Raw genomic sequence first — 41,979 nt, 5'->3', positions numbered from 1 at the left:
AAACTACTGCCAACAAAGTATAAGAAATAATGCTTAAATTTATTCCTAAATCAAAAAGTTAGCGCGTATTTGGTCTCTCTGATTTTCCTGCGGAAAATCCTCGGACACAAAACCGCACTATTCTTATACACAACCGTTGTAGCCAATTTGAGAAAAATGACAATCCGAGAGATATTAAACACAACTGAACACCGACCTTGGAAATTGCCGAATGAAAAATGGAAATTTTATCAAGAGTGGAATAATGCAATATTTCTTCATTGGCAAGTGGAATTATCCGAATTGAAAAAGTTTGTCCCAAAGGAACTTGAAATTGACCTTTTTGATGGAAAACCTTGGATTTCGGTTGTTGCTTTTACTATGGAAAAGATAAGACCGAAAAACCTGCCTGCGTTCCAACCGATTTCGGATTTTGATGAAATTAATATCCGAACTTATATAAAATCGAATAACAAAACTGGAGTGTATTTTTTGAGCATTGAAGGCGGAAAAAGTTTGTCTTGTAAAGTTGCGAAAGGAATGTCTGAACTTCCGTATAGATTTTCAAAAATCAAACGGACTGAAAACCAATACGAATCTAATAACTCGGAATTTAATGACAAATTAAATATTCAGTTTGAGATTGGAAAAGCAATTAAGGAGAAAACGGAATTGGAAAAGTGGTTAACCGAAAGATACGCTCTTTTTCAAGACACAGAAACCTCTATTAACGAATTTGAAATTCACCATTTAGAATGGCCAATTAATAAAATTGACTTAAAGAATTTAGAAATTAATTATCCGAGATTTGACAAACTGATAAAAAACGAACCTGACAAAATTCAATACTCAAAAGGAGTAAAAGTTATTGCTTGGGGAAAGAATAAAAAAGAAAAAACTGGCTACAACACAGTATATAATTAATGGCTAGTTTTAGCTTACTTACGAAAATCCTCACGGATTTTCTATTCGGTGTTTATTTGCTAAATTAGGTGCTTAAACACGCCACTAATCATATACATAAACGTTGTAAGTAATGCCTAAAACCACGAATTTGAATGAACAAAACAATATTTGAAATTACCAAAATGGACTGTCCATCGGAGGAAAATTTAATCCGAATGAAATTGGACGGAATTTCAAGTATTGCCAATTTGGACTTTGACATTCCGAATCGAAAATTGACAGTTTTTCACAGCGGAGAAATTGACCAAATAGAAAATTCAGTTATCGAACTGAATTTAGGCGGAAAGAAAATCTCAACGGAACAAACTGACCAAACGGAATTTAAAGAAAGTGAAAATCAGAAAAAGCTACTTTGGTCTGTACTTGCAATAAATTTCGCATTTTTCATAATCGAAATGACAACAGGAATTATCTCAAAATCAATGGGACTTGTTGCAGACAGTTTAGATATGCTTGCAGACAGTTTTGTTTACGGAATTAGCTTGTTTGCGGTTGGCGGAACAGTAATAAAGAAAAAACGGATTGCCAAACTTGCTGGATATTTTCAAATAACGCTTGCGATTATTGGATTTGTAGAAGTTTTAAGAAGATTCTTCGGAGACGAGAAACTTCCTGATTTTTCGACAATGATTACCGTTTCGATTTTTGCACTTATCGCAAACGGAATTTGTCTTTACATTTTGCAAAAGTCAAAGAGTAAAGAAGAAGCACATATGAAAGCAAGTATGATTTTCACTTCCAATGACGTAATTATCAATTTGGGAGTAATAATTGCTGGAATTTTGGTAAATTGGTTGAGTTCGAGTAGACCTGATTTGATTATCGGAATAATCGTTTTTGCATTGGTAATTCAAGGAGCATTCCGAATACTAAAATTGAGCAAGTAAGCAAAAAAGCACTACTTACAACAAAGCATAAAATTAATGGCTAGTTTTAGCTTACTTGGAAAATTCCTTCGGAATTTTCCGCTGGCAAGTTTCTATTTATTAAATTAGTGCTTAAACGCGCCACTAATATTATACGTAACCGTTGTACAACATTTGACCAACTACAATTGAAAAAAAAAGCATTTACAATATTTTTAATTTTTTTGACAATTATTTCTTGTAAAGAAAATAATTGTCAGTATCCAATATCTGAAATTATTGTGATAAATAAAGCTTCAAATTTTTACGGCGGAAAAACTAAATTAATTCTCACCGACAAAGAAAAGATTCAAACTATTGATTCCCTTGTGAATAATCTGAACAATCAAAAATCTACAACTGCTAGTGTAAATTTAAATAATGGATATTTGGAAATTTTCTATTCAACAAAAGATTGTAAAAATCAACCTTATTTGGATATAATATTTACTGAATATTCTGGAACAATTATTCATCGGAATTATAAAACAAATAATGAAAACGAATTTTACATTAACAATGCGCTAACTAATAGAATTAAATCATTAATGAAAATGAAAGAAAAGAAAAGAAATTAAAACGTTGTACAACAAAGTATATAAAAAATTGCTAATTTTAGCTAAACCAAAGTTAGTTGCTCATTTGTTAGCTTCTGATTTTCCTTCGGAAAATCCTCGCACACAAACACGCAACATTTCATATACATAAAAGTTAGGTGCAATTAGAACAAACAACCTGAATGAAAGGAGAATTAATTCAATTTTTAAGAACAAAGGATTATAAATTCATTGAAGAAATTGGTCAAGGTGGAACTGGAAGAACAGTCCTGCTCGAAGACGAAATTATTAATGAACGCTTTGTTTGCAAAAAATATTCGCCTTTCTATGAAGAACATAAGAAATTGTTCTTTAATAATTTTAAAGATGAAATAAAACTACTTCATTTACTCTATCATCAAAATATTGTTAGGGTTTTTAATTACTACTTATATCCCGAAGAACATACAGGCTATATTTTAATGGAATTTGTAAAGGGAGATAACATCGCTTCTTATTTAAAAAACAATCCTGACAAATTAAATGACATTTTTTTACAAACGATTGATGCTTTTGTTCATTTAGAATCTACCAAAATTCTGCATCGAGATATTCGTCCAGATAACATTCTTGTATCAAACAAAGGAATCGTAAAAATAATTGACTTTGGATTTAGTAAAAAAATTGATTTTGAATCGGACTTTGACAAAAGTATTTCTCTGAACTGGCGCTATAATCCACCCAATGATTTTGAAGAAAAAATTTACGATTTCAGAACTGAATTATACTTTATAGGCAAATTATTCGAAGAAATTGTAAAAGAAAATAATTTTCAAAATTTTGCGTACAAGGAATTATTAAAAAGTATGGTAGATATCGATTACAATAATCGTATTTCTTCATTCTTTGATTTAAATAGAAAAATTATTTCGGAATCAACACCAGAAGTTCTTTTTACTGATGACGAAAAGAAAATTTATCAAAACTTTGCTGATGGGCTTCAAAGTATATTTTCAAAAATAGATTACGACTCTGAATATATATCTGACATACCGCAGATAGTAAAAGAACTGCAAGAAGTTCATAAAAATTCTATACTTGAGGAGAATTTACAGAATCAAAACTTATTGGCGCAATGCTTTGTGAAAGGGAATTATAGATATTACAAAAAAAGAGAAGTAAAGGTTGATATTTTGTATGATTTTTCTAAATTTTTGAATTCAGCATCAAAGGAACGACAAAAAATAATATTAAATAATTTATGGCAAAGACTTGATAACGTTGACAGGTACGACCCAAATGCTCACGATGATTTACCTTTTTAAAAACTGCACCTAACAAAGCATAAAATTAATGGCTAGTTTTAGCTTACTTGGAAAATTCCTTCGGAATTTTCCGCTGGCAAGTTTCTATTTACTAAATTAGTGCTTAAACGCGCCACTAATATTATACGTAACCGTTACAAAACATTTGATGAAAAACCTGTACATAATATTAATTTCAGTTATAACACTAAATGCTTGTGCTCAAAAGAAATCAATTAATTTAGTTGATTCTGCTTTGAATGAACTGAAAATTAATAAAACAGAATGCTGGAATGAATTTATAATAGAAAAAAGTATATCAAACTCTGAGTCAATAGTGTTTATTCCAAAAATTAGTAAAAATGAAGGCGGAATTAGATTGGACGCATATCTATTAATAGTTGACAATAAAACTGGAAAAATAGAATCAAAATTTGATAAAAAAGAATGTTGGTATAGTGATGCTGTTAGATTAGAAAATATAAAAATCACATATCAACCATATAAAATCACAGAAAAATCAGAGACTATTGGAATATTAATAAATTATTATGGAAGTAGCAGAGTTAATCCTTATTCCTCTAAAGAACTTTCATTATTTATAAGAAAAGAAAAGACTATTGAGCGAATTTTAGTTGATTATCCAATTTACACATTAAACGGAGAAAATAACGGAAATAGTACTGGAGAATATGTTGTGAAAAATAAATTTATCAAACCCAAAATAGACTCAAAAAATGAGTTTTATAATTTAGTAATTACGGACTCTATTGTGAAAACTGAATATCAAAACGGAACTGAAAAAATTGTTAAAAAATCAGAAAAAATTGAAGAGTTAAGATTTGAAAACGGAAAATATAAAAACGTTTTGTAACAAAGCATAAAATTAATGGCTAGTTCTAGCTTACTTGGAAAATTTCTATTTATTAAATTAGTGCTGAAACGCGCCACTAATATTATACGTAACCGTTAGCCACAAGTTAACCAACCAACGAAAATTAGTGATAAATTCAAATTTTTAGATTTTTAATAAACGAATTTTAATCCGAAAATATAATTGAAAAATGAAATTCCTGATTAACAAACCGCATCTGAGTTTTTTACTCGCAATACCGATTATAATGCTTTTTGGAATTTTAAGTGGAAACAATGTATTGGATATAAATGTTCACGACACTTACTACGTAATTGCTTATTTACATTTAGCAACGCTGGTTTCTATTCTTTTTGGAATAATCGGAATTGGATATTGGATAATGCTAAAAACCAACAGGAAGCTATCCAAATGGCTAAATTTGATTCACATTACGCTGACTTTTGGCGGAATTATTCTGATCTGGATATTAGCTCAACTTTTCCGAGAATCGATAATGGAATATAATTTTAATAATAATCTGACTTTAGCAATATATTCAATAGCTCTAATTATCTTTTTTGTACAAATAATTTTTCCGATTAATCTAATAAAAGGAATAATAAAAAAATAAATAGAACCTGTGGCTAACAAAGTATATAAAAAATTGCTAGTTTTACCTAAACCAATGTTAGTTGCTCGTTTGTTAGCTTCTGATTTTCCTTCGGAAAATCCTCGCACACAAACACGCAACTTTCCATATACACAACCGTTGGGTTTAATGCTAAAAAAACGAACTAACAACAAAAAAACGAGAAAATGATTTATTTAGGAATAATTGGAATTTGGCAAATAATGCTAATATTATTTGGAATTTTACCAACAATTATTGCTCTTGTCGACATATTAAAAAATGAATTTACAGGAAACAATAAAATTGTTTGGCTATTAGTTGTTTTATTTACAAACTTTTTTGGAGCTATTTTGTATTTCCTCATTGGGAGAAAACAGAAAACAAAAGAATAAACAGACTTTAAGCAAGTTTACGGAATATAATAACGCGGACTAAAATTATTGCGGACTTTTGAGTTTGTTTGCGGAACAAAATAAAATCGGACAAATAAAACGTCTGACTTTTGCCAGATTGCGGAAACAATATTTGACAAAAAAAACAAACTGATAAAAATATTTACCTGATATAGAAAGCACTAAAACCCAACATCGCATATAAAAAACGCTTATTTTAGTGCTAAATCAAATGGTTATTGCTCCTTTGCTTGCTTCTGATTTTCCTTCGGAAAATCCTCGCACACAAAGTCGCACTTTCCATATGCAGAACCGTTGTAAGTAATTTGCCAATGAAACTCAATAAAGTTTATAAACTGACTTTTTTTTTGATAATCACATTGATTTCGTGCTCAAATAATAGCTTAAAAAATGAAATTGAAGGACAATGGGCAATTAAAGAAATAACATATAGCGGAAAAAGCTACAAAGACCAAATGTATACTAACGCTCTGATTTTTAGAGAGAATAATGAAATTTCTATTCCTGAAACTTTTCACTTTAAAAAAGACAAAAATGCTACTTGGAAAGTTTTAGAAAATAAAAATAGTATTACGATTAATACTTCGACAACTGTATTTGATGACACTTTTGATGTGGAATTTATAAATCGAACGGAAAATGACCCACTCGGAATTATTTTAAAGTCTGACACTATTTATATAAAAGCATATAAACTATTAGATTTTCATCATTAACGAGGATTATTAAACTGACTGAAAATAAAAAACTACTTACAACAATGGCTATAGTTAATACGGGTTTTGGTGCTTAAACCAAAGTCTGTGCGTATTTATAAAGTCCGCCAAATCTTTTGATTTGGCTTTTAAAATGAAAAGATAAAAACAAAATAAAAAGCTTTGGCTAAGTGCAAATCCGAAAATTATTCTATTTTTAATCCCGTACTAACCATAGCCGAACCGTTAGCCACAAGCTGAAAAGCCAACCGCACAGTCAAGCACATTTCATTTTTTTCGTACCTCAAAAAATAAAAAGAGCTTGCCTTTTCCCAACGTCACCTTAATTGGAAATCACGAAATTATTGTTATATTTGTCAAATACTGACAAGTCTAAATATTCAAGTCAAATGAAACAATCTTTCGGAGAATACATCAGACATTTACGGACAAAAAACGAACTCACTCTAACCCAACTTGGAGCAAAACTTGATTTGGATTCTGCAAATTTGAGTAAAATTGAAAACGGAAAAAGAGATTTTGACGAAAAACGTTTAACTCTTCTTGCCCAAGTTTTTAGTTTAGATTTAGAAGAATTGAAAACAGAATTTTTTGGCGACCTATTTGCTAAAAAACTTTATGAAAGCAGTTCCTCAACAGATGCACTTATTGTTGCAGAAAAAAAAGTTAAATACCTACGTCAGATTAATGCTAAACAAGAAAGTCTTAAACTTTAAAATATGCCAAATAGTTTAAAAAAATATCTAAATAAAGTTATTCAAGGCGACTGTCTTGAAGAAATGAAGGGAATTCCAAGTAAAAGCATAGATATGATTTTATGTGATTTACCATACGGAACTACTCAAAACAAATGGGATTCAGTTATAGACTTGGATAAACTCTGGACTGAATATTATAGAATAATCAAAGACAATGGAGCAATTGTACTAACATCTCAGGGCGTTTTTACAGCAAAACTAATATTGAGTAACGAAAAGCATTTTAAGTATAAAATCGTTTGGATAAAATCAAAGGCAACAAATTTTTTAAATGCTAAAAAACAACCATTGAGAAAGCACGAGGATGTTTGCGTTTTTTATAAAAAACAACCAAACTATAATCCTCAAATGACAGAAGGAGAAGCTTATGATAAAGGATTCAGAAAAGACCAATTAACTGGTAGTTATGGAGACTTTAAATCTAATCACGTCAAAAGTAACGGTAAAAGATACCCGACTGATGTTATTGCTTACGAAGAACAATCCATTGATGATTATGTTTACATAAAAACAGCAGAATCAGAGGGAACAGTTTATCATCCGACTCAAAAACCTATTGAATTAGGTAGATATTTAATAAAAACATTTACAAAGCCAGGAGATGTAATACTAGATAATGCTTGTGGTAGCGGTAGTTTTCTTATTTCAGCTTTACTTGAGAATAGAAATTTTATTGGTATTGAAAAAAATGAAGATGTAATGTTACATAAGGTTGATGTAACGGATTACATTGAAGTCTGTGTAAATAGAATAGAAGAAACAATCAAAGAAATTGAATTTGATAAAATTAATCCAAGACTTTTTAAAGAACCAATTGCAAAATACCATACACTAAATTATGAAACTAAATGAACGCTCTTGGGCAGGACATATAATAAGTTGGATTAAAGAATCAATTAACAATGGAACTACAATATTTCAAGAAGCCACAAATGATGAAGGATTAAAAGTAACAGATGGAAAGACACGCTTCCCAGATGTTTTAGTTTTTATTGACAAAACTGCTGGTATTGTGTTCAATGGTTGGGAGTTGAAATTCCCTGATACTCTATCTGATAATGAAGAAATGCTGATTAATGCTCTTGAAAAGGCTAAATTTTTAAAATCAGATTCTTTTGTTACTTGGAATGCAAATCAAGCAATAATTTGGGGAATAAATGATTCTACCTATGACTTAGAGCATTTGTATGAAATAAAACGATATGAAGCATCTAAAAATATTACAAAACGTTCAGACGTAGATAATAGAATTTCATATCTAAAACACGAAGCAGAACTAAAGGAAACTCTTAATACAATTTTAGCTGACCTTGCCAGTTTGTATAATGAAGGAACAATTAAAGAAGCAATTAATATTTCTTCAGATATTGTTTTGGGTATTAAAAATTCAGCCGACTATCTAATTCCTATATTTCAAGAAACTATCGAAAACCAAGTGAACTCTGATTTAGATTTTCAATCAGAATATGGTAGATGGAAAATTTTAGAAAGAGCAACACTAAACATATTAAAATCTTCTTCAAGACGAAGAGAAAATGTTGTTGAATCGCAAGTTTTAGCAAAGTTTCTCTTTTATAAAGTTATAGGAAAAATACTTTTTTATCAAACCCTTAGTAAAAACTTACCACAACATATTCAACCTTTAGTTATTGAAAATGGTTTGTCTTTGAAAGAACAATTGAACACATATTTTGATACAGTCCGAGATATAGATTTTCAAGCAGTTTTTGATACGGATTTTACAGATAGTTTACCATTTAGTGATGCAACCGAAAAAATTTTAAAAAACTTAATAGAACTACTAAATTCATATGATTTCAGAATCTTACCTTCAGAAGTAATTGGCACGATATTAGAAAATTTAGTTCCAAAATCTGAAAAGCAAAAGTTTGGTCAATATTTCACACCAACAACATTAACGTATTTGGTTTCCCTTTCAGCCTTAAGGACTAGAAACCAAATTGTTTATGACCCAACTTCTGGTACTGGTTCTTTTTTAGACACATTTTACAAAATAAAATTAAGGCTTGGACAAACCGACCATCAAACTTTGTTGTCTCAAATTTGGGGCAATGACATTTCACATTTCCCAGCAATTCTTTCTGTTATTAATCTATATAAGCAGGATGTAACTATCTCAAATAATTTCCCAAGAATCACTAGGCGTAATTATTTGGACCTAACGCCACAAAGTATTTTGTCGTTTCCTGACCCTCAAAATGAAACAACATTGATAGATGAAGAAATTCCATCATTTGACGCTATCATAAGTAATTTCCCGTTCATTCAACAAGAAGACATACAGAATGATTTATTAAGTACACAATTTGAAACTGAATTTGGAACGACCCAACCTTCACTTATAAGAAACAACAGATTTGAACTTAACGAAAGGTCAGATTACTTTGTTTACTGTTTCTATCATTCTTTGAAGTTTCTAAAAGACGGTGGGTTAATTTCTGCTATAAGTTCAAATGCTTGGCTAGGTAAAGAGTATGGTATTCAATTTAAACGCTTTTTATTAGACAACTTTACAGTTAAATATGTTGTAAAAAGTAATGCCGAACATTGGTTTAAGGATTCAAAAGTAAGTACAATTTTCACAACCATTCAAAAAGGAAATTCAGATAACCCAACTAAGTTTATTACGATAAATTCAAAGTTAGAATTATTAACTTCTGATATGAACGAAGTAGAAATAATTGATTATTTCCGTGAATTATATTCCGAGATTGATAATTGTGAATTGGAGGGAAATACAAGTTGGATATTAGATTCACAATTTGAGAACGTGTATCACAAAACGGATGGGACAATAAAAGTTTCAATAGTATCCAAACAACATTTAAGAGACCAAATTGAGACGCAAGAAAATTGGAACATAAATTTCACAGCAGAAAACCCATTACAACAGTTTCAAGATTCATTAATTAATCCTTATCCTGATTTAATTGATAGTGGTAGAGGAACAAAGACTTGTTTTGATGATTTTCATATTTTAAAACAAGAAACAATAGATAGATATTCTATTGAAAATGATGTTTTATTTCCAATTCTAAAATCAAATCGTGACGTAACATCAATAAAACATAGTTTGACGGATGCTTACAAATTATTTGTTTGTGATAAATCGGAAGAAGATATAAATGCTAATTTTCCTGGCATTCAAAGATGGTTAACAGTTGGAACCCAGATGACCAATCAACAAGGAATTCCACTTCCTGAAAAGTTTATAAGAATTGACAAACGGGAACTGTGGTATTCTTTATCACCAGAGGATTCTGCAAATATTTTTATTTCTATAAACCCAAATAAAAGATTATTCTTTGGTTATTCAGAAAACTACATAAGCTTAAACCAAAGATTTACAGCCATTCGAGTTCCCGAGAATGAAGCGAGTTTGTATGCATCATTATTTAATTCAATATTAAGTCTTTTGACTGTTGAATTAAATGGAGTTTCTCGAAGTTTAGGAGCTTTAGACTTGAATGCAAATTTCTTTAAAACTAAAATGAAAATCTTAAATCCGAGTCTCATTAACGCTGAATCAAGAGAAAGAATAGTTGAGGCGTTTGTTTCTGTTTCAGAAAGAGACCAACTAGATTATGACCAAGAATTTTTACAAGCTGATAGAAGGAATTATGATGAAGTTGTGTTTAGAGAATTTGGTTTTGACATAGGTTTCATTCCAAAATTATATGAATTACTTTGTCAAACTATGACAGATAGAATTGAGATGAAAAATAGATAATGAAATATAGAGAGACACCAGATATAACCCTAAAAATGATTATAGAGGCTGGAATTATCAAAATCGGTACCAAGGTCTATTCATCACCGAAAAATGAAATAGTTGGCACTCTGGATAAAGAAGGAGCAATAACATTCGAAATCGACAATGTAATGAAGACTTTTCCTTTTCCTAGCGGAGCTGGAAGAGCAATAACGAAAACCAGTATTAATGGTTGGAAATTTTGGCGAATTTTAGACAATGGGATTTATAATGAATTGAGTTATTATAAGGAGAAATATAAACAGATTGATAGCCAACGCTAAAAGCCATACACATTTGCAATTCGCTTCATCCAACACACAAGCCAAAAATTGCAAAAGAGTATGTCTTTGCCAACGCTAGCAAGTTTGCGGAATAAAGCCAGTGGCTAACAACGTGTATAAAACATAGCTAATATAGGCTTTCCGATAGGTTTTTGCTTATTTACAAAGTACGCCAAATTTTTAATTTGGTTATATTTAGAGAAGAAAATTAAACATAAAAATTAAAAATTCGGCTCGTGCTAAACCCGAAAAGTTAGTGTCTATTTATACGCTACGTTTCATACACAAGACCGTTAGCCACAAGCTGAAAAAACATTGAGATACTACATTGGGGCATATTATTTAATTAAACTTCGTGATTCCAATTTTGGAACTTACGAAGGAAAAAAATTGCATACTTGTAGCACTTGTATCAACGATTCTTTTTTTGACGCTTGGTCGATTTCGTGGGCTGAAAACGGAAAAAATGTTAGTGCAGAAACTAAAACGAATTTTAATCTCAATGAAAAGCTGATTAAAGAAATACAGAATTGGACGGACAAAAAAATGGAGGAAAATAAAATCGGATGGATTTGCACATTTGCCAATTTAGAAACCTTAACCGAATATAAAAGTTCGTTTTTTCCAAAAGCAGAAAGTGAAATATTGAGTATTAACTTTCCCGAATCAGAAAGAACCGAATTACTAGATTTATTCAATCCTGAAAAGACAAGTTTGGGCGAAATCGGACTTTCAATAAATTTAAAAAAAGGAATAACAGAAAACAAAGACGAACTGACTTTAGGCTACGACTTAATCGGAATTGAAGATAGTAGTGAATTTCATAGTTTTCATTGTCACGATTTAGCAAGTGACTTAATCGAAAAGTTCGGAATTGAAATAAACGAATATGGACTGATTAACGAAAATGAGAAATGGACTGAAATGGTGGAATATATGAATGATGAGAAAAACGGATTTGAGTCTTCGCCTTGGTTCTATGTGAAAGTTAATAAAATAACGGAAAAAGCCAGTGGCTAACAAAGTATATAAAAAATTGCTAATTTTACCTAAACCAAAGTTTGTTGCTCATTTGTTAGCTTCTGATTTTCCTTCGGAAAATCCTCGCACACAAACACGCAACATTTCATATACATAAACGTTGTGCCTAATTTGATAAAAAACCTGAAAAGAGCAATTTACATACTGATTTTTGGAGTTTTATTTGGTTGTTATGACAAACCGAAAAAACTACAAATCGACCGAATGAAAATGGACATAGAAATCTATTTGGAGTTTGAACCTGGTGGATATGTTATTTCTTGGAATGACACTTTATGCTCTGAATTTAACTCTGATTGGAATTATTTACAAAAAAGACCTTACGAACTTTACTGTCATATTTTTAATAAGGAAAAAGACACTCTCGGATATTATAGAGGATTAAGTAGTCCTAGACAATTTACTTATTTTCAAACTAAAGAAAATACAGACTCAATAATTGACTTGGAATTTTCAGTCGGAATTAATCACTTTTCGGAATTTCTCGCTGAACAATCTGAAGATTATATAAATAGTTTTAATGAAAAATTTGCGGAAAGAATGGAATTTAAACCAATTCGTATTGATTTAAAAACTGACTTGAAAAAGAAACTGGAAATCGAATTAGTAAATAAAAAAAACTAGGCACAACAAAGCATAAAATTAATGGCTAGTTTTAGCTTACTTGGAAAATTCCTGCGGAATTTTCCGCTGGCAAGTTTCTATTTACTAATTTAGTGCTTAAACGCGCCACTAATATTATACGTAACCGTTGTGTGTAAGTGAAACAAAACTCGAACTGAAATTAAAAATAGAAATATGAAAACAAAAATGAATTTTAAGAGACTATTTTCAATGATGTTAATTGCATTACTTTTTTTGACAGCTTCATCTGAATTAGTAGCTCAAGAAAAAACGGCTGAATTAAAAAATTTTAAAGTAATCGTTGAGAAAACTGAAAACGGAATAAAAATGAAAAGCGAAAAAGGTAGTGCTTGGAAAGACTTGTCATTTAGCCTAAATAATTATCGACCACAAGCGGTTGATGAATATGGAATGACTGAATTGAAAAACGTTTCGGAAAATAAGGACGAAAAACTTGCGGACTTTTTATTTACGATAACCAAGACGGAAAACGGAATTGAACTCAAAGGCATTGAAGGTACAGCGTGGACTGAATTAAAATTCTCTCTTGCCGATAACAAACAACAAGCAATTGACCAATTCGGAATGACAAGTTTGAATTAAAAACACCTACACACAACAAAGTATAAGAAATAATGCTTAAATTTATTTCTTAATCAAAAGGCTAGTGCGCATTTGGTCTCTCTGATTTTCCTGCGGAAAATCCTCGGACACAAAACCGCACTATTCTTATACACAACCGTTGGCAACAAGCTTGATCACAATTCATGAGAATATTTTTATTTATTTTTATTTCATTTCTTCTATGTTTCCAATCAGTTGCCCAAAATTACGAATGGACTAAAACTACTGGTAGTCAACAATACGAAGAATTGGTTTCTTTAGCAAGTGATGTTTTAGGAAATACTTATTCAACTGGCTATTTTGTAGGTACTGTAGATTTTGATCCTGGACCAAACGTATTCAATTTATCTGCAGAAGGTGGTATGTTTGATTATAACATTTTTGTCCAAAAATTAGACCCTCTTGGGAATTTTATTTGGGCAAAATCCATCTCTGGAGTTGAATATGATGACGGAAAATCGATAACTATAGACTCATCTGGAAATTTAATTATTACGGGGAGGACTGATATTCCTAGCACGGATTTTGTTGGTGATGAAATTATAATTTTTAAGTTAGACCCTCAAGGGAACACACTTTTTTCAAAGGTATTTGGAGGTAATCGTCAAGATTTTGGTTCATCTGTTGTTGTAGATGCTACAGATAACATTTACCTTATTGGGTTATATAGCGGCACTGTCGATTTCGATCCAGGAGCTGGTACTTTTAATTTAACTTCCAATGGGGCCGATATTTTTATTCAAAAACTAAATAGCAATGGTGAGTTTGTTTGGGCAAAAAGCATTGGAGGTAGCGGATTAGATTTAGGAAGACACCTCAATATAGATACCCAAGAGAATTTATACATAACAGGCTTTTTCGAAAATACTTGTGATTTTGACCCAGGAGTTGGCATAAGTAATATGACCTCAAACGGATCACGGGATGCATTTATAGTAAAGCTTAACAATTATGGAGAACTTTTATGGCATAAAGGTTTTGGAGCTTCAGATATTGACGATGCGACTTCATCTGTAATAGATAGTAACGGAAATGTTATAATAACAGGACATTTTTCTGAATCAGTAGATTTTGATCCAAATGGAGGAGTATACAATCTAACTTCTAACGGTGAAGATGATGTTTTTGTATTGAAATTAGATAGTAATGGTGAGTTTGTGTGGGCAAATAGCTTTGGGACTATTTATTATGATGTTGGTCAGTCTATAGATATAGACACTTCGGATGAGATTTATGTAACAGGTGGTCTTTTCGACCCTATAGGATATGACCCTAACGCTATAATTCCTATTGCCAACTACGATGTTTTTATTCATAAATATTCTTCAGATGGTAATTTATTATGGGAAATAATACGCGGGGGACCTGATTCTGATATGGGAACAACAATACACATTGATGATTTTTTCAACATTTATGTAGGTGGTCATTTTCATGAAACAGTAGATTTTGATCCCGATGATACCAATATTGATAATTTTACTTCAAATGGATATGCGGACCATTTCATTACAAAATACAGTCAAGAAACCGAAGAACCTATTGCTTATCCCGTCGATACATTAATTGGTTGTGACGATAATATGGATGGTTATTCTGAATATTTTGATACGTTTGGTGTTGAAGATATGGTATTAGGAAATCAAATAGGGTTGATAGTTACTTACTATGATGAAAACAATAATTTATTACCAAGCCCTCTGTCTAATCCGTTCACAAACACTTCTGCTAATAGTCAAAACATAACAATACGCGTAACAGATCCCGTATCCCTTCTTTACGACGAAACCGTTTTAGAATTACAAATTATTTCGACTCCTAGTGTAAATCAACCTAGTAATTTATTTGCATGTGATGATGGTAATGGCTTTGCAAATTTTGACACCTCTAATGTTCAAAATGAAATTATTGGATCACAAACAGGATTGCAAATTTTATATTTTGACCAAAATGGCAATCAGTTAACAAGTCCTCTTTCAAATTCTATACAAAATACAATTCCATATCAAGAGACAATAATTGCACAAATCTCTAATAACAATAGCCCCACTTGTTACACCCAAGTTAATATTGACTTGATCGTTCAACCAGTCCCTTCAGTTTTTCCTGTTAATAATTTTTATGAGTGTGATGATAATACCGATGGTATAGCTAGCTTTAATTTAAGTTCTGTAGAGTCCATTGCACTGGGCGGTCAAGCTGGAATGACAATAGAGTACTATGATAGTGACGGAATTCTATTGCCTAATCCATTACCCAATCCTTATGTGAATAGCATTCCAAATCAGGAAACTATTACGGCCAGAATAACCAATCCAAATACAAATTGTTATAATGAAAGTACTTTTGATTTAATAGTAAATCCTTTACCAGAAGCAAATCAATTACAAATAATTTATGGCTGTGACGATAATAATGATGGAATTTCAGAACATTTTGATACCTCAAATGTTGAAAGTCAAGTTTTGAATGGGCAAACTGGAATATCTGTAAACTATTTTGATCAGTTAGGTAACGAATTACCAAATCCTTTGCCAAACCCATACACGAACTTCTATGCATTCAATGAATTAATAAACGTAAGGGTTACTGCTAATAATACAACTTGTTATGCTGAAACGACTTTGCAATTACAAACTGTTACACAACCCAACATAAATCAACCTAATAATTTGTATGCATGTGACCAAGGGAATGGTTATGCCGAATTTAATACATCGATTATAGAACAAGAACTTATTGGAAATCAAACTGGATTAACCATACAGTACTTCGATTCCAATAATAACCCCCTTCCAAGTCCTCTGCCCACAATCTTCCAAAACACAGAACCTTTTTCTCAAACCATAAATATTAGAATTGAAGATGCCTCAAATCCAATATGTTATTCTGAGACATCCTTTAACTTAATCGTAAATGAATTACCTGAAATTAACTTAGAAGATGAATACTTCATTTGTAATTTAGACCCATCAATTTCATTAAATATAAGTGCTGGTCACAATTCATATAATTGGTTCTTTGAAGATGGAACTCTAATTTCAAGTACAAATAGCGCAGAAATAACTGAAGAGGGCAGTTATACTTTAACCGTTACTCAAATTGAAAATGGTATTACTTGTGAAAATTCCTTTGATTTTAACCTCGTTCGTTCTGTCTTACCAGAAATACAACAAGTAAACTATGGAGAATTAGGAAATAATTATATTGAAATTATTGCATCTGGTGATGGAGATTTTGAATACTCAATTGATGAAATTAATTACCAAAACAGTAATTATTTTTCAAATATTCAAGGAGGAATATATATAGTAATAGTAAGAGACAAATATGGTTGTGGAGAAAATTCAGATGAAGTAATTATAATTGATTATCCTAAATTCTTTACGCCAAATAACGATGGATATAATGATTTTTGGCAAATTAAAGGAATATCACATTTCCCTAATTCAAGGACATTAATTTTTGATAGATATGGAAAATTATTAGCTAGAATATCAGCAAATGAGTTAGGATGGAATGGACTTTATAATGGTAAACAAATGATGTCAAATGATTATTGGTTTAGAACAGATCTTGGTAATGGTCAAACTTTTTCTGGACATTTCTCATTGAAAAGATAAAAAGCCAGTTGCCAACATTGTATAAAAATAATAGCGGTCTAATAACTAAAACAAGAATAAGTGAATATAAAAAAGGTCTGTGTTTAACTGAAAAATTAGTATGTAAAAGTCCGCTACTATTCTTATACTAGACCGTTACAGCACATTTGAGAAAAACATTTCGCTAAACCAAAAGACCAATTCACTCATTTTGAATTTTATAATGGAAATTCTGACTTTAACTTTGGTGGAAATAAATAAAAGATGAAACAAATATTAATTTTCGCTCTACTTCTAACAGTCGGAAAAACAATTTACTCGCAGGAAATAAAAACCGACTCACTTCTGACTGAAAAGCAAAACGCTGAATGGATTGCGGAATTTGAAAAACTAACTTCTGAATCGGAACAAATTGTGGAAATAAAAAAGAAAATTTACGCTGACTCAATTTATATAAGACAAAATGGATATAACCGAATTGTTTGCCGAATAATTATTCAAGATGGAGAAACATTTAAAGAATCTCTCGAAAAAGCGAATTGCGAATGTAAAATTGTTTTTGTTCTCGGATTAAAAAAAAGTGCTTATTTACTTGAGCCAATTGAATATCCGAAAACGAATAGAATACTTGAATTGGTAACTGAAAAAAATATTGACAAAATAACAGTCCTGAAAGGAGATATAGCTTCAGCCTTATATGGAACAAATGGCAGATGTGGAGTTGTCGTATTGTATTCTGACAGTCGGAAATTTAAACGGAAAATAAAAAACGTGCTGTAACAACCGTATAAAAAAAAACTCATTTTCATAAAACGCAGCAACAAAAAAGGCTCAAGTTTAACAATAAAACTTGAGCCTTTTTTAATTTATTACAACTATAATCTATCTAGAATAGTTAGGAGACTCTTTTGTAATAGTTACATCATGTGGGTGACTTTCGTTAATACCACTTGCAGTAATTTTAACAAACTGTCCTGTTTCTTTTAATGTGGCAACATCTTTTGCTCCACAATATCCCATACCTGCTCGTAAACCGCCTATAAATTGATGTATACTTTCAAATAATTCACCTTTATAGGGTACACGACCAACAATACCTTCTGGTACTAATTTTTTAATATCGTCTTCTACATCTTGAAAATAACGATCTTTACTACCTTCTTTCATGGCTTCAACAGACCCCATACCTCTGTAAGACTTAAATTTACGTCCTTCGTAAATAATAGTTTCTCCTGGAGATTCTTTGGTTCCTGCTAAAAGTGATCCTAACATTACTGTATCAGCTCCAGCAGCAATGGCTTTAGGAATATCTCCTGTGTAACGAATACCACCATCGGCAATTACCGGAACACCAGTTCCTTTTATAGCTGCAGCAACTTCTAATACCGCAGAAAATTGTGGAAAACCTACACCAGCAACAACACGTGTTGTACAAATAGATCCTGGGCCAATACCAACTTTAACGGCATCGGCTCCTGCTTCTACTAAATATTTAGCAGCAGCACCTGTAGCAATGTTTCCAACAATTACATCCAACTGCGGGAATTTTACTTTTATTTCTTTTAAAACAGACACCACACCTTTTGTATGTCCGTGCGCTGTATCAATAACAACGGCATCAACACCTGCATTTACTAGAGCTTCTGCTCTATCAACAGCATCACCTGTTACTCCAATAGCAGCAGCTACTCTCAAACGTCCAAATTCATCTTTATTTGCTATTGGCTTTAATGTTAGCTTAGTAATATCTCTAAAAGTTATTAAACCAGAGAGTTTATAATTATCATCTACAATAAGTAGCTTTTCAATTTTATAATTTTGTAAAATAGATTCGGCATCACCTAAAGACGTTCCTACTGGAGCTGTTACTAAGTTTTCACTCGTCATAACTTCAGTTATAGGTCTTTTATTATCATGCTCGAAACGTAAATCACGGTTTGTAACAATACCTTTTAAAATACCATCGGCATCTACAATAGGAATTCCTCCAATACCATGTTCTGCCATATTTTGTTTGGCATCTAATACTGTAGCTGTTAATGGTAATGTAACAGGATCTATAATCATTCCACTCTCTGCACGTTTTACTCTTCTAACTTTTAAAGCTTGAGCTTCAATAGTCATGTTTTTATGTAAAACACCAATACCACCTTCTTGAGCCATGGCAATTGCCATTTTGCTTTCGGTAACTGTATCCATAGCCGCAGAGACAATAGGTACGTTAATGGTAATGTTTCGAGTGAATTTTGATTGAATATTAACTTCTCGTGGAAGAACTTCTGAAAAAGCTGGAACTAAAAGTACGTCGTCATAAGTTAAACCTTCTCCTAGAATTTTGTCTTGATGTGCAGTCATGTTGCAATTAGATTATAATTGCGTGCAAATATACAATTTTATTGACTTGTTTATATATAATTAATTGTTAAGTTTTTTATAGAATCTATACTGTCTTTTTCTGAAGAAGTTGACTTAAAATAACAACTATAGATACAGTAAAAGTAAGCGTCATTAATATACCCGAAATCATAACAATATATTTCATCCAAAGTAAACCAGTCCATAATAAATAAAGACCTCCGAAAGTAAGAATTACGGAAGCAAAAGGCTCCACTATTAAAATTAGTTTTAACTTATTATTAAGCTTTGTGGTAGATACAATAAGCCCTAATAAAAAGAAAATAATAGACATGGATAAGATATGATTATGAACCAACGTGAGCATTTCTTTATCACTTTTTTTAAAGCGCATTACCTGAGCATTTTCATCGTCTTCGTTTCCTAAATATTGCTCTTCAATACCATTTGGATTTGCTGTTGAAGTTTCGCTAACAAATAATAACCCTGTATAAAAACCGACACTTAATACAATAACAAACGCAGCAATTAATAATTTAATTTCTTTTGGTAACGTATGTATAAGTCCGTTTAATTGCATTTACAGGATATTTTTAGTGTGCAATATTTTTAATGATTTAAGAAAATCATTCATAGCATTTGTCATAGAACGAACTGAGATTGTTGCTCCTGAAATGGCAACTATATTATCGCTATAACTTAAACTATCATTATGAGTTTTACCTATAAATTGTTTCAGCCAACGTTTACTTCCTATTTCGCCACCATATTCTTCTCTATAAAAAAGCACTTTAGTTTTTATTATAATTAAATCTTTATCTAGTAAAACTAAATAGTCAAATTCGGCTGTTTTACTTGGTGCTTGAGACAAATAAGCATAACCTAAAAGTTGATTTTCAGACTCTATTTTAAACAAGTTGCTATTGTTGAATTTTGAAGGTAAGCTATCCGCAATTTTATTAGACAAAACAACCTCATTAAAACTAAACGATTCTATAGTAAATATCTCTTTTATTTCTTTATCAACCTTTTTTTGTACATTTTTTGGTAAACCAAAAGATAACAAAACAAAAGTAATAATCGGGAATAAAATATGTTTAAAACTCATATTGCAAAAGTATTATTTTTTCTTGTTCTGACAACTAAGTTGTTTGGTTTCCTTTCTTTAGGGATTAAGTCTTCAATTCTAATTTATTAAACAGAAATCGGGAATATTCATTTGAAGCTTTATTGATCCTCTATTGGTTTTTTATTGGGAATCGACTGCAGCAGAAATATATTCATGAGTTCAAAAATTTTAAATTTTAATCAACGAATAAAGCCCGATCCGATAGGGAAACGCACTAATTATCTTAGAACCAAACTCCTATTCCAAAATTAAGTCTGTTTTGAACATCTGATCCAGAAACTGCATTATCTCTAAACTGATAATCTGCTTTAAAAACTACACCTGGCGCTATATGATAACTTAACCCTGTAGTTAAATCATTTCTATTATAAGCATCGTTTCTTAACAAACTTCCAGCGGTATTGGCATGTGTATCATATTGCTCATATCTTGCAAAGGCAAATAAACGCTGACTTTTTTCTTGAGGTAACAAATTATATGCTGCTTCTATATACCAACCTTGTAATTCGCTTCCCAAATCTTTTCCTGTTAAAGTATTATAAGCTTCTGTACCAGATAATGATCCGTGCACATATTGCCCTCGTGCTGTAAAACGTTGATATGCATATCGAGCATCTAAACCAATCATAGATATTCCAATATTAGCGCCATCAATAGTTTCAACATCATCTTCAGCTTGTGTGTCTCCAAAATAACCTGAAAGCCCTAAACGTAATCCTGGAACTCCATAATAATCGAATTTTAAGGAAAGTGTTGGACTATCTACTGTAGATTTAATGGCCTTTTGGCGACCACCACGTAATCCATTTGATCCTTTTAAATAACCATTTACACCACCTGCTCCATCAAAAGAAGTAGACTTAAAGCCATTAAATACATAAGCTTGATATCCTAATGAAATTTCATTAAATCTACCCGATACACCAACACCAATTTCTCTCCAAGTAGTAGGTATTATTACATTATCTATAGTAGGCCTTTCAACACCATTAAAAGTGGTTGGCTCATGAAATTCATTAACAATTCCAAAAGGCACTAACATTAAACCACCACGTAAACTAACATTTGGTGCTATTACATAATTAACAAAAGCTTGTTCTATAAAAACCTCTTCAACATGTTCAAATTCTACCTCAGTTACAAATTGTGTTTTATCGTTGAACTTATAACCAAAAAGTAATACCAATCGTTGAACATCTAATTCCCCATTATTGCTTTCTGGCTGATTATAAGTTAATTCTCCATATGCTCCTACTGTTACAGCTTTTCCATAATTTCCTGATAAAATACGTTGTGCGGCATTTAATTGTTTTTGAGGATCGAAAGTTATCGAATCCTGAACAGTTTGTGCTGTAATAAAAGATGATGCAAGAATTGAAATAAATAAGGCTAGTTTTTTCATTAGTTGATTTAATTAATCGTCTTTATTTAGACTAATTATAAATAATTTATGTTTTAAAGATGCAAATATAAAACACATAATTACTTGGGCAAATTTTATTTAGATTAAATTTAAATAATTCTGTATAATAAATACAAAACAACTGTCTGAAGTAGTTTAAACAGAAAAACTAATGATAATTTAAGAATATTTTAGAGGCTTCATTGTAAGCACTCTCAAAACTAAGCGCATTAAGGTTGTTCTCTTTTTTAGAAGTAAAATAGGATAATAATTTCTCTGTTGGCATATTACCAGTTAACTCATCTTTTGCCATGGGACACCCACCAAACCCTTGAATAGCTCCATCAAATCGTAAACAACCTGCCTTATAAGCTGCATCAACTTTTTCAAACCAAGAAGATGGTGTAGTGTGCAAATGTGCACCAAATTCTATGTGGGAGTATAAAGGAATTAAGTTTGAAAATAAATAATTGATACTTTCTGGATTTGAATTTCCAACGGTATCGCTTAACGATAGAATCTTAACACCCATTTTTGATAATTTTTCTGTCCACTCTCCTACTATATCAACATTCCAAGGATCTCCATACGGGTTTCCAAAACCCATAGATATATAAACAACAACTTCTTTATTTGAATTATTAGCTATTTCTAAAATTTCAGAAAGCGTTATTACAGATTGCGCTATGGTTTTATGCGTATTACGCATCTGGAAGTTTTCAGATATTGAAAACGGATAACCCAAATACTCTATCTCAGAGTGTAATGAAGCAGATTCTGCTCCTCTTGTATTTGCAACTATAGCTAAGAGTTTACTTTTGGTTTTACTTAAATCTAATTTAGATAATACTTCGGCAGTATCAACCATTTGAGGAATGGCTTTAGGAGATACAAAACTTCCAAAATCAATTGTATCAAACCCTACTCGTAATAATGACTGAATATATTGAACTTTTTGCTCTGTTGGAATGAACTGTTTAATTCCTTGCATAGCATCACGTGGGCACTCAATAATTTTAACTTGATTAGTCATGTATACTTCCTAAATATGGCAATAAAAATACTATTATTTTGTAAGACGCAATTATGTTTAACGACATAAATGTAAATCAACATATTTTACTTCATGAAAACTTTTACTTGCAATCTGTTTTTTTTCCTTTTATTTTCCTCTTATGCTTTTAGTCAAAGTATAGCTAACTATGATATTGTTTTTGAAAGTTTATGGGAATCTGAAATAAACAACCCTACTACAGGTATTAGTATTATTGATTTACCTAGTTCTGCCCATTGGTCGCAATTAGTTGGAGCAACACATAAAACAGAAAACACTTTTTTTATGTTAAATGGTACTGCTTCCGCAGGTATTAAATCAATCGCTGAAACCGGAAGCACAAGCACTTTTCAAACAGAAGTAAATACTAATAATGATGCCGACCAGTACGTATCTGGTTCGGAGTTAGGTTCTGCAAAAGGCACAATAAGTATAAATAATCTAACTGTTAGTGAAGATTTTTCTTTAATAACTTTAGCTTCAATGATCGCACCAAGTCCAGATTGGTTTATAGGTGTTAATGGTATAAATTTAAGATCTGGAAACATTAACATTAATAATGGCTGGAAAGAAACTTTCACCATCGATTTATATCCTTACGATGCTGGTACTGAAGATGGGAACACATACTCTTTAAGCAACCCTGAAACGAATCCTCAAGGTGTTATTACTAGTTTATCAAATATACTTCCTTTTAATGCAAATAGAATTGGCACACTAACTTTTACTTATAATTCATCTACACTTAATATCCAGTCATCTAAATCAGTTGAAAGCTTCAAAATTTTTCCTAATCCTACTAAAAACAAACTCACTATTTCTAATACTAAAAATGTCAATTTAAAAGCTATTGAGATTTATAATATATTAGGACGTTTAGTAAATAATACTATTATAAATAATAGAATAAATAAATTAGAAATTGATTTATCTTCACTAAGTAAAGGTGTTTATTTACTTCGTTTATACGCTAAAAATGGCAACTCTAAAACTGAAAAAATTATTATTAACTAACACAAATGCAATATTAGCGTTAAAATCCTACGCTTTAACGTTTTTATTTTTTACAAAATTCATTAACGGGTACATTTAAAAAATGTTTTTCCCCAAATGAATGTTTTTAAATATATAACTACCAAATTCCTACTAACGCTTTTAATTGTATTTTGCAATTTTTCGTATTCTCAAATCGAAACTAAAACATGTGGGACTATTACTTCAGAAAAATCACTTGAATACCTAAAAAGGATTAAAACTCAAATTAAAGAATACGAACAAACTTTTTTTCAAAAAAAAATGAGTAGTACTAATAATAAAAGCAGTAATGCTAAAATTATTAATTCTATTCCAATTAAAGCACATGTTTTAAGATATACTAATGGCTCAAGTGGAATTAGTAATTCTGAAATTAATAAGGCTATTGATAATTTAAATGCTACTTATGCTGAAGCTTTCATATCGTTTTTTTTGTGTGACAATATTAACTACATTAATAATGATGAAATAGTTCATATAAAAAAAGGTGATGAAATAAACTTAATAGAAAAATATAATTCCCCGGGAGTTATAAATATTTATTTTACTCATTCTATTAAAAATTCTTCCAATGAAAGTATTTGTGGATACTCAGATAACGAAGGCAGAAAAGATGTTATTATAATAAATAATAATTGCGCTAAAAACAATTCATCTTTAATTCATGAAATGGGACATTTTTTCTCATTAATACACACTCATGGTCCAAATGATACCACTACTGAATTAGTAGATGGAAGTAATTGTGATACCGATGGTGATGGTATTTGTGACACACCTGCAGATCCAGGATTATCAACAGCTAACATTAATAATTTTTGCGAATACACAGGTAATACAACTGATGCTAATGGAGAGAAATATACGCCTGACACAGAAAATATCATGTCGTATTCTAGAAAAGCTTGTAGAAATCATTTCACCCCTCAGCAATTGGCACGTATGTACGCTTTTTACCAGACTACAAAAAGTTATTTAGCTTGCGAGTCATTTAATGCAAACTTTACTGTTGATAGTTCTCAAACTTGTGATGATACACTCACTGTTAACTTAAAAAGTAATTGTGACAATATAACTAAATGGGAATGGGATATTGATAGTGATGGCGTTGTAGACTATAACACAAAAGAAATCACCCATACTTATACTCAAGGCATTTATGATGTAACTCTTACTGTTTCAAACAAGTCTAAAACTATTACAAAAACATTTTCAAAACTTATTAAAGTTGGAGAATCAACAACAAATTTTAGTGAAGATTTTGAAAATTCTAATTTGCTTAGCGATTTAAATTGGACCATCAAAGATGCATCTGAAAACGGATATAATTGGTTATTAAACAAAGGAGAAACTGCTTCAAATGAAACAGGTCCTCTTTTACAAAAATTATCTAATAATAAATCCAACACCTATATATATGCAGAAGCTTCTGGAGCAAAACCGGGTGATGTAGCAGAATTTACTTCTCCTTGTATAAACGTTGTTAATGAAAACTCTGCATTAGACTTTTCATACCATATGTTTGGAGAACATATGGGAGCATTACACATAGATTTAATTACAGAAGCAGGTTATGTTAATGATATTATCGCCCCTCTTTATGGCAACCAACAAACTAATCAAAGTGATGATTTTTTATCTAAAACAATAAACTTATCGGCATATACAAATCAAACTGTAAAAGTTAGATTTAGAGCGGTTCGTGGTGATAGTTGGGATGCTGATATTGCTATTGATAATATTTTTATTAAAACTATAGACGTACCAATATCGAGTAATCTAAAGGCTAAAGCATTTCCTAACCCGGTTAAAAATGGTGTAATAAATATTACAACCAATTCACCAAGTGAAATCACTCAGTATCGTATTTCCGATGTATATGGTCAAACGTTTTTAACAGGAACAGTAACAAAACAACCTATTGACGTGAGTAGTTTATCTTCAGGAACCTATTTGCTTACTGTTAGTAATTCTCATTCTAAAACAGTAAAGAAGATTATAAAATAAACCTTTTTAAGATTTAAGGACAGCTTTATTTATCTTTTTAACCAAACTAGGTCCCTCATAAATAAAACCAGTATAAACCTGTACTAAATCGGCACCAGCAGCTATTTTTTCAAGAGCATCTTCTGCAGAATGAATGCCCCCAACACCAATAATTGGGAATGCTTTTTTACTCTTTTCAGATAAGTATTTAATAACCTGTGTACTTTTATTGCTTATAGGCTTTCCGCTTAAACCACCATTTCCAATACTTTCAAGCTGTTCTTTAGAGGCTTTTAAATCACTTCTATCAGTCGATGTATTACTTGCAATAACACCATCTAAATTTGTAGTTGAAACTAACTCAATAATTTCATCTAATTGATTGTTATTTAAATCGGGAGCAATTTTTAAAAGAATAGGTTTCTGACTTTCAAAAGTAGTATTCGCTTTTTGTACAGCTCCAATTAATTCTTCTAAATAATCTTTATCATTTAATTTAGCATGACTACCAACATTAGGACAACTTACATTTAGCACAAAATAATCTACATAAGGATGCAATGCATTAAAACACTCTAAATAATCTTTAGTATAATCTTCGGGCTTCGTATCGGTATTCTTACCAATATTCCCTCCTATAATTAATTTGCCTTGATTCTTTTTTAATTGCGTTATTGCAGTTTCAACACCTTCGTTATTAAACCCCATACGGTTTATAATACCTTGATCATCTTTTAAACGAAATAATCGTTTTTTAGGATTTCCAGCTTGGGCTTTTGGTGTTACAGTACCAATTTCTATAAAACCAAATCCAAAATTTGCTAATTCATTATAAAGCACTGCATTTTTATCGAAACCTGCTGCTAATCCAACAGGATTTTTAAAAGTCAACCCAAATAATTTACGTTCTAGCTTTTTATCATCAATCACATATAAACTTCTAAATATGGCAGAAAAACCAGGGATTTTACAAGTGAATTTTATTAAAGAAAAAGTGAAATGGTGAATTTTTTCTGGATCGAAAAGAAAAAAGAATGGTCTTAACAGTAATTTATACATCTGGTATTATTTGTGCAAAAGTACTTCTAAATAAAAAAATGAACAATTCAAAAGACAAAAAAATTATTAGTCGTATTTTTGAGTTCGTATTTAGAGTGTTTATTTAATTCACTCAAACCCTTAAATTTTTATAATTAATGATTTCAAAAGAACACATTATAAAACGCTTTATAAGTTACGTTACTGTTGACACAGAATCTGACCCAAATTCAAATACAACTCCTAGCACAAATAAGCAATGGGATTTAGCTAATAAACTGGCCGAAGAACTTAAAGCTATTGGCTTACAAGAAGTAAATATTGACGAAAATGCATACATTATGGCAACGCTACCAAGTAATGTTAATCATGACGTACCAACAATTGGCTTTATTTCTCATTTTGATACCTCTCCAGATTTTACTGGCGCCAATGTAAAACCTCAAATTATTGAAAATTACAATGGAAAAGATATTGTTTTAAATGACACTGAAAACATTATTCTATCGCCCGATTATTTTGAAGATTTACTACAATATAAAGGGCAAACTTTAATAACCACTGATGGCACTACACTTTTAGGAGCCGATGACAAAGCAGGTATTTGCGAAATCGTATCGGCAATGGAATACCTAGTTAATCATCCTGAAATTAAACATGGGAAAATACGTGTTGGTTTTACGCCAGACGAAGAGATTGGTAGAGGTGCACATAAGTTTGATGTTGAAAAATTTGGAGCCGATTGGGCTTACACTATGGATGGTAGCCAGATAGGTGAATTAGAATATGAAAATTTTAATGCTGCTGGAGCTGTAGTAAAAGTGAAAGGTAAAATTGTACACCCTGGTTATGCTAAAGGAAAAATGATTAACTCTATGTACATTGCTCAAGAGTTTATAAACTCGCTTCCTCGTATGGAAACACCCGAACATACAACAGGTTACGAAGGTTTTTTCCATTTACATAACATTAAAGGTGATGTAGAAGAAACGACTTTAGAATATATTATTCGTGATCACGATAGAGGTCATTTTGAAGCCAGAAAAGAAGTAATGACAAAACTAACCAACGAGCTTAATTCTCAATATGGCAGAGAAGTTATTGTAACTGAGATTAAAGATCAGTATTACAATATGAAAGAGAAAGTAGAACCTGTTATGCATATTGTTGATATTGCAGAAGAAGCTATGAAACAAATAGGAATTACGCCTTTAATTAAAGCTATTCGTGGTGGTACTGACGGATCTCAACTAAGTTATATGGGGTTACCTTGTCCTAATATATTTGCTGGTGGCCATAATTTTCATGGACGCTATGAATATGTACCAGTAGAAAGTATTATTAAAGCTACTGAAGTTATTTGTAAAATTGCAGAATTAACAGCACAAAAACAATCATAAAATAATTAGCACACCTTCTTTAATGACTATTGAATCTATATTGTCAAAACTTGTCTCCTTTCCTGTTTTAGGTGGAGAAAGTAATATATCTATAATTCATTGGATTAAATCATATATAGAATCATTTGGCATAACATGCACATTAGTTCCAAATAAAAAAGGTGACAAAGCTTCCTTACATTGTAGAATTGGGCCGTCTAAAAACGGTGGTATTATTTTATCTGGACATACGGATGTTGTCCCTGTAAAAGGACAAGATTGGGAAACAGATCCGTTTATTTTAACCGATAAAGGAGATGGTAAATTATACGGTAGAGGTTCTTGCGATATGAAAGGCTTTATAGCTTGTTGTTTAAGTGTTTTACCTAGGTTAGCTAAAGCCGATTTAAAAAAGCCTATCTACTTTGCTTTTTCTTATGATGAAGAAATAGGCTGCTTAGGAGCTCCCGATTTAATTGCGCATTTATTAAATCATTATCCTGAAACACCAAAATATGCTATAATAGGCGAACCTACATTATTACAGCCTATTATTGGGCATAAAGGCATCTGCTTATATAATACAAAAGTAAATGGTTCTGCAGGACATAGTAGCGGTATTAGAAAAGAAGTGAGTGCCATTAATGAAGCTGCTCGTTTAATTTTATGGCTAGAAAATAAAATGAATGTATTGGTAGATTCCGGCAGTATTGACAATCGTTTTATACCACCGCACTCCTCATTACATACTGGAATTATTCATGGAGGAATTGCTCCAAACGTTATTGCTGATAAAGCTTATTTTTCTTGGGACGCGAGAGTGATTCCTAATGACAATTTATCAGAAATTATTAATGAATTCAAAACACATTGTGATAAAAGAACAGACGAATTAAAACCTATATTTCCCGATTTTAAAATTGAAACTGAAGAAATTCACGCTCCTGTACCTAGTTTTTCAACCGACGAGAATGCAGGTATTGTTAAATTGATGAGGAAAATAAACGCTAATACGCATATTGGAACCGTAGCATACGCATCGGAAGCAGGACAATTTAATGAAGCTGGCTTACAAAGTATTGTTTGTGGTCCTGGATCTATTGACCAAGCACATAGAGCAAATGAGTTTATTAGTAAAGAGCAATTAACAAACTATGTAGAGATATTAAATAATCTTATAAGTCTTTTTTCTGTATCCTCTTAGATTTTAAAACCTTCCTTTTCCAATTCAACTAGTTCCTTTTTATTAAAATGCTCTGAAATTAAACTCATTTTATGTTTACCTGTTTTTCTAAGGTATACCCAAGCATACAATTTCCCCATTCTTGATTTATAATCAAACCATTTTCCGTCTGGGTTTTTAATTTCATCATATCTAAATTCTTTCCATCTCTGAATTCTATCAATATTGGTTTCTGGTTTTTCCCATTTTCTAATATCCCCAAACTTTTTTTTCCAAACCCTATCAAGTTTTTTAATAGTTTGTTGTTTTAAAATATCTTTTTTTGGTAAAACATAAGAATTAAACCTTGTGATATATGCTTGCTTATTAGGCTTTATGTCTAATGAAAGTTGTGTCGTGAATTTTTCTAAGTAATCTTCAGGATTCTTACTATGCATTTTATAATTAACACCTAAACTCTCAATTTTCTTTATTAATTCAGTTTTATTTTTTCTTTTAGCCGATGTTAAAAAAGTTCCTAAGCTTCTGTTTTTATATTTAAACCTGTGATTTACCTGAATAGCAACACCTTCATTAATAGCGTTTTTTAACAAATCTAGCCACTCATCTTCCGATAATCTATTTTTATATTTCATTTTCAGGGAGGTAATATTAATTTAAAGCCTTTCTTTTTAGCTACTTTTTGTATAAAATACAACTTTTATTTAAGAATTTAGTTTAAAACAAAGTGATTTGTACTTCACCTTCATCATCACTATCGTCGTTAGACTTTGCATCTGATTTTGAGTTTCCTGTTGAAACCTCTGTTTCATCTACTACTTCTAAATCATCAGCATGTACTTCTTCAGGAGCTTCAAAAGGAATAGGATCTAATAAATTTATTTGATTTACTTTATCCTTTGTTAATTGATTTCCTAAAGCATTAATACCTTTTATAGAAATGAACTCCTCTAAATTAATCTCTAAATTTTCTTTTCTGTCTTTACCACGTTCTTTAGCAAAAACAATTTCTGCCATAGGTTTCCAATCGGTTGATACTATTTCTAGTTGCGAGTTAGGATGATCGGATATAAAAGATTCTTCTCTACCCTCGTTTTCAATTAAAAAGCGTTTCACATAATAGATCTCTTTTTCACCATTGAAATAAACCGCAGATATAGGTTTTTTAGGCACCCATTTTTCCATAACAATCATATCATCATCAAAATGCATAGTAACCTCAGGTGTTACTGTTTTTAATGCTCCTGACTGATTGATAATAAGTAATTTATCTTCACCTCTAAACTCACCAATGAGTTCTCCTCTACCATCAACATTTAGTCTTTGTACGGCATCATCAAACCAAATTTTACGTGGTTTTAAAGTAGAAACGCCTTTTTCTTTAAGCTCTATACGCTTAATAGGATATTTAGTAACCAAATTTCCTTTTGAAACTCTACCTTTTATTAAAATGTCGGCAAAGTCAATATCCCATTTTAGTTTTTTAATACTACCAGCTTGTCGTAACAAAACAGTAACAACTTCTGCTTCTCCATTTGGATTTGCTGAAAAATATAATGCCTTAGAATTTTTACTGCCGTTCGTTAAATCATATTCTCTATCACGAGTAATAGAGGTTACAGCAAAGCGTTTTATATAAGATGGTCCTTTGCTTCCATCACGATAAATCATATTATAAATAGTACGCTTATCTTTCTTTTTAAATACCGCAACATGAATAATATCTTTACCTATAAAGGTTTTAGAATCTACTTTAGTAACCATCATTTTTCCTTGGCCAGTAAACACTATAATATCATCAATATCACTACAATCACCCACATATTCATCACGACGTAAAGACGTTCCAATAAAACCTTCTTCTCTATTTACATAAAGTTTCGTGTTTCTTATAACAACTTTGGTTGCATCAACATCATCAAAGGTTCTTATCTCTGTTTTACGTTCTCTTCCTTCTCCGTATTCTTTTTTAAGCCTTGTAAAATATGCAATAGCATAATCTATTAAATTTGCTAAATGATGTTTAATTTCGGCTATTTGCTCTTCTAAAGCATCAATTTTTTGTTGCGCTTTATCAATATCAAATTTTGAAATACGCTTAATACGAATTTCTGTTAAACGTACAATATCTTCTTCTGTTACGGCTCGTTTTAAATGCTTTATATGTGGTTTAAGTCCTTTATCAATGGCGCTAATAACACCTTCCCATGTTTCTTCTTCTTCAATATCTCGGTAAATTCTATTTTCAATAAAAATACGCTCTAAAGACGCAAAATGCCATTGCTCTTCAAATTCACCTAATTTTATTTCTAATTCTTGTTTTAAAAGCTGAACCGTATTATCGGTACTACGACGTAACATTTCTGTAACGCCAACAAACAGCGGTTTATTATCTTCAATAACACAACCTAATGGAGAAATTGAAGACTCACAACTAGTAAATGCAAATAAGGCATCAATAGTTTTGTCTGGTGATAAGCCTGATGGTAAGTGAACTAATATTTCAACTTCGGCAGCAGTATTGTCTTCTATCTTTTTAACTTTGATTTTCCCTTTATCATTTGCCTTTAAAATAGAATCTATTAAAGACGATGTGGTTGTACCAAAAGGAATTTCGGTTATAACTAACGTGTTTTTATCTAATTGTGAAATTTTAGCACGAACTCGTACTTTTCCTCCTCGTAATCCATCATTATAATTAGAAAAATCGGCTATTCCTGCAGTAGGAAAATCGGGTAAAATAATAAATCTTTTTCCTTGTAAATGCTTAATAGAAGCATCTATAAGTTCTATAAAATTGTGTGGTAGTATTTTTGTAGATAATCCAACTGCAATCCCCTCACCTCCTTGTGCTAAAAGCAAAGGAAACATAACAGGTAAGTTTACAGGTTCTTTTCTTCTACCATCATAACTGGCTTGCCATTCGGTAATTTTTGGATTAAAAACTACATCTAATCCAAATTTAGAAATTCGCGCTTCAATATAACGAGACGCTGCAGCACGATCGCCTGTTAAAATATTTCCCCAGTTTCCTTGAGTATCTATTAATAAATCTTTTTGACCAATTTGCACCATGGCATCTGCAATACTTGCATCTCCGTGCGGATGGTATTGCATGGTATGCCCAACAATATTGGCAACTTTATTGTAGCGTCCATCATCCAAATCTTTCATAGAGTGCATGATACGACGCTGTACTGGTTTAAAGCCGTCTTCAATGGCTGGTACAGCACGTTCTAAAATAACGTAGGATGCATAATCTAAAAACCAATCTTTATACATGCCCGTTATACGGGTTATGGTTTCTTGAGGTTCGTCTTGTTCGTTAATTAAGTCGTCGCTGTCTTCAATCATTAATTAGGTCAATTTATTTTGGGTTTCCCGCTAAGAGTTACTCTTCCTTTCTTTTTACTTTTATTTAATTTTTCACTTGTTAAAGCAGCATGCAAGTAAGAATAATCTCTTTTAGTTTTTTTATTTTTTTCTTTTGTGTACAACATATCTTTTAGTTTTATATACCTTTTTATAAGGCCATTAATAAATTTACTTTTCTTGTACTGCAAATTTAAAACTAAACTAGTATATGTTGGTAATTTTTAACTTATTATTTTATATAATTCTCAATTTTATCGATTTAAAATACGTATTTCGTTTTCAAAAACACCTTTTATTCAATAATATCTAATTCTACCTTCAAATTATCAATGATAAATTCTTGTCTTGTAGGTGTGTTTTTACCCATATAAAATGCTAATAAATCTTCAATAGACATGTTATCATCTAACATAATAGGGTCTAACCTAATATCGTCTCCTATAAAATGTTTAAACTCATCTGGCGAAATTTCACCAAGTCCTTTAAATCGAGTTATTTCTGGTTTTGGTTTTAATTTTTCAATGGCATTTCTACGTTCATCTTCAGTGTAACAATAAATGGTTTCTTTTTTATTACGCACTCTAAATAAAGGTGTTTGTAATATATATAAATGCCCATTTTTTATAACTTCAGGAAAAAACTGAAGGAAAAAAGTTATTAATAACAAACGAATATGCATTCCATCTACATCGGCATCGGTAGCAATTACAACATTGTTATATCTTAAATCTTCTAAAGTTTCTTCTATGTTTAAAGCAGCTTGCAACAAATTAAACTCTTCATTTTCATAAACAATTTTCTTGCTTAAGCCATAACAGTTTAAAGGTTTCCCTTTTAAACTAAAAACCGCTTGTGTATTTACATCTCGTGATTTTGTAATACTACCAGAAGCTGAATCTCCCTCTGTGATAAACAGGGTCGTTTCTAGATTTCTTTCGTTTTTAGTATCTCCAAAATGAACTCTACAATCTCTTAATTTTTTATTATGAAGACTTGCTTTCTTAGCGCGATCTTTAGCTAACTTACGGATACCCGATAATTCTTTACGCTCTCGTTCAGCTTGCAAAATTTTACGTTGTAATTTTTCGGCAGTATCTGTGTTTTTATGTAAAAAATTATCTAAATGGGTTTTAAGAAAATCACTAATATAAGTTCTTACAGTAGGTAAATCGCCTCCCATATCGGTAGAACCCAACTTCGTTTTAGTTTGACTTTCAAAAACGGGTTCCATAACTTTAATAGCAATGGCACTTACAACAGATTTTCTAATATCTGATGCGTCATAGTTTTTACCATAAAACTCACGAATAGTTCTTACAAAGGCTTCTCTAAAAGCATTTAAATGTGTCCCACCTTGCGTTGTATTTTGCCCATTTACAAAACTATTATATTCTTCGCTATATTGTGTTTTACTGTGTGTTAAGGCAACTTCAATATCATCACCTTTTAAATGAATTATAGGATATAATAAATCGGATTCTGCAATCTTCTCATTTAATAAATCTTTTAATCCGTTTTCACTAAAATACTTTTCGCCATTAAAAACAATTGTTAAACCAGGATTTAAGTACACATAGTTTTTAAGCATTTTAACAATGTACTCACTTCTAAACTTATAGTTTTTAAAGATTAATTCATCTGGAATAAAAGACACTTTCGTTCCTTTACGGCGTGAGGTTTCTTCTAATAAATCTTGATTGATTAAATTTCCTTGCTCAAATTCCGCGGAAGCGCTTTTACTATCACGCGTAGATTCTACTCTAAAGAAAGAAGATAAAGCATTTACGGCTTTTGTACCTACTCCATTTAAACCAACAGATTTTTTAAAAGCTTTAGAATCGTACTTTCCGCCTGTATTCATTTTAGAAACCACATCTACCACTTTTCCTAGCGGAATACCACGACCATAATCTCGAACAGTTACTTTGGTACCTTGAATAGAAATTTCAATGGTTTTTCCGGCTCCCATAACGTACTCATCAATAGAGTTATCTAAAACTTCTTTTAAAAGAATGTAAATTCCATCATCCGGAGACGAACCATCACCTAGCTTACCAATATACATTCCTGGTCGCATACGAATATGCTCTTTCCAGTCAAGTGAACGTATATTATCTTCGGTATAGTTAGATTGTTCAGCCATAGTAGATGTTGCGTAAAAATTCGTGATTGGTTGCTAATATAATACAACCTTATAAAAAAAGAAATAACCTTTGCACAAAGTAATTAACAATATAGAATTGTTATTGTTGAGAACCTTAACACTTAGACTTTACTTTTTTTAATAGAAACGAATAATATACCAATAATAACTATTAAAGCACCAAATAACTGTAGTAAAGTCAGTTTTTCATTTAAAAAAATAGCAGCCAAAATAATAGTTGAAATTGGACCAATGCCGGCTACAATTGCAAAATTTGACGAACTAATCATTTTTATAGAAGTTGACACTAAAAAAGAAGGAATAACGGTTGCAAAAACAGCAATTAAAAATCCTAATAGATATACTTGCCAAGTAAAGCTAAACAGATCTACTTCGTTAATAATACCATAATGAATAAAAACACAAACACATGAAACAAGCATAGCATAAGCTGTGAATTTCATGACTCCAAATTTTGGAATCAACCAACCACTACCTACTAAATATGAAGCATACGTTATTGCACTTAATAAAATATAAAAACCACCTAAATAATTGTCTTTACCAGAGATAACAACCTCATCTCCAAACGCTATAATAATTCCTAAATAAGTTAACCCGATAGCTCCTGCCTGAACTTTATTTATGGGTTGTTTTAAAAAGAACTTATTTAAAAGAATTACAATTGTTGGATATATAAAGAGTATTATACGTTCTAAACTGGCTTTAATATAAATAAGTCCTACAAAATCGAAATAACTTGCTAAATAATAACCAACAAAACCAAAAAATAGAATCCAAGCGTAATCCGTTTTCTTTGCTTTTAAATCGCTATGCTTTTTACCATAAACATAAGCTATAACTACATAAAACGGAAAAGAAAACAACATACGAAGTAATAATATACTAATGGCGTCTACCTTATAATTATAAGCCAATTTTACCATAACTGCTTTTGAGGAAAAAAGAACAATTCCTAAAACACCTATTGCTATACCGTACCAAAAACCTCTTTTTGCTTGCATAGCACGAATTTAGGTTTGTGTTACTGAATGATTTTTCACAAAAATGAAGAATTACGATGTTCAGGTTATAATTTTATAAACGAATACCTGAATACTGAAAAGTATTATTGGAATAAATGTTTATCAACAAACTTAGTATAAACTGCTTTTATGATTCTGAAGACTCTGCTTTTTCTTTTAAGAATTTATTTCTAGTCTTTAAAAGATTTGTCATATATCGCTTTAAAAAAAGAGTATTTGCTATTTTACCTAAAATTCCAAGCGGTGATTCAAAATAGAACACATCTATCATTTCAGTTCCAGCATTTGTTTCTTCAAAATGATGCTCATGACGAAATGATTTAAAGGCTCCCATAACCATCTCATCTACAAAATAATTTGGCTCATCAAACTCTGTAATTTTAGATGTTAAATGTTGTACAAAGCCAAGATGCTTTGCTTCCCAACAAACCCATTCTCCTTGACCTATGAGACCTTTAGTCTTTCCAGCAATAGCTTTTTCTCCAGAAAACTTTAGTGAATCTTGATGTAAATCAATGTTTCTAGCTAAATCAAAACACTTTTTCTTGTCTGAATGTATTTCAGTTTTTATTTCAATTGTAGGCATTTTTAATATATTTCTATTGAGAGGGGAATACAAATATATAATATTTCTTACTTAATAAGCAATAAGTTCTGAGTATAATTACACATTAAACAAAAAATGCATTACATCTCCATCTTTAACGATATAATTTTTACCTTCTACACGCATTTTTCCGGCTTCTTTCACTTTTGCCTCACTACCATAGCTTGCAAAGTCATCATAACCAATAACTTCGGCACGAATAAAACCTTTTTCAAAATCTGTATGAATAACTCCCGCTGCTTGTGGTGCTGTGGCTCCAATATCTACAGTCCAAGCACGTACTTCTTTTACGCCGGCTGTAAAATAAGTTTGCTGATTTAAAAGTTTATAAGCAGATCTAATTAATTTAGCTGACCCAGCTTCCTCTAATCCTATATCTTGTAAAAACATTTGACGTTCTTCATAATCGTCTAACTCATTAATATCAGCTTCTGTTCCAACAGCTAAAACTAATACCTCTGCATTTTCATCTTTTACAGTTTCTTTAACTAAATCTACATAAGCATTTCCTGAAACTGCAGATCCTTCATCTACATTACAAACATACATCACAGGCTTATCTGTAATTAATTGAGATGGTTTTACAAAATCAATATCATCTTCTTCACTAAATTCTAAAGCTCTAACAGAAATTCCTGCTTCTAAACCTTCTTTTAGTTTTAACAAAACCGCTTCTTCTTTTTGAGCTTCTTTATTTCCTGTTTTAGCAGCACGTTTTACTTTATCTAGTTTTTTTTCAACGGTTTCTAAATCTTTAAGTTGCAATTCCATATCGATAGTTTCCTTATCGCGAATAGGATTTACATTACCATCAACATGCACAATATTATCGTTATCAAAACAACGTAATACATGTAAAATAGCATCAGTCTCTCTAATATTTGCTAAAAACTGATTTCCTAAACCTTCACCTTTACTTGCTCCTTTAACTAAGCCAGCAATATCAACTATTTCTACAGTTGCAGGTTGCACGCGTTCTGGGTTTACTAATTCTTCAAGCTTTTCTAAACGAGGATCTGGAACGTTTACCACACCAACATTAGGTTCGATTGTACAAAACGGGAAGTTTGCGCTTTGTGCTTTTGCGTTAGATAAACAATTAAATAAAGTTGATTTCCCTACGTTTGGTAATCCTACGATGCCTGCTTTCATTGAAATTATATTTTTTATTTCCGTGAAAACGGAAATATTTTAATAGCTAAATTTTACTAAAAAGATTATCGCTTTCGCGGAATCTGTTTTGCGAGTGCAAATGTAGTTATTTCCGTAATTATTTAAAGTATATAGATTCGATAAGTTTATAACCTAAAAATATATCTATTATTGATTGATAAAAACAAATAAACTACCTGTTTCAAAAGTAATAGCAATATCATCATCAATTGCTACATTTCTTGTTCCTATTCTGTTTCCAAAAGAAAGCGTTTCCTTATTTAAAGGATACTCCAAGCCTTTTGTTATAATGTTCGTTGCTGTTGGAAAAGGCACTAACGATATTGTTTTTCCTTTACAATTAGATAATTCTAAACGAGTATCAGCTAAAAAATAAGAACCAAAATTATCAAAAAAAGTAAGATTGAGTTTCTCTTTCCATTGAATGGCTGTGTGTAAGTTTCCTAAAAAATGATCTTGTTCTTGCCCACTGGCACCAAAAACATGAATAGATTTATACCCTCTTTCGAATAATATCTGCAACACTTTATCAAAATCTGTATAATCTTGATTAGGTGTATGAATGACTTCAATATGTTCAGGAAGACGTTCAACCGAATCAAAATCGCCACTAATAAAATTAGGAGTAATATTATTTTTTTCTAAAAACCGATACGCACCATCAGTTGCACAAACAAGATGATACTTTGTTAAATCTGGAATCTTATTTGGCGGCTCCCCATTTATAAGAAGAAATACTTTCTTTTCATTCATTGAGACAAAAATACAAATAGCATTTTAATCTATACAAAAAGTAAAATAAAGGTTAGAACCATTCCGAAAAAAGTAAAATACAATCCTTTTTTATAAATCTTGGTTTTTGGTAAAAACATCCAAAAAGATGAAATAGCAAAGAAAAATAAAGACACTCCGGAAAATATATTCAACCAATATAAAGGCTGTTTCGAACTCGCTTTATGAAGTTTTGTCATTTGATTTAAAACATAGGGTAATTCCTTGTTTTTATATTTAGCAACACCTGTTTTCTTATCATATTGCCCGTTCTCAAAAAAAACAAGATTATTCTCTTCTTTCAAAACTTTAAAATTCCTTTTACGTAATTGCCTTCCTAAATCTACCGACTTAATATTAGGCTTTAATTTTTTTTCTACTTGAACTTCACTTTTTAAAAATTCGGTATCTCTAAAAACTAATACAATACCGCTTAAGGCATAAACAGTCATGATTCCTATTAGAAAAAACCCTAGATAGCGATGAATAATTCGCATGTACTTATTTGTCATTATTATTTATTTTTCGTGTAAGACTTAGTTTTTACAAGAAAGTTTAATGGCTTTATAAAAAAGTTTCTATTAGAATTGATTTTTATAAATATCTAAAATAATTTCTGTGGCATTTCTTGCAGATTCGCCTGAAACTAACAGTTCGCTATTTGTATTTATAGCATCAACAAAATTATTTAAAACCGTTTCGTGGTTAGTAGTATCACTCACAGATGCAGTTGCAGCACCAGTATGCGTATTTTCTGTTGATTTTACCGATGTTGGGTTTTCTAAATCTTCAATATCCCAATGGGTAATAACATCATTCTCTAAAATTAGATACCCTTTACTTGTGTAAATTTCCATTTTAGCAGGAAACCCTGGTTTGGTTGCTGTTGATGCCGTAATAGTGGCAATCATACCAGAATTATGAACACAAATAGCGGCACCATGATCTTCAACTTCAATATCATGCACAAAAGTTCCTAACTTACTTACCAACTTAACGGGTTTACCAAAATACCAATAATACAAATCTATATAGTGTGATGCTTGTTGAATAAAAGGTCCGCCTCCATCAATATTATACGTTCCTCTATAAGCTGAGGAATTATAATAATTGTCATCGCGATAATTTTTAATTGACAAATCGACCGAAAATATCTTTCCTAATTTATTTTCATCAATCAACTTTTTTACAATTGGATTATCTGAACTATAACGCCTTTGATAAGCCACTGCTAGCTTAACACTATTTTCTTTACATGAATCAATCATGTTATCAATAGACTCTAAAGTAATATCTATTGGTTTTTCGCATAACACATGCTTTCCTAAAGTTGCGGCTTCAATTGCATTAACATGATGTAATCCGTTAGGCGTACAAATAATAACAGCATCAAAATTTGTAGTAATTTCAGAAATTGCTTTAAAAAAAGGAAGATGATTTAATCCTTCTGGCTTATTAGTTTTGCTAGATACAATACCAACAACTTCGGCATTTGTAATATTATTTATTGCAGAAAGATATGTGCTTGCAATATTCCCGCTTCCTATAATTACAAATTTAATAGTATCATTTTTTATCATAATTTCTCTAAATTAAATAGTCTTAGCGAGCTAAGTTAATTTATTTTTCGCATCCAATAAAAGTATTCGCTTCAATCAATTTCATTTTTAATCAAAAAAAATCCCAAGCTTAAAGCTCAGGATTAATTATAAATTTTCAATTGTAAATTACCAATTGTTAGTCTTCTGGATGCATAAAACGTTGCTTTGCTAAAAGCTCTTCTTCTGTTTCTACAACATCTTCATCAGGCACACAACAATCAACAGGGCAAACTGCTGCACATTGAGGTTCATCATGAAACCCTTTACATTCTGTACATTTATCTGGTACAATATAGTAAAGTTCATCACTTACTGGTTCTTGAGGTTCTTCTGCATCAACCTCTGTACCATTAGTTAAAACCACTTTACCTGTTAAGCTTGTTCCGTCTTTATAGCGCCAATCATCGGCACCTTCATATATTGCTGTATTTGGGCACTCAGGTTCACAAGCACCACAATTTATACATTCGTCTGTTATTATAATTGCCATAGCGTTTTCTTTTTCTAACTTTGCAGTGGCAAAAATAACGCCAAAACCATTCATAACCAAATTAAGAATGCAATTACAAGAAAGAATTGATGCTTTTGTAAAATTAGGAGAATTTTTAAAGCAATTTTCTAATGAAGTTATTCAAAAAGCAGATAATATTGAACATAACGACTTATTCTTCGACGGTTTTAAACATCAATTAAAACTAGCTCAAGAATACAATGGTTGGTTCACTAAAGAAAACATTCTGTTTTCTATTAAAGGCTGGACAGAGCTTTTAACACAAGCCAATTTAAATAAATGGCTAGCACCATATAACATTAATACGACTGAACCTAAACAAGTTGCCATTATAATGGCAGGAAACATTCCTTTGGTTGGGTTTCATGATTTTTTATCTGTTTTAATCTCTGGTCATAAAGTATTAGTTAAACAATCGTCAAACGATAAACACCTACTACCCTATTTAGCTAAATATTTAGAATATGTTGCTCCTAAATTTAAAGGACGAATAACCTTTACTGAAGCTAAAATTGAAAACTTTGATGCTGTTATTGCTACGGGTAGCGATAATACTGCACGTTATTTTGAGTACTATTTTAAAGGAAAACCATCTATAATTAGAAATAATAGGAATTCTGTAGCTGTTTTAACAGGTAACGAAACGACTGAAGATTTAAAAAACCTTTCGGAAGATATTTTTAGATACTATGGTTTAGGTTGCAGGAATGTATCTAAATTATATGTGCCTAAAGGCTATAAATTCGATGCTTTTTTTGAAGCAATCTACCATTGGCACCCTATTGTCGAAAAAGCTAAATATGCTAATAACTACGATTATAATAAAGCCGTGTATTTAATGAGCGAATTCGATATGCTTGAAAATGGTTTTTTTATGATTAAAGAAGATAAAAGTTACGCTTCGCCGATAGCTACTTTATTTTATGAATTTTACGAAGATGTAGAGCATTTAAAGAAAAAACTAAAGCTAGATGAAAATAAAATTCAGTGTATAGTTTCTAAAGATTTTACTAAAAATGAAATTACATTTGGCGCAACGCAAAAACCTCAACTTTGGGATTATGCGGATAGTGTAGATTCTATTGAATTTTTGTTAGCAATTTGACAAAAAAATTATTGATTTTATAGCATAAAATACCCAATTAATTAGCAACTTTGCATCTTTAAATTTTACTACATA

Annotated in this window: 38 protein-coding genes; 22 read left to right on the top strand and 16 right to left on the bottom strand. The window is 31.1% G+C overall.

The annotated features are described in order from the left end of the window. The first annotated feature begins 156 nt into the window (after positions 1-156). The 17 genes from ACH5TW_RS15940 to ACH5TW_RS15860 all read left to right on the top strand — a co-directional run bounded on the left by ACH5TW_RS15940 (position 157) and on the right by ACH5TW_RS15860 (position 17,791). Positions 157-903, top strand: a complete 747-nt coding sequence (locus ACH5TW_RS15940; protein WP_439337497.1) for a YqjF family protein — start codon at positions 157-159, stop codon at positions 901-903. A 134-nt stretch (positions 904-1,037) separates the two neighbouring features. Further along, positions 1,038-1,832 (top strand): cation efflux transmembrane domain-containing protein, encoded by a 795-nt coding sequence (locus tag ACH5TW_RS15935; RefSeq protein ID WP_439337496.1) that lies wholly within the window; start codon positions 1,038-1,040, stop codon positions 1,830-1,832. A 167-nt stretch (positions 1,833-1,999) separates the two neighbouring features. Then, positions 2,000-2,428 carry a hypothetical protein gene (locus ACH5TW_RS15930; protein ID WP_439337495.1) on the top strand — a complete coding sequence of 143 codons (429 nt, stop codon included), beginning with the start codon at positions 2,000-2,002 and terminating at the stop codon, positions 2,426-2,428. Between the two features lie 161 nt (positions 2,429-2,589). Continuing rightward, on the top strand, positions 2,590-3,711 hold the full coding sequence (locus tag ACH5TW_RS15925) for a protein kinase family protein (protein WP_439337494.1): 1,122 nt from the start codon (positions 2,590-2,592) through the stop codon (positions 3,709-3,711). 148 nt (positions 3,712-3,859) lie between these two features. Continuing rightward, on the top strand, positions 3,860-4,564 hold the full coding sequence (locus ACH5TW_RS15920) for a PA3715 family protein (RefSeq protein ID WP_439337493.1): 705 nt from the start codon (positions 3,860-3,862) through the stop codon (positions 4,562-4,564). A 190-nt stretch (positions 4,565-4,754) separates the two neighbouring features. Continuing rightward, the gene (locus ACH5TW_RS15915; protein WP_439337492.1) at positions 4,755-5,177 is read left to right on the top strand and encodes a cbb3-type cytochrome c oxidase subunit I; all 423 of its coding nucleotides are present in this window, start codon (positions 4,755-4,757) and stop codon (positions 5,175-5,177) included. 185 nt (positions 5,178-5,362) lie between these two features. Then, positions 5,363-5,569, top strand: a complete 207-nt coding sequence (locus tag ACH5TW_RS15910) for a PLD nuclease N-terminal domain-containing protein (protein WP_439337491.1) — start codon at positions 5,363-5,365, stop codon at positions 5,567-5,569. Between the two features lie 368 nt (positions 5,570-5,937). Further along, complete coding sequence (locus ACH5TW_RS15905; RefSeq protein WP_439337490.1) at positions 5,938-6,306, top strand: hypothetical protein; 369 nt, start codon at positions 5,938-5,940, stop codon at positions 6,304-6,306. A 389-nt stretch (positions 6,307-6,695) separates the two neighbouring features. Continuing rightward, entirely contained in the window at positions 6,696-7,022 is a 327-nt protein-coding gene (locus tag ACH5TW_RS15900; protein WP_439337489.1) for a helix-turn-helix domain-containing protein, read from the top strand. A gap of 3 nt (positions 7,023-7,025) precedes the next feature. Further along, on the top strand, positions 7,026-7,916 hold the full coding sequence (locus tag ACH5TW_RS15895; protein WP_439337488.1) for a DNA-methyltransferase: 891 nt from the start codon (positions 7,026-7,028) through the stop codon (positions 7,914-7,916). After that, positions 7,903-10,815 (top strand): N-6 DNA methylase, encoded by a 2,913-nt coding sequence (locus tag ACH5TW_RS15890; protein WP_439337487.1) that lies wholly within the window; start codon positions 7,903-7,905, stop codon positions 10,813-10,815. Before ACH5TW_RS15895 ends, ACH5TW_RS15890 begins: the two co-directional genes overlap by 14 nt. Continuing rightward, a complete protein-coding gene (locus tag ACH5TW_RS15885; protein ID WP_439337486.1) occupies positions 10,815-11,120 on the top strand; it encodes a restriction system modified-DNA reader domain-containing protein in 306 nt (101 codons plus the stop codon). Before ACH5TW_RS15890 ends, ACH5TW_RS15885 begins: the two co-directional genes overlap by 1 nt. Before the next feature lie 315 nt (positions 11,121-11,435). After that, on the top strand, positions 11,436-12,140 hold the full coding sequence (locus ACH5TW_RS15880; RefSeq protein WP_439337485.1) for a hypothetical protein: 705 nt from the start codon (positions 11,436-11,438) through the stop codon (positions 12,138-12,140). Positions 12,141-12,371: 231 nt separating this feature from the next. Continuing rightward, a complete protein-coding gene (locus ACH5TW_RS15875) occupies positions 12,372-12,785 on the top strand; it encodes a hypothetical protein (protein WP_439337484.1) in 414 nt (137 codons plus the stop codon). 174 nt (positions 12,786-12,959) lie between these two features. Next, positions 12,960-13,388: a hypothetical protein gene (locus ACH5TW_RS15870; protein ID WP_439337483.1), complete on the top strand. Its 429-nt coding sequence runs from the start codon at positions 12,960-12,962 to the stop codon at positions 13,386-13,388. Positions 13,389-13,552: 164 nt separating this feature from the next. Continuing rightward, entirely contained in the window at positions 13,553-17,032 is a 3,480-nt protein-coding gene (locus ACH5TW_RS15865) for an FIDD domain-containing protein (protein ID WP_439337482.1), read from the top strand. 243 nt (positions 17,033-17,275) lie between these two features. Further along, positions 17,276-17,791 (top strand): hypothetical protein, encoded by a 516-nt coding sequence (locus ACH5TW_RS15860; RefSeq protein ID WP_439337481.1) that lies wholly within the window; start codon positions 17,276-17,278, stop codon positions 17,789-17,791. A 102-nt stretch (positions 17,792-17,893) separates the two neighbouring features. Here ACH5TW_RS15860 and guaB read toward each other — a convergent pair whose 3' ends face one another. The 5 genes from guaB to ACH5TW_RS15835 all read right to left on the bottom strand — a co-directional run bounded on the left by guaB (position 17,894) and on the right by ACH5TW_RS15835 (position 22,930). Then, positions 17,894-19,366: an IMP dehydrogenase gene (gene guaB, locus ACH5TW_RS15855; protein WP_439337480.1), complete on the bottom strand. Its 1,473-nt coding sequence runs from the start codon at positions 19,364-19,366 to the stop codon at positions 17,894-17,896. An 85-nt stretch (positions 19,367-19,451) separates the two neighbouring features. Then, positions 19,452-19,946 carry an Aq_1264-related membrane protein gene (locus ACH5TW_RS15850; protein WP_439337479.1) on the bottom strand — a complete coding sequence of 165 codons (495 nt, stop codon included), beginning with the start codon at positions 19,944-19,946 and terminating at the stop codon, positions 19,452-19,454. Then, the gene (locus ACH5TW_RS15845) at positions 19,947-20,474 is read right to left on the bottom strand and encodes an FMN-binding protein (protein WP_439337478.1); all 528 of its coding nucleotides are present in this window, start codon (positions 20,472-20,474) and stop codon (positions 19,947-19,949) included. Positions 20,475-20,718: 244 nt separating this feature from the next. Further along, entirely contained in the window at positions 20,719-21,897 is a 1,179-nt protein-coding gene (locus ACH5TW_RS15840; RefSeq protein ID WP_439337477.1) for a porin, read from the bottom strand. Positions 21,898-22,066: 169 nt separating this feature from the next. After that, complete coding sequence (locus ACH5TW_RS15835; protein ID WP_439337476.1) at positions 22,067-22,930, bottom strand: hydroxymethylglutaryl-CoA lyase; 864 nt, start codon at positions 22,928-22,930, stop codon at positions 22,067-22,069. Positions 22,931-23,023: 93 nt separating this feature from the next. Here ACH5TW_RS15835 and ACH5TW_RS15830 point away from each other — a divergent pair, with 93 nt between their 5' ends. Beyond that, the gene (locus ACH5TW_RS15830; protein ID WP_439337475.1) at positions 23,024-23,965 is read left to right on the top strand and encodes a T9SS type A sorting domain-containing protein; all 942 of its coding nucleotides are present in this window, start codon (positions 23,024-23,026) and stop codon (positions 23,963-23,965) included. 282 nt (positions 23,966-24,247) lie between these two features. Further along, on the top strand, positions 24,248-25,993 hold the full coding sequence (locus ACH5TW_RS15825; RefSeq protein WP_439337474.1) for a T9SS type A sorting domain-containing protein: 1,746 nt from the start codon (positions 24,248-24,250) through the stop codon (positions 25,991-25,993). Between the two features lie 6 nt (positions 25,994-25,999). On the opposite strand, the gene ACH5TW_RS15820 is transcribed toward ACH5TW_RS15825, so the two are convergent. Beyond that, positions 26,000-27,031, bottom strand: a complete 1,032-nt coding sequence (locus ACH5TW_RS15820) for a quinone-dependent dihydroorotate dehydrogenase (RefSeq protein WP_439337473.1) — start codon at positions 27,029-27,031, stop codon at positions 26,000-26,002. A 137-nt stretch (positions 27,032-27,168) separates the two neighbouring features. Between ACH5TW_RS15820 and pepT the strand changes: the two genes are divergently transcribed. Next, entirely contained in the window at positions 27,169-28,410 is a 1,242-nt protein-coding gene (gene pepT / locus ACH5TW_RS15815; RefSeq protein ID WP_439337472.1) for a peptidase T, read from the top strand. A 22-nt stretch (positions 28,411-28,432) separates the two neighbouring features. Beyond that, positions 28,433-29,593, top strand: a complete 1,161-nt coding sequence (gene argE, locus ACH5TW_RS15810) for an acetylornithine deacetylase (RefSeq protein WP_439337471.1) — start codon at positions 28,433-28,435, stop codon at positions 29,591-29,593. On the opposite strand, the gene ACH5TW_RS15805 is transcribed toward argE, so the two are convergent. The 10 genes from ACH5TW_RS15805 to ACH5TW_RS15760 form a co-directional block, all read right to left on the bottom strand. After that, positions 29,590-30,207 carry a hypothetical protein gene (locus ACH5TW_RS15805; protein WP_439337470.1) on the bottom strand — a complete coding sequence of 206 codons (618 nt, stop codon included), beginning with the start codon at positions 30,205-30,207 and terminating at the stop codon, positions 29,590-29,592. The genes argE and ACH5TW_RS15805 overlap by 4 nt on opposite strands. An 82-nt stretch (positions 30,208-30,289) precedes the next feature. Then, positions 30,290-32,926, bottom strand: a complete 2,637-nt coding sequence (locus ACH5TW_RS15800; protein ID WP_439337469.1) for a DNA gyrase/topoisomerase IV subunit A — start codon at positions 32,924-32,926, stop codon at positions 30,290-30,292. 313 nt (positions 32,927-33,239) lie between these two features. Further along, on the bottom strand, positions 33,240-35,090 hold the full coding sequence (locus ACH5TW_RS15795; RefSeq protein WP_439337468.1) for a DNA topoisomerase IV subunit B: 1,851 nt from the start codon (positions 35,088-35,090) through the stop codon (positions 33,240-33,242). Positions 35,091-35,212: 122 nt separating this feature from the next. Continuing rightward, a complete protein-coding gene (locus ACH5TW_RS15790; RefSeq protein ID WP_439337467.1) occupies positions 35,213-36,115 on the bottom strand; it encodes a DMT family transporter in 903 nt (300 codons plus the stop codon). Positions 36,116-36,263: 148 nt separating this feature from the next. Beyond that, positions 36,264-36,722 carry an SRPBCC family protein gene (locus tag ACH5TW_RS15785; RefSeq protein ID WP_439337466.1) on the bottom strand — a complete coding sequence of 153 codons (459 nt, stop codon included), beginning with the start codon at positions 36,720-36,722 and terminating at the stop codon, positions 36,264-36,266. Between the two features lie 78 nt (positions 36,723-36,800). Next, on the bottom strand, positions 36,801-37,895 hold the full coding sequence (gene ychF, locus ACH5TW_RS15780; RefSeq protein WP_439337465.1) for a redox-regulated ATPase YchF: 1,095 nt from the start codon (positions 37,893-37,895) through the stop codon (positions 36,801-36,803). 168 nt (positions 37,896-38,063) lie between these two features. Beyond that, entirely contained in the window at positions 38,064-38,669 is a 606-nt protein-coding gene (locus ACH5TW_RS15775; protein WP_439337464.1) for a thiamine diphosphokinase, read from the bottom strand. A 29-nt stretch (positions 38,670-38,698) separates the two neighbouring features. Next, a complete protein-coding gene (locus ACH5TW_RS15770; RefSeq protein WP_439337463.1) occupies positions 38,699-39,199 on the bottom strand; it encodes a hypothetical protein in 501 nt (166 codons plus the stop codon). Positions 39,200-39,268: 69 nt separating this feature from the next. Then, positions 39,269-40,267, bottom strand: coding sequence for a Gfo/Idh/MocA family protein (locus ACH5TW_RS15765; RefSeq protein WP_439337462.1), 999 nt, complete (start codon positions 40,265-40,267; stop codon positions 39,269-39,271). A 157-nt stretch (positions 40,268-40,424) separates the two neighbouring features. Next, positions 40,425-40,778, bottom strand: a complete 354-nt coding sequence (locus ACH5TW_RS15760) for a 4Fe-4S dicluster domain-containing protein (RefSeq protein WP_439337461.1) — start codon at positions 40,776-40,778, stop codon at positions 40,425-40,427. 67 nt (positions 40,779-40,845) lie between these two features. Here ACH5TW_RS15760 and ACH5TW_RS15755 point away from each other — a divergent pair, with 67 nt between their 5' ends. Continuing rightward, complete coding sequence (locus ACH5TW_RS15755; RefSeq protein WP_439337460.1) at positions 40,846-41,904, top strand: acyl-CoA reductase; 1,059 nt, start codon at positions 40,846-40,848, stop codon at positions 41,902-41,904. The last annotated feature ends 75 nt before the right edge of the window (positions 41,905-41,979 follow it).

The organism is Thalassobellus sediminis (genome assembly GCF_044386045.1).
Lineage (GTDB): Bacteria > Bacteroidota > Bacteroidia > Flavobacteriales > Flavobacteriaceae > Thalassobellus > Thalassobellus sediminis.
The sequence above is the reverse complement of the archived record's forward strand: the minus strand, read 5'-3'. Positions and strand labels throughout refer to the sequence as shown.

Coding starts and splice junctions, on each gene's coding strand:
- ACH5TW_RS15795 (WP_439337468.1), bottom strand. CDS start 35,090: ATGGCTGAACAATCTAACTATACCGAAGATAATATACGTTCACTTGAC.
- ACH5TW_RS15925 (WP_439337494.1), top strand. CDS start 2,590: ATGAAAGGAGAATTAATTCAATTTTTAAGAACAAAGGATTATAAATTC.
- ACH5TW_RS15850 (WP_439337479.1), bottom strand. CDS start 19,946: ATGCAATTAAACGGACTTATACATACGTTACCAAAAGAAATTAAATTA.
- ACH5TW_RS15765 (WP_439337462.1), bottom strand. CDS start 40,267: ATGATAAAAAATGATACTATTAAATTTGTAATTATAGGAAGCGGGAAT.
- ACH5TW_RS15830 (WP_439337475.1), top strand. CDS start 23,024: ATGAAAACTTTTACTTGCAATCTGTTTTTTTTCCTTTTATTTTCCTCT.
- ACH5TW_RS15915 (WP_439337492.1), top strand. CDS start 4,755: ATGAAATTCCTGATTAACAAACCGCATCTGAGTTTTTTACTCGCAATA.
- ACH5TW_RS15895 (WP_439337488.1), top strand. CDS start 7,026: ATGCCAAATAGTTTAAAAAAATATCTAAATAAAGTTATTCAAGGCGAC.
- ACH5TW_RS15940 (WP_439337497.1), top strand. CDS start 157: ATGACAATCCGAGAGATATTAAACACAACTGAACACCGACCTTGGAAA.
- ychF (WP_439337465.1), bottom strand. CDS start 37,895: ATGAAAGCAGGCATCGTAGGATTACCAAACGTAGGGAAATCAACTTTA.
- ACH5TW_RS15775 (WP_439337464.1), bottom strand. CDS start 38,669: ATGAATGAAAAGAAAGTATTTCTTCTTATAAATGGGGAGCCGCCAAAT.
- ACH5TW_RS15770 (WP_439337463.1), bottom strand. CDS start 39,199: ATGACAAATAAGTACATGCGAATTATTCATCGCTATCTAGGGTTTTTT.
- ACH5TW_RS15920 (WP_439337493.1), top strand. CDS start 3,860: ATGAAAAACCTGTACATAATATTAATTTCAGTTATAACACTAAATGCT.
- ACH5TW_RS15885 (WP_439337486.1), top strand. CDS start 10,815: ATGAAATATAGAGAGACACCAGATATAACCCTAAAAATGATTATAGAG.
- ACH5TW_RS15835 (WP_439337476.1), bottom strand. CDS start 22,930: ATGACTAATCAAGTTAAAATTATTGAGTGCCCACGTGATGCTATGCAA.
- argE (WP_439337471.1), top strand. CDS start 28,433: ATGACTATTGAATCTATATTGTCAAAACTTGTCTCCTTTCCTGTTTTA.
- ACH5TW_RS15935 (WP_439337496.1), top strand. CDS start 1,038: ATGAACAAAACAATATTTGAAATTACCAAAATGGACTGTCCATCGGAG.
- ACH5TW_RS15865 (WP_439337482.1), top strand. CDS start 13,553: ATGAGAATATTTTTATTTATTTTTATTTCATTTCTTCTATGTTTCCAA.
- ACH5TW_RS15760 (WP_439337461.1), bottom strand. CDS start 40,778: ATGGCAATTATAATAACAGACGAATGTATAAATTGTGGTGCTTGTGAA.
- ACH5TW_RS15840 (WP_439337477.1), bottom strand. CDS start 21,897: ATGAAAAAACTAGCCTTATTTATTTCAATTCTTGCATCATCTTTTATT.
- ACH5TW_RS15875 (WP_439337484.1), top strand. CDS start 12,372: ATGGACATAGAAATCTATTTGGAGTTTGAACCTGGTGGATATGTTATT.
- ACH5TW_RS15890 (WP_439337487.1), top strand. CDS start 7,903: ATGAAACTAAATGAACGCTCTTGGGCAGGACATATAATAAGTTGGATT.
- ACH5TW_RS15820 (WP_439337473.1), bottom strand. CDS start 27,031: ATGTATAAATTACTGTTAAGACCATTCTTTTTTCTTTTCGATCCAGAA.
- ACH5TW_RS15825 (WP_439337474.1), top strand. CDS start 24,248: ATGAGTAGTACTAATAATAAAAGCAGTAATGCTAAAATTATTAATTCT.
- ACH5TW_RS15910 (WP_439337491.1), top strand. CDS start 5,363: ATGATTTATTTAGGAATAATTGGAATTTGGCAAATAATGCTAATATTA.
- ACH5TW_RS15805 (WP_439337470.1), bottom strand. CDS start 30,207: ATGAAATATAAAAATAGATTATCGGAAGATGAGTGGCTAGATTTGTTA.
- ACH5TW_RS15800 (WP_439337469.1), bottom strand. CDS start 32,926: ATGATTGAAGACAGCGACGACTTAATTAACGAACAAGACGAACCTCAA.
- ACH5TW_RS15755 (WP_439337460.1), top strand. CDS start 40,846: ATGCAATTACAAGAAAGAATTGATGCTTTTGTAAAATTAGGAGAATTT.
- ACH5TW_RS15860 (WP_439337481.1), top strand. CDS start 17,276: ATGAAACAAATATTAATTTTCGCTCTACTTCTAACAGTCGGAAAAACA.
- guaB (WP_439337480.1), bottom strand. CDS start 19,366: ATGACTGCACATCAAGACAAAATTCTAGGAGAAGGTTTAACTTATGAC.
- ACH5TW_RS15790 (WP_439337467.1), bottom strand. CDS start 36,115: ATGCAAGCAAAAAGAGGTTTTTGGTACGGTATAGCAATAGGTGTTTTA.
- ACH5TW_RS15900 (WP_439337489.1), top strand. CDS start 6,696: ATGAAACAATCTTTCGGAGAATACATCAGACATTTACGGACAAAAAAC.
- ACH5TW_RS15785 (WP_439337466.1), bottom strand. CDS start 36,722: ATGCCTACAATTGAAATAAAAACTGAAATACATTCAGACAAGAAAAAG.
- ACH5TW_RS15870 (WP_439337483.1), top strand. CDS start 12,960: ATGAAAACAAAAATGAATTTTAAGAGACTATTTTCAATGATGTTAATT.
- ACH5TW_RS15845 (WP_439337478.1), bottom strand. CDS start 20,474: ATGAGTTTTAAACATATTTTATTCCCGATTATTACTTTTGTTTTGTTA.
- pepT (WP_439337472.1), top strand. CDS start 27,169: ATGATTTCAAAAGAACACATTATAAAACGCTTTATAAGTTACGTTACT.